The organism is Paenibacillus sp. sg306046, assembly GCF_059821225.1.
Genome location: NZ_JCAMRT010000029.1, coordinates 1 through 54,801, shown reverse-complemented (window position 1 = coordinate 54,801; position 54,801 = coordinate 1). Strand labels below are relative to the sequence as shown.

Genomic DNA, 54,801 nt, shown 5'->3' with positions numbered 1-54,801 from the left:
GGGCTCCTTCATTTTCCTCGGGCCGACGGGTGTCGGTAAAACCGAGCTGGCTCGGGCGCTTGCAGAATCGCTGTTCGGCGATGAAAATGCCGTTATTCGGATCGACATGTCGGAATATATGGAGAAGCATTCGACTTCGCGTCTCGTCGGAGCGCCTCCGGGTTATGTCGGTTATGAAGAAGGCGGCCAATTGACGGAAAAGGTTCGCCGCAAGCCTTATTCGGTTGTGCTGCTGGATGAGATCGAGAAGGCGCATCCGGAAGTATTTAACATCTTGCTGCAAGTGCTTGAGGATGGCCGGTTGACCGACTCCAAGGGCCGCACCGTGGATTTCCGCAATACGCTGATTATTATGACCTCCAATGTTGGCGCCGATGTGATCAAGAAAAACTCGACGCTTGGCTTCACCGCCTCCATTGACTCGGGTCGCGAGTACGGCAATATGAAGGACAAAGTGATGGGCGAGCTGAAGAAAAGCTTCCGTCCGGAGTTCCTGAACCGGATCGACGAAATCATCGTCTTCCATTCGCTCGACGAGAAGCATATCGCGGAAATTGTCACCTTGATGGCGGATGATCTGCGCAAACGGCTCAAGGAGCAGGAGGTTGACTTTGCACTGACGGATAAGGCGAAGGCGTTCCTGGCCAAGGAAGGCTACGATCCGAGCTTCGGCGCGCGGCCGCTTCGCCGGGCGATTCAGAAGCATATCGAGGACCGGTTGTCCGAGGAGCTGCTGCGCGGCAACATCGCGAAGGGCGACAAGCTGACGATTGACGAGAAAGACGGCGAATTAATCGTCGAGCGCAACGCAAGCGTCGGAAGCGAAGCTTGAGCATCTTATTCGGTTGAAGCCGTCTGAATCTTTCCCCCACATAGAAAACATCTGTCGTTACCGGTGAGCCGGGCGGCAGATGTTTTTTTGCGTGCAGCCGCGAGAATATTTATGAAACGGAAGGCCGGAGGGTTTTCTTTGGGGCATTGGCATGGTAAACTTTTGTAATGGAACTTGAGGTGATGTCAGCTTGGCAAAAACCAAAACGAAATTTTGTTGCGAGCAATGCGGATATGAATCGCCGAAATGGCTGGGGAAATGTCCGGGCTGCGAAGCGTGGAACACATTTGTAGAAGAAGTGGAGACGGTCAGTAAGTCGCGAGGGGCGAATACTTCCATCTCGGGCAAGAAAGAAAAGCCGGTTCCCATCATAAACATAGAAAGCAGCGAGGAATTACGCGTAGTTACCAGCAACCAGGAGCTGAACCGGGTGCTCGGCGGCGGGCTCGTACCGGGTTCGCTTATTTTGGTCGGCGGCGACCCCGGGATCGGGAAATCAACGCTGCTGCTGCAAACTTCGCATGAGCTGACCAGACAGCAGTTGAAGGTGCTCTATATCTCCGGCGAGGAGTCTGTCCGGCAGACGAAGCTGCGGGCGGACCGGCTGGAGGCTGTATCGCCGCTGCTGTTTGTATTGTGCGAGACGAATGTTGAGCTGATCGAAGCGGCGATTGACGAGCTGCAGCCAAACTTTGTCGTCGTGGACTCGATTCAGACGGTATATCATCCTGTTGTTACCTCAGCTCCCGGAAGCGTTTCCCAGGTCAGGGAATGCACGGGGCATTTTATGCGAATCGCCAAGGTTCGAGGTATTGCAACGGTGCTAGTTGGTCATGTTACTAAAGAGGGCGCGATTGCCGGCCCGCGGCTGCTGGAGCATATGGTGGACTGCGTGCTGTATTTTGAGGGCGAGCGTCATCATTCGTATCGGGTGCTGCGTGCTGTGAAAAACCGTTTCGGCTCGACGAATGAGATCGGTATTTTTGAAATGCGTGAAAGCGGGCTGGTCGAGGTGAGCAACCCGTCTGAGCTGTTTTTGTCGGAACGGCCGCTTGGGGTGGCAGGCTCGACTGTGGTCGCCAGTATGGAGGGCACCCGTCCGGTGCTTGTCGAGCTGCAGGCGCTGATTACATCGACTAACTTCCCATCTCCGCGCAGAATGGCGACCGGCTACGACCATAACCGGCTGGCGCTGATCATTGCTGTGCTGGAGAAACGAATGGGCATGTTTTTGCAAAATCAGGACGCTTACCTGAATGTAGCCGGCGGTGTGAAGCTGGATGAACCGGCCGTCGATCTGGCGGTAGCGGTCAGCATCGCTTCGAGCTTTCGCGATCAGCCGACGCAGCCCTTCGATGTTGTATTCGGCGAGGTCGGCTTGACGGGCGAGGTGCGCGGCGTTTCCCGCGTGGACCAGCGTGTACGCGAGGCGCAGAAGCTTGGCTTCAGGCGGGTCATCCTGCCGGAGAAAAGCCTGAAGGGCTGGGCGCCGCCTTCGGGGATTGAGATTATCGGTGTGCAGACGGTTGCCGAGGCGTTGTCTGCTGCTTTTGTATAAGGATGTTTAGAAAGGTCAGGAGGGACAACGATTTGAGCAAGGATGATTCAAAGCGCGACGTGATGAGCCAGTTGCTGCAGCTGGTTGCGCCAGGAACGGCATTCCGCGACGGTCTGGAAAATGTATTGCGCGCGAAAACGGGCGGATTGATCGTAGTTGGCTATAGCCCGGAAGTGATGGAAATCGTGGACGGCGGATTTTCCATCAACTGCGATTTTTCCCCGAACTACTTATATGAGCTGGCCAAAATGGACGGCGCAATTATTTTAAGCGAGGATTTGAAACGGATATTGTATGCGAACACCCAGTTGATTCCCGATTCCTCCATTTCGTCAACGGAGACCGGGATTCGCCACCGTACGGCTGAGCGCGTTGCAAAGCAAACCTCCAAGCTCGTCGTGTCCATCTCCCAGCGCCGCAACGTCATTACGCTGTACCAGGGGACGCTGCGGTATTCGCTGAAAGATATCGGCGTTATATTAACGAAGGCAAATCAGGCGATTCAGACGCTTGAAAAATACAAGTCGGTGCTTGATCAGGATATGACAAATCTGGGCGCTTCGGAATTCGAGGAGCTGGTCACCCTGCATGATGTGACGGGTGTTATACAGCGCATCGAGATGGTGCTGAGAATCAAGGCCGAGATTAACCGCTATATCAACGAACTGGGCAACGAAGGCCGCTTAATCAGCATGCAGCTGGAAGAACTTGTGGGCAATACGGAACGTGAAGCGCTGTTGCTCGTAAAGGATTATATTAAGGAGGCCAACGAGGACAAAGTCAAGGATGTGTTCTCGCAGCTTAAACGAATTGCCAACGACGAAATTCTGGAGCATGCCCAAATCGCCAAAGCGCTTGGTTATCCGCATTTCTCAGCCAGTGCCGAAGAAATTGTGTCACCGCGCGGCTATCGCGTGTTGAATAAAATTCCGCGCTTGCCGGTTATTATTATTCATAACCTGGTTGAGCGGTTCCAGCAGCTGCCGCATCTGATGATGGCGACCATCGGCGAGCTGGACGAAGTGGACGGCATCGGCGAAGTCCGGGCGCGTACGATCAAGGAAGGTCTCAAGCGTATCCAAGATCAGGTACTCATTGACAGACATATCTAACTTGCTTACAATCATAGGGTGGCCTCATAGCGAGAACAGCCTTGGGGCACAGTAAACCAGAGGTGGACTAATCCATGATAACTAAATCGTTGCCCAATGTGTTTACGATTGGGAATTTGTTTCTCGGCATTATTGCCATTATATCGGTGTTCAACAACAAGCCGGAGCTTGCGGCCATCATGGTCATTGTTGCGATGCTGCTGGACGGCCTGGACGGGCGTGTAGCCCGCGCCTTGAACGCCCAGAGCGAATTCGGCAAAGAGCTGGATTCGTTGTCCGATGTCATCTCCTTCGGGGTGGCGCCGGCCTTCATCATGTACGTGGTAGCTTTTACGGAATTGAATACGGCGGCGGCCTGGATTGTGACAGCCGTGTTCCCGATTTGCGGAGCGCTTCGCTTGGCCCGATTTAATGTCGTGGCAGGCACCCCGGGTTATTTCATCGGACTTCCGATTCCTGCGGCAGGCGGCGTACTGTGTACGCTGGCGCTGTTTCATCAGGAGCTGAACACGATTGTGCTTCTGTTGTCGACCTTGCTGCTGTCCTACCTGATGGTAAGCACGGTTAAATATCCGAACTTCAAGAAAATCGGCATCCCGAAAGCCGCGATCTGGATTACGCCTATCGTTGTTGTTATCGCGGTTGTGCTGGCTGTGCAGTTCCCGGGTACGTTGTCCAAGCTGATTTTTGTACCGCTGCTGCTGTATGCGCTGTACGGCTTAAAAAAAAACGTTGATCGGATGTTTTTCTTTACCCGCAGAAAGCGTAAGAAAGAGCGGGAGGAAGCCGACTCCCAATCAACAATGATGTAAGGCATCACCCTATGGGCGGAGACGAAAAGCATTTATTTTCCTGATGGAGAATGGATGCTTTTTTGTATCCGCTCATTTTTGCATTTTCTTCATGTCTCCGGGGTTAGGGAACATGCTTTTGGTTCATAATTGTAACGAAGCATGAGGAAAAAAATGGAGGTGAGGTTTGGGATGAAAACAGGGTTTCAGCTTTTATTCGCCCTGATCGGAGGCACGCTTGGCTTACAGTGGAGCGATACACTGGGCAAGCCTTTATTCGACATGGCCGCAGCGGTGCTCGGTACGGAGGAGATTCGCGGACAAGCAGTGTATATGTTCATCGGGTTTGCGCTGCTGTTTTATTCGATCAGCGCCTGGACCGTGACCAGCTTGCTTGGATTGATCCGAAACGGAGAGGAGCGGGTGGCGAGCATTCCGATGATTGATCTGATTGCCGGATCTTGCGGAATGGGCCTCGGCGTGCTGCTGTCCTCGCTGCTGCTGTTCCCGCTGGAGCGTACTGGCTATTCCAGCCCGCTGCTGCATATGCTGCTGATCGGAGTATTGGCGTATGCAGGCTTTCGGATCGGGCTTGTCAAGAGAGAAGAGCTGCTGGCGCTGCTGGAGAAGCGGGGAGATGCCCGTGGACGACGGGGCGCGCAAGGCGAAGCGAAGGGCTTCGAGGAGCACAAGATTCTGGATACGAGTGTCATTATCGACGGCAGAATTGCCGATATTTGCAAGACCGGCTTTATCGAGGGGACGCTGGTAATTCCGGAATTTGTGCTGGAGGAGCTGCAGCATATTGCCGACTCGTCTGATCTGCTCAAGCGCAATCGCGGCCGTCGCGGCTTGGACATTCTGAACAAAATTCAGAAGGAGCTGGATGTGAAGGTGCTGATTTACGAAGGGGATTTCGAAGAAATTTCCGAGGTGGACAGCAAGCTGGTCAAGCTGGCCAAGGTGCTGCGCGGCAAAGTCATTACGAATGATTTTAATCTGAACAAGGTTTGCGAGCTTCAAGGAGTATCCGTGCTGAACATTAATGACTTGGCCAACGCGGTCAAGCCGGTGGTGCTTCCGGGCGAAGAAATTCTCGTGCAGGTCATCAAGGATGGCAAGGAGCATGGTCAAGGCGTCGCTTACCTCGATGACGGCACGATGATCGTGGTAGAGGGCGGTCGCGAGTTTATCGGGACGACGCTGGATGTGCTGGTCACGAGTGTGCTGCAGACATCGGCGGGCCGGATGATTTTTGCCAAGCCCAAGCTCTTGGAAAAAGCGCTCTGAACCGTTATGATAGAAGAGATGCACAGAAGGGTCTCCCACGGCGCAATCGCCTGCGGAGAGGCGTCGCGAGTCGAAGGCTCGCGAGGACCGCGTGCTAGACGGTAGGCGGGCAGGTGGTAAGGTGAACGGCCAAACAGGCAAAACAGGCGTTGTGATCGTAGCAGCGGGTAAAGGCACGCGTATGGGAACAACGGAAAGCAAGCAATATTTACAGCTCGATGATAAACCAATCTTGATCCATACGCTGCTAGCGTTTGAACGTATGGCATTTGTCGATACAATCGTCCTGGTGACGGGGGCGGATGATGTGGAGCGTTGCCGCCGCTGGGTTCAGCAGTATGGGCTGTCCAAGACGGCGGCCGTCATTCCGGGCGGCAAGGAGCGGCAGCATTCCGTCCATGAAGGACTGAAGGCGCTGCCGTCGAAGCTGATGTGGGTGCTCGTGCATGACGGAGTACGACCGTTCGCAGCGCCGACGCATGTCAAGGCATGTCTGGAGCAGGCGGCACGCACGGATGCGGCGGTGCTGGCTGTGCCGGTAAAGGATACGATCAAGGTGGTAGACGGCGGCGGCCTCATCACGGCGACCCCGGACCGCAGCAGCTTGTGGGCGATTCAAACCCCGCAAGCTTTTCGTTTTTCCATGCTGCTGGAGGCACACGAGCACGCGCAGCGAGAGGGCTTTATTGGTACCGATGACGCGATGCTGGTCGAACGGCTTGGCCGACAAGTAGCGGTCGTCGAAAGCGACTACTATAACATCAAGATCACAACGCCGGAGGATCTGCCTTGGGCGGAGTGGATATTACGACATGTCAGGAGAGAGGGAAACGAATGATTCGCGTGGGGCAAGGCTTTGATGTCCATCAACTGGTGGAGGGCCGCAAATGTATCATCGGCGGCGTCGATATTCCGTTTGAAAAAGGGCTGCTCGGGCATTCGGATGCGGATGTGCTGCTGCATGCGCTCAGCGACGCCATTTTGGGAGCGCTGGCCTTGGGCGATATCGGCAAGCATTTTCCGGACACGGCGGCAGAGTATAAGGATGCGGACAGCTATGAGCTGCTGCTGCATGTGTGGAAGCTGGCGACGGATGCGGGCTACCGGCTCGGCAACGCCGATCTGACGATCATTGCGCAGAAGCCGAAGATGGCGCCGTATATTCCGGCGATGGTGGAGCGGATTGCCGCTGCGCTGGCTGCCGAGCCGTCGCAGGTGAACGTGAAGGCAACGACAACCGAGCAGCTTGGTTTTACCGGGCGGGGTGAAGGGATCGCGGCACAAGCGATTGTTTGTTTGGTTCATGGTGTGCTATCATAACAATTTATAACTCGTATAACGGGAAATAGGGAAGGGGAGCTAAGGGATGGCAGACGTTCGCGTAAGATATGCGCCAAGTCCGACCGGACATTTACATATCGGCGGTGCCCGCACCGCATTGTTTGATTATTTGTATGCCCGCAAGCAGGGAGGACAATTTATCGTCCGGTTCGAGGATACCGACCAGACCCGGCATGTCGAGTCCGGCGTAGACAACCAGCTGAACGGCTTGCGCTGGCTTGGCATGGATTGGGATGAAAGTGTGGACATCGGCGGACCGTATGGTCCATACCGCCAGATGGAGCGGCTTGATTTGTATCAGCCGTTTGTCGATCAGCTGCTGCGGGAAGGCCACGCCTATAACTGCTTCTGTACGGAAGCCGATCTGGAGGCGGAACGGGCGGCCCAGGAAGCTGCGGGCCAAATGCCGATGTATTCGGGCCGCTGCCGCAGCTTGACGCCGGAGCAGCAGCAAAGCTACCGGGACGAGGGCCGCAAGCCGTCCATTCGCTTCCTTGTGCCAGCGGGCCGGACGATTGCATTCACGGACCGGATTCGCGAGCAGGTGGAGTTTGATTCGAACGGCATCGGCGACTTTATTATCGTACGTCCCGACGGTATCCCGACGTACAATTTCGCAGTTATTTTGGATGATCATCTGATGAAGATTACGCTCGTTATTCGCGGAGAGGAGCATCTGACCAATACGCCGCGTCAAATTATGATGTATGAGGCGCTTGGCTTGCCGGTGCCGGAATTCGCCCATCTGGCGCTTATTTTGAACCCGGATCGCAAAAAGATGAGCAAACGCGATGAATCCATCATCCAGTTTATCCAGCAGTACGAATCGCTCGGCTATTTGCCGGAGGCTGTTGTGAACTTCATCGCACTGCTTGGCTGGTCGCCGAAGGGCGAGGAGGAAATATTTTCGAAGGAAGAGCTGATCGCCCAGTTTGATCTGGATCGCGTGTCGAAAAGCCCGGCTGTATTCGACATGGACAAGCTGAATTGGATGAACAATGCGTACATTAAAAAAGCGGACCCTGCGCGAATCGCTGCATTAAGCGTGCCGCATCTGCAGCAGGCGGGACTGCTGCCAGCCGAGCTGAGTGCGGAGCAGGACGTTTGGGCAAGCTCGCTGATCCGTTTGTACCAGGATCAATTGCGTTACGCGGCGGAAATTGTGCCGTTGTCGGAGCTGTTTTTCCGCGAGGAGGTACAGCTGAATGAAGAAGCGGCGGCACTGCTGGGCGAGGAGCATGCGCCGGTCGTTCTGGGCAGCTTCCTCAAGCAGGCTGAGGGCGCGGCTGACTTTACCGTGGATACGGTCAAAGCGCTTGTGAAGGCAGTCCAAACGGAAACCGGCTACAAAGGGAAACCGCTGTTCATGACGATCCGCGTGGCGTTAACAGGTCAGATGCATGGCCCGGATCTGAATATGACGATTCACCTGCTCGGTAGGGACAAGGTGCTCACCCGACTGAAGAAGTTATTGTAATCCCGCGGACTTTCTGCTAACATCGTAAGCAAACCTGAATATTCGACATGGCGTAGAACGGGAAAGTACGCGGAAGCGGCGGATTCACAGAGAGGATGATCGGCTGAACGGCCGGCTGCAAGTCATCCAGTCCACCATCGGCGGAAGTGCACCCGGGAGCTGTTAAGACGATCTGAATCCGGAGGTCTAACCTCAGATTCAGGGTAGTTTTGCCGTACCGTTCACGATACGAACGAGCGAGATGTGCGAATGCATGGAACCTTGGCGGACGGCCGTGGGAACCTGCGCTTGCGCAAGCAGAGTGGAACCGCGAATGAATACGCCTCTGCAGCCTTCAAGGCTGCGGAGGCTTTTTTGTATGGCCGGACAATCGGCAAGCGGTCGAACTGCCGGCTTGTGTGCGCGTATGGCGAGCCGGAACGGCTGTGGCGAAGACGGATCAGCGGCGCGGGAGAGGAATAAGGAAGTGGGGTCCTGAAGCATGTTGGGCAGAATGAAGGAAGATATCGCGACAATTTTCGAAAATGACCCGGCAGCCCGGGGATGGTTCGAGGTCGTCTTTACGTATGCGGGGCTGCATGCGCTTTGGGCGCACCGGGTTGCGCATCTGGTGTACCGGCGCAAATGGTATACGCTGGCGCGGGTCATTTCCCAGATCAGCCGTTTCATGACAGGGATTGAAATTCATCCTGGCGCGGTCATAGGCCGGCGGTTTTTTATTGATCACGGGATGGGCGTCGTCATCGGCGAAACCTGTGAGATCGGCGACGATGTGCTGTTGTATCATGGAGTGACGCTGGGGGGGACGGGGAAAGAAAAAGGAAAACGCCACCCGACAATTGGCAACAACGTCGTCATTTCTGCCGGCGCGAAGGTAACCGGATCGTTCACGGTCGGAGATCATTCGCGGATCGGGACCAATGCGGTGGTGCTGTCCGAGGTTCCGCCCAACAGCACGGTGGTCGGCATCCCGGGCCGGATCGTGAAACGCGACGGCGTGCGCATCGGTCGGCTGGAGCACGATAAGCTGCCTGACCCGGTCATTGAGATGTTTCGCCATTCCCAGGAGCAGATCGACGAATTAAAAAGCAAGCTTGCCAGGCTTGAAATGAAGAACGGAGGACATCAATCTCATGACGCTTAGTATTTACAATACGATGGCTCGGAGCAAGGAAACGTTTAAGCCGCTGGAGGCGGGCAAGGTCAGCATGTATGTCTGTGGCCCGACGGTGTACGATTACATCCATATCGGCAATGCGCGACCGGTTATTTTCTTCGATGTGGTACGCCGGTATCTGGAATACAGCGGGTACGAGGTCAACTATGTCGTTAACTTTACGGATGTGGACGATAAGCTGATCAAAAAGGCGGCTGAAATGAACCTGACCGTGCCGGAAGTCGCGGACCTGTTCGTGCAGCACTATTACGAGGATACGCGGGGACTGGGCGTGCGCGAAGCGACCGTGCATCCGCGTGTTACGCAAAACATGACGGAGATTATCGACTTTATTACGGATTTGGAAGCAAGGGAGCTTGCTTACGAGGCGGGCGGGGACGTGTTTTTCCGCACTTCAAAGTTTGCGGACTACGGAAAGCTGTCCCAGCAAAATTTGCAGGAGCTGCAGTTTGGCATCCGGGTGGACGTGGATCAGCGCAAGGAAAACCCGCAGGATTTTGTGCTGTGGAAGGCCGCGAAGCCGGGTGAAATCAGCTGGTCCAGCCCTTGGGGCGACGGCCGTCCGGGCTGGCATATCGAATGCTCGGCGATGGTGCGCAAATATTTGGGCGATACGATTGATATCCATGGCGGCGGGCAGGATCTGACGTTCCCGCATCATGAATGTGAGATCGCCCAGTCCGAAGGCTTGACCGGCCATGCGATGAGCAACTATTGGATGCATAACGGGTTCGTAAATATCAATAATGAAAAAATGTCGAAGTCGCTCGGCAACGGCATCACGGTACACCAGCTGCTCAAGACGATCCCGGCCGAAGTGATCCGTTACTTTATGTTGTCCGGCCACTACCGCAATCCGCTGAATTTCAGCGATGAGGCCGTGGAGCAGGCGCGCGGCAGCCTGGCCCGGATCGAAAATTGCCGGGTTACGCTGCAGCATCGGCTGAAGACGGCTGACGGCGCGCTTGGCGAGGCGGAGACAGCGGTCGCGGCGGCTGTGGCCGAAATTAAGACGCAGTTCGAAGCCAAGATGGATGATGACTTTAATACACCGGATGCCATTACGGCGGTGTTCGAGCTTGTCAATCTCGCCAACCCTTACGCGAGCCGCGATCATGTGCATGCCGGGACGGTGGAGCTGCTGCTTGCACAGCTCGCGGCGATGAACGGCGTGCTTGGTATTTTGACCAGCGGCGCAGATGAACTGCTGGATGCCGACATCGAGCAGCTTATTATCGACCGGACGGAGGCGCGGAAAAGCAAAAACTGGGCGCGTGCCGATGAAATTCGCGACTTGCTCACGGAACGTGGCATCGTGCTTGAGGATACGCCGCAAGGTATCCGCTGGCGGCGCAAATGACGGGGGACGCATACGGAAACAACGGCGGCGGCGAGCAGCCTGCGAACGGGGAGCATGCTGAGGACAGAGAGAGGGATCTCTCCGGGTCCGCAGAGGAGCAAGCCGACCCGTTCGGCCTGGGGCTGTTCGCTTTCCCTCCGTCTCGCGCGCCAAGGCTGATGAACCCGCTTGTGCTCGCCTATGTGGGGGATGCGATTTATGATATGTACATCCGCCAGTATGTGGTGTCGCTGACGAATCACCGGCCGGATCATTTGCACCGGCTGTCCAGCCGCTATGTGTCCGCCAAGGCTCAGGCCAAGGCGCTGACCCGGTGGCTGCCGCTGCTGACCGAGGAAGAAGCGGATATCGTCAAGCGCGGTCGCAACGCAAAATCAGGAACAACGGCGAAAAACGCCGACGTGCTGGAATACCGGCACAGTACCGCATTCGAATGCTTGATCGGCTACCTGTACTACTGCCGCCGCTGGGAACGGCTGCGATTCCTGCTTGAGCTTGCGCTGGAGCAGGGCGAGGGCTGACAACTAACTGAGAGAAGAGGAAACATCGTGGAAGATTTCATTGGCGGCAAGCATTCCGTACTGGAAGCGCTCCGTTCGGGCCGGACGGTTAATAAAATATGGATCGCGGAGCAGGCGCAGAAGCAGCTGACGCAGCCGATCATTGCCGAAGCGAAGCAGCATGGCGTCATCGTGCAGTTTGCCGATAAACGCAAGCTGGATCAGATGGTGGAGGGGCTGCAGCATCAGGGGGTTGTAGCCCAGGTGGCGCCTTATGATTACGTTGAGGTGGACGATTTGCTGGCGCGTGCGGCCGCTCGCAACGAGCAGCCGTTCCTGCTTATTTTGGACGAGATCGAAGATCCGCATAATCTCGGCTCGATTTTGCGGACTGCGGATTGCACCGGCGTTCATGGCGTCATCATTCCGAAGCGTCGTTCCGTCGGTATTACGGCCACTGTGTCCAAAACCTCGGCGGGAGCGGTTGAATATGTGCCCGTCGCGCGGGTGACGAATTTGGCCCAGACGATCGAGCAGCTCAAGGAGCAGGGCGTCTGGATCGCCGGAGCGGATGTGGGAGCGAAGGCTCCGCTGTACAAGACTGATCTGACGATGCCGCTGGCTATTGTCATTGGGAATGAGGGCAAGGGCATCGGACGGCTGATCCGTGAAAAATGCGATTTTCTGCTGCAGCTTCCGATGGTTGGCCATATCAATTCGCTGAATGCCTCTGTCGCCGCCTCTGTCTTCATGTACGAGGTGGTCCGCCAGCGGCAAACGGGCCAATGATGACCGGGCAGTCGCGGACTTGGGGCGGGTGGTTCGCATGATTCAGGAAACGCTGATTGTGGACGGCTACAACATTATCGGCGCCTGGCCGGAGCTGCAGAAGCTCAAGGATATTCGGCTGGAGGAGGCTCGCGACCGGCTCATCCAGACGATGGCGGAGTTTCAGTCCTTCTCCGGGATGAAGGTCATCCTCGTATTTGATGCGTATTATGTGCCCGGCCAGGGCCGCAAATATCTGGAAAGCCGGTTGCCCGTTTACTTTACGAAAGAAAAAGAGACGGCGGACGAGCTGATCGAGCGGCTGGTTACCTCGCATGTCGGACGCCGCAAGCAGGTGTATGTCGCCACGTCCGATATGACGGAGCAGCATGTCATTTTCGGCAAAGGAGCCTTTCGTCTGCCTGCGAGCGAGCTGCTGAACAAGGTGCGGCAGGCGCGGCAGGAAATTCGGCGCAAAATTCGCGAGGAGAAGGAGCCGCGGCGCAACAGCGTCGACAGCACCTTAAACGAGGAGCAGCGGAAGCGGCTTGAGGACTGGCGCAGAGGCCGCTGAAGCTGCCGCGAAGGCTTGCATTTTCTGTTAGAAAATCTCGTTTATGCCAGCCATAGGCAAGTCGAATTTTATTGACGGTGGCAGATTACATAATGTATACTAACTGTATCTTTCAAGCGCAGGCCGGAGGGATTGTGGTGATTGTCGACCTCAAAGAGTTGAGAATGTGCGAATACGACCTCAAGGCTGACGAAGACGTAGTCGAGGCGGTCCGCGAAGGCGACAGCGATGCGCTGGAGTACTTGATTAACAAGTATCGTAATTTCGTTCGTGCGAAGGCCCGTTCCTACTTTCTGATCGGCGCCGATCGGGAGGACATTGTTCAGGAAGGGATGATCGGACTGTACAAGTCGATCCGTGACTTCCGCGGGGACAAGCTTGCCTCATTTAAAGCGTTTGCTGAATTATGCATTACCCGTCAAATCATTACGGCGATTAAGACGGCTACCCGACAGAAGCATATTCCTCTCAATTCTTACGTTTCCCTGGACAAGCCCATTTATGATGAAGATTCCGACCGTACGCTGCTTGATGTCATTTGCGGCTCCCGTGTGTCTGATCCGGAAGAACTGATCATTAATCAGGAGGAGTTCAGCGGTCTTGAAGACAAGATGGGCGAAATTTTGAGCGATCTTGAGCGCAAGGTGCTGATGCTGTATCTGGATGGCCGATCCTATCAGGAAATTGCCGTTGATCTGGACCGTCACGTAAAGTCGATCGACAACGCCTTGCAGCGGGTCAAACGAAAGCTGGAGCGTTATCTGGAAGTACGCGATGCATAAACAAGCGCCTCTCGATGGATGAGAAGCGCTCTTTCTTTGAATAGCCGGGGCGCCGATAAGCGGCGCATCCGATCGAGTGTCTGGCGAATCCGCCAGGCGTTTTTTGTGCTGCCGTCGTTTAAGCGCGGGGAATGCTGACTATACTTGTAGCAGGCGGGATTTCCTTGACAGAAGAAGTGCCATATGATAATGTATTCAGGTAGCCTTAGCGAAGTAGGCGTTTTTTTGCTGGTTTGATAAGGCTGTAAATCAGAGGCTGGTCCGTAGGAGGTGTACATCATGCGGGTGATTATCACATTAGCGTGCACAAACTGCAAGCAAAGAAACTATGCGTCTTCCAAAAACAAGCGCAACCATCCTGACCGCATGGAGCTCAAGAAATATTGCAAGTATTGCAATGAACAAACGGCTCATCGCGAAACTCGCTAGTTTTTTGGAGGTGTAGGTTGTGTCCTTTTTGGCTAAAGTGAAGCAGGGATTCGGCAGCACGTTTTCTTTTTTTGGCGACGCATGGTCCGAGTTGAAAAAAGTAAAGTGGCCTAGCCGTAAAGAACTGATTAGTTATACGCTGGTCGTGTTATTTACGGTCATCTTCGTGACGGTGTACTTCTACGTTCTGGACTTAGGGATTTCGGAGCTGCTTCGCCTCGTGTTTAAATAATCTAGGCTGATTGGTGGCGCTAATGGGAATGGAAAAGAGATGGTACGTCGTACATACCTATTCCGGGTATGAAAACAAGGTGAAGGCTAACTTGGAGAAACGTGTGGAATCCATGGACATGAAGGACAAGATCTTTCGCGTACTCGTTCCCATGGAAGAAGAGTTGGTGAATAAAGACGGTAAGAAAAAGACGGTAATGCGCAAGGTATATCCCGGGTACGTGCTTGTGGAGATGATCCAGACGGACGATTCCTGGTATGTGGTGCGTAATACCCCTGGCGTTACCGGGTTTGTCGGTTCAACCGGTTCCGGTTCGAAGCCGACCGCGCTGCTTCCTGAGGAAGTGGAGTCGATTCTGAAACACATGGGAATGGAAGAGCCAAAGCCGAAGATCGACTTCGAGCTTCGAGATACGGTTCGCGTGAAAGTCGGCCCGTTCGCCAACTTTGTTGGGTCCGTGGAGGAAATACTGGTCGACAAAAGCAAGCTGAAAGTTCACGTCAATATGTTTGGCAGAGAGACGCCGCTTGAGCTGGACTACCACCAGGTGGAAAAGCTGTAGCTGACGCGGCTGCCATACTACATGCGAGGAGGTGTCACACATGGCTAAAAAAGTAATTAAAATGGTGAAACTGCAAGTTCCTGCAGGGAAAGCGAACCCGGCGCCGCCGATCGGTCCTGCACTGGGTCAAGCAGGTGTTAACATCATGGCGTTCTGCAAAGAGTTCAATGCTCGTACTGCAGATCAAGCTGGTCTGATCATTCCGGTTGTAATTACGGTGTTCGAGGATCGTTCGTTTACGTTCGAGACAAAAACGCCTCCGGCTGCCGTCTTGCTTCGCGTTGCTGCTGGTATCGAAAAAGGCTCCGGCGAACCGAACAAGAAAAAAGTCGCAACGGTTAAACGTTCGAAAGTACGTGAAATCGCTGAACAAAAAATGCCTGACCTGAACGCTGCATCCGTTGAGGCTGCTATGCGTATGGTGGAAGGTACAGCTCGCAGCATGGGCGTTGTCATCGAAGACTAATTCATGACCGTTCATGCCGGGCTGCAAGCAAGGCAAACAGTGGGAGGATATTCCGCTAGTACCACATAGGAGGACTGTAAAGTGGCTAAACACGGCAAAACCTACTTGGAAGCTGCCAAGTTGATTGACGCTGAGAAATTTTACGAGCCGCTCGAAGCGATCGAGCTCGTGAAGAAATCAGCACGCGCCAAGTTCGATGAAACGGTCGAAGTGGCTGTACGTCTGGGCGTAGACCCTCGTAAGCAAGACCAAGCTGTTCGTGGCGTAGTTGTTCTGCCTCACGGCACAGGTAAAACGAAACGTGTGCTTGTATTTGCCAAAGGTGAGAAAGCAAAGGAAGCGGAAGCTGCCGGCGCTGATTTCGTAGGTGATCAAGACATGATCAACAAAATCCAGCAAGGCTGGTTCGACTTCGATGTTTGCGTAGCTACGCCGGACATGATGAGTGAAGTCGGTAAACTCGGTCGTATTCTGGGTGGTAAAGGTTTGATGCCTAACCCTAAAGCAGGTACCGTTACATTCGATGTAACGAAGGCTGTTCAGGAAATCAAGGCAGGTAAAATCGAATACCGTCTGGATAAAGCCGGACAAATCCACGCTCCGATCGGCAAAGTTTCCTTCGATGCTGAGAAGCTCGCAGAAAACTTCAAAGCCTTGGTCGATGCGTTGAACAGAGCGAAACCGGCTGCAGCCAAAGGGGTATACCTGAAAAACATCGCGGTATCCTCGACGCAAGGTCCAAGCGCTCGTGTTAACGTAGCGGGTCAACGCTAGAAAGCGGTTGCCGGTTGACAATTAAAATCAACTGTGCTAACATGTTCTAGGTTGTTAACAAACGAATATGCTTACCGTAGACAGCAGGTGCCTCAGGGCTTAATTTCCTGCCGAGGTGTTATGATAAACGTTCGATATTCAAAGCTTTGCGGCTTATGGAATATGGGAATCATCATGCCTTCGCTCTTGTCTGCGAAGGCATTTTTGCTGCTTGCAAAGATGTGTTCACAGACAGTCGACATGTGCGGACGAGGTTTACGATAAGGTAATTAGGCTTACGAAGTCAGTTTTCCTACGGAAAACGGATTATGCTTACGAAGCAGTTTCTTAACAGAAACTTGTAGGAGGTGCAAAAATGGCAAACGCAAAAATTATCGAGCAAAAAGCGGCACAAGTAACGGAAGTGGCAGAGAAGCTGAAAGGCAGCTCTTGCGCAATCGTTGCGGACTACCGTGGTTTGAATGTAGCTCAAGTTACCGAGCTGCGCAAGCAATTGCGTGAAGCTGGCATTGAGTTCCAAGTATTGAAAAATACGTTGGTACGTCGTGCTACGGCTGGCGCGGAATTGACTGAGCTGGACACGTACCTGACGGGTCCTACTGCGATTGCTTTCAGCAAGGATGATATCATCTCTCCTGCAAAGATTTTGACGAACTTTGCAAAGAAAAATGATAAGCTGGAAGTTAAAGCAGGCGTAGTTGAAGGTAAAGTGGTTGATTTCAACCAAATTAAAGCACTGGCCGAGCTTCCTTCCCGCGAAGGTTTGCTGTCCATGTTGCTCAGCGTCCTTCAAGCTCCAGTGCGCAACTTTGCCCTCGCGGTCAAAGCTGTCGCCGAGAAACAAGAAGGCGGCGCGCAAGAAGCTTAATTTTGTTATGACCAATGCAATTCAAAATCAAATATCTTAATTGATATAATGGAGGTTTAACCATGAGCAACGAGCAAATCTTGGAAGCCATCAAAGGCATGACTGTACTGGAACTGAACGATCTGGTTAAAGCAATCGAAGAAGAGTTTGGCGTAACTGCAGCAGCTCCTGTAGCTGTCGTTGCAGGCGGAGCAGTAGCAGAAGTCGAAGAGCAAACTGAATTCGACGTTATTCTGAACAACGCTGGCGCATCCAAAATCAACGTTATCAAAGCTGTTCGCGAAATCACAGGCCTTGGTCTGAAAGAAGCGAAAGATCTGGTAGACGGCGCACCAAAACCAATCAAAGAAAAAATCGGCAAGGAAGAAGCCGATACGATCAAAGCAAAATTGGAAGAAGCAGGCGCTTCCGTAGAAGTGAAGTAGTTTTTGCTTGGCGACAGACCCCTTGCTCGAGGCTGACCTCACGCAAGGGGTTTTCCGTGTCGGATGCCTCTGCGAGCGGACGTTTTTCTTCCGACATCAATCGCAGTTTCAACTGATGTATCAAGAAAAGCTGCTGCTGGGAGAGGCGATGCAGCATCACGGAAGTAGGGAGGAACGACCATGTCCGAACATTACTACAGCTCGAAGCCAAGTGTGGAGCACGATCTGCATCAATTGGAAGAGACGCTGCGCGGCAAAAAGCTGACGTTGGTCACCGATGCGGGCGTATTTTCCAAAAAGGCGATTGACTTTGGTTCCAGGCTGCTGATCGAAACGATGAGCTTCTCTCCGAATGCGGCGGTTCTCGACGTTGGCTGCGGGTATGGTCCGATCGGTCTAAGCGCTGCGTTGCTTGCTCCTCAAGGTCGCGTTACCTTGGTTGACGTGAATGAACGGGCCGTGGAGCTGGCGCGGCGCAATGCGGTCGCCAATGGCATTACCAACGTGGCCGTGCTGCAAAGCGATCGGCTGGAGGCAGTCCATGACCGGCAATTTGATGTCATTTTAACCAATCCCCCGATTCGCGCCGGCAAAGAGATTGTGCATAGCATCTTTGAACAGGCGCATGCTGCGCTGGCTGCGGGAGGGGCGTTGTGGGTTGTGATCCAGAAGAAGCAAGGCGCGCCGTCAGCGGCTGCCAAGCTTGAGTCTTTGTTCGGTGAGGTCGAGGAAGTCGAGCGGGAGAAAGGATACTGGATTTTGAAGGCGATAAAGGTGTGAGACGGCAAAATCACGAAGCGGACATGCATACATGAATGATATTGGAATTTTTGTTGACTTGCATTTGTCAATATGATATTATTATAAAATGTCAGCCTTATGATTGGGCTATTTCTCTTTAGTTGGCTAAAATGTCAAGGAAATTTTTTTCGGGTTGAATAAAGTTTGAGCATTTGACGTATAATGTTTAGGTTTTGCGTAAACCCTACAAGGTAAGAGGGAATTTGTGGCAATTAGCTGGACGAAACATTGGTTGCGATCTGGCATCAGGATTAGAAGCTTCTAAAAGAAGTTTGACTTCGCGAGATTTTGGTCGAGAAGGCTTCCAGAGAGGCTTTTATTTTGTTCTATATGAGCAGACATGAGGGGTGAATCTAAGTTGGCGGGTCATCTTGTTCAATTAGGTCGACGTAAACGCAGATCGTACGCTCGGATTCATGAGGTTTTGGAAGTTCCAAACCTGATTGAGATCCAACAAAAATCGTACCAATGGTTTTTGGATGAGGGATTGCGCGAAATGTTTCAGGATATTTCCCCGATTCAGGATTTTACGGGGAATTTGGTGCTGGAATTTATCGACTATTCACTTGGGGAAGCAAAATATTCGGTGGACGAATCCAAAGAGCGCGATGTCACCTATGCAGCACCGCTGCGTGTGAAGGTACGGCTGATTAATAAGGAAACCGGCGAAGTTAAGGAGCAGGAAGTATTTATGGGCGACTTCCCGCTTATGACGGACACGGGAACCTTCATTATTAACGGTGCCGAACGGGTAATCGTCAGCCAACTGGTTCGGTCCCCTAGCGTATATTTTAGCACCAAGGTTGATAAAAACGGCAAGAAAACGTACACGGCGACCGTGATTCCGAATCGCGGCGCATGGCTGGAGCTGGAGACGGATGCGAAGGACATTATTTATGTCCGGATCGACCGTACTCGTAAAATTCCGGTTACCGTACTGCTTCGCGCATTAGGGTTTGGCACGGATGCCGAAATCATCGAGCTGCTGGGTGATGACGAGTATATTCGGAACACGCTCGACAAGGATAATACCGATTCGACGGACAAGGCTCTGATTGAAATTTACGAGCGTCTTCGTCCGGGCGAGCCGCCTACGCTGGACAACGCAAGAAGCTTGCTCGTTGCGCGCTTCTTCGATCCTAAGCGGTATGACCTGGCGAATGTCGGTCGCTACAAAATTAATAAAAAGCTGCACATTAAAAACCGTTTGTTCAACCACCGCTTGGCTGAGACGCTGGTTGACGCCGGAACGGGCGAAATTATTGCAGAAGCGGGCCAAATGATTGACCGCCGCCTGCTGGATACCATTTTGCCGTATCTGGAGGATAGTGTCGGCTTCAAGGAGTACAATATCGCCAGCGGCGTCACGGAAAATGAGCGGATTCCGCTGCAATGTATCCATGTGTATTCGCCGCTTGAGGATGGCAAGGTCGTTAAGGTGATCGCGAACGGCAAAATCGAGAAGTCTGTTAAAAATATTACGCCTGCCGATATTATTGCCTCGATCAATTATTTTATTGATCTGCTGCACGGCATCGGCAGCACGGATGACATTGACCATCTCGGTAACCGCCGCTTGCGTTCCGTTGGCGAGCTGCTGCAGAATCAGTTCCGGATCGGCTTGTCGCGGATGGAGCGCGTCGTACGCGAGCGGATGTCCATTCAGGACGTTAACACGATTACGCCGCAGCAGCTGATTAACATCCGGCCGGTTATTGCTTCGATCAAGGAGTTTTTCGGCAGCTCGCAGCTGTCCCAGTTTATGGACCAGACGAACCCGCTTGCTGAGCTTACGCATAAGCGCCGTCTGTCTGCACTCGGACCGGGCGGTTTGACGCGTGAGCGCGCAGGCTTTGAAGTCCGCGACGTGCATCACTCCCACTATGGACGGATGTGCCCGATCGAGACGCCGGAGGGTCCGAATATCGGGTTGATCAACTCCTTGTCGACATTTGCGCGCGTAAACGAATTCGGCTTTATCGAAGCGCCTTATCGTCGCGTTGATCCGAATACGGGCGTTGTCACAGACGAAATATCGTATTTGACGGCGGATGAAGAGGATAACTACGTTGTCGCCCAAGCGAATGCGGACTTGACCGAAGAAGGCAAATTTGCCAACGATATGGTTATCGTTCGTTACAAGGATGACAACCTTCGGATTGCGAAGGAACGCGTTGACTACATGGACGTTTCGCCTAAGCAGGTTGTATCGGTTGCGACGGCGCTGATTCCGTTCCTGGAGAACGATGACTCCAACCGTGCGCTCATGGGATCGAACATGCAGCGGCAAGCGGTGCCTCTGTTGATTCCAAAGGCTCCGCTGGTCGGAACGGGCATGGAGCATAAGTCGGCGAAAGATTCCGGCGTATGTATCGTGTCCAAGGTGAACGGTGTTGTCGAGAAAGTATCGGCCAACGAAATATGGGTGCGCAAGCAGGAGACGGTTGACGGACGCTTGGTCAATGGTGACCTGGTGAAGCACAAGCTGCATAAATTTTTACGTTCCAACCAAGGAACCTGCATCAACCAGCGTCCGATCTGTCACAAAGGCGAGCAGGTGCGCGTTGGCGATATTTTGGCTGACGGTCCTTCCACCGAGCAGGGCGAGCTGGCGCTGGGTCGCAACGTAGTCGTTGCCTTCATGACGTGGGAAGGCTACAACTACGAGGATGCGATTCTGCTCAGCCAGCGTCTCGTGAAAGAGGATGTGTACACCTCGATCCATATCGAGGAGTACGAATCCGAAGCGCGCGATACGAAGCTGGGGCCGGAGGAAATTACACGCGATATCCCGAACGTCGGGGAAGACGCGCTGAAAAATCTGGATGAGCGCGGGATTATCCGCGTTGGTGCGGAAATCGCCGCCGGCGATATTCTTGTAGGTAAAGTGACGCCGAAAGGCGTGACGGAGCTGACGGCGGAAGAACGCCTGCTGCACGCGATCTTCGGAGAAAAGGCGCGCGAGGTTCGCGATACGTCGCTGCGCGTTCCGCATGGTACAGACGGAATCGTAGTGGATGTGAAAGTATTTACCCGTGAAAATGGCGATGAGCTGCCTCCAGGCGTCAATCAGCTCGTTCGTGTCTATATTGCCCAGAAGCGGAAAATTTCCGAGGGCGATAAAATGGCCGGACGGCATGGTAACAAGGGTGTCGTTGCACGGATTTTGCCGGAAGAGGACATGCCGTTCATGCCGGATGGCACGCCGGTTGAAGTCGTCCTGAACCCGCTGGGCGTTCCTTCGCGGATGAACATCGGCCAGGTGCTGGAGGTTCACTTGGGAATGGCAGCGCGCTTCCTGGGTGTCCATACGGCCTCTCCGGTTTTCGACGGAGCGCGTGAGTATGACGTATTTGATGCGATGGAAGAAGCAGGCATGCAGCGCAACGGCAAAACGATTCTGTATGATGGCCGGACGGGTGATTCCTTCGAGCGTGAAGTTACCGTCGGCGTCATGTACATGATCAAGCTGGCGCACATGGTTGACGATAAAATCCATGCCCGGTCCACAGGTCCATACTCGCTTGTTACGCAGCAGCCGCTCGGCGGTAAAGCCCAGTTCGGCGGACAGCGGTTCGGCGAGATGGAGGTATGGGCGCTTGAGGCATACGGCGCAGCCTATACGCTGCAGGAAATTTTGACCGTCAAGTCTGACGATGTCGTCGGCCGGGTCAAAACGTACGAGTCTATCGTTAAGGGTGAAAATGTGCCTGAGCCGGGTGTTCCGGAATCGTTCAAGGTATTGATCAAAGAGCTGCAAAGCTTGGGGATGGACGTGAAAATTCTCTCCGGCGATGAGCAAGAGATCGAAATGCGCGAGATGGATGACGAAGACGAAGTAACCAGCGACAAGCTGAACTTGAATTTAGAAGGCGCAGAGATGGGTGTCGAGTAAGCTCTGCTGCGATAGATGTGCGGGTTAGGCGCCGAATGGCGCCTAAGGCCGTATTTCGGATCGGTTGATGACAGTTCGATAGGCTTTGGATGAGAGACAATAGTTGGAGGAGGGTTGCTCCTTGATCGACGTCAATAATTTTGAGTATATGAAGATCGGCTTGGCTTCCCCGGAGAAGATCCGTTCGTGGTCCAGAGGCGAAGTGAAGAAACCGGAGACGATCAACTACAGAACGTTGAAGCCGGAAAAGGAAGGTCTGTTCTGCGAAAAGATTTTCGGACCAACCAAGGATTGGGAATGTCATTGCGGTAAATATAAGCGCGTCCGCTATAAAGGCGTCGTTTGCGACCGCTGTGGCGTAGAGGTTACGCGTCAGAAGGTTCGCCGTGAACGGATGGGTCATATTGAGCTGGCTGCGCCGGTTTCGCATATTTGGTATTTCAAAGGCATTCCGAGCCGGATGGGTTTGGCGCTTGATATGTCGCCGCGTTCGCTCGAAGAGATCATTTACTTTGCTTCTTATGTCGTGACAGACCCGGGCGATACGCCGCTGGAAAAAAAGCAGCTGCTGTCGGAGAAGGAATACCGCAGCTACCGTGAGAAATACGGTTATGCGTTCCAGGCCGGCATGGGTGCTGAAGCGGTGAAGAAGCTGCTGGCAGACATCGACATTGAGAAGGAAGTCGACATGCTCAAGGAAGAGCTGAGAACGGCTCAAGGCCAGCGCCGCAACCGGGCGATCAAGCGTCTTGAAGTCATGGAAGCATTCCGGAATTCGAAAAACTTGCCGGACTGGATGGTGCTTGATGTACTGCCGGTTATCCCGCCTGAGCTGCGTCCGATGGTACAGCTCGACGGCGGTCGGTTCGCTACGTCTGACCTGAATGACCTGTACCGTCGTGTTATCAACCGGAACAACCGTCTGAAGCGCCTGCTGGATCTCGGAGCGCCCGATATTATCGTGCAGAACGAGAAGCGGATGCTGCAGGAAGCGGTTGATGCGTTGATCGACAACGGCCGTCGCGGCCGTCCGGTGACAGGACCGGGTAACCGTCCGTTGAAATCCCTCAGCCATATGCTGAAAGGGAAGCAAGGACGTTTCCGGCAAAACCTGCTCGGTAAACGGGTTGACTACTCCGGTCGTTCCGTTATCGTCGTAGGACCAAGCCTGAAGATGTACCAGTGCGGTCTTCCGAAGGAAATGGCGCTCGAATTGTTCAAGCCTTTCGTTATGAAAGAGCTTGTAAATAAAGGGCTTGCCCACAATATCAAAAGCGCGAAGCGTAAAGTAGAGCGCGTAAGTCCGGAAGTATGGGATGTGCTTGAAGAAGTGATTAAGGAGCACCCGGTTCTGCTGAACCGCGCACCTACGCTTCACCGTCTCGGGATTCAGGCGTTTGAGCCGATTTTGGTTGAAGGCCGCGCCATCAAGCTGCATCCGCTCGTATGTACGGCTTACAACGCCGACTTTGACGGTGACCAGATGGCGGTTCACGTGCCGTTGTCCGCAGAAGCTCAAGCAGAAGCACGCGTGCTTATGCTTGCATCCGGCAACATCCTGAACCCTAAGGATGGCAAGCCGGTCGTTACGCCTTCCCAGGATATGGTGCTCGGCAGCTTCTATTTGACAACTGAAAATAAAGATTCCAAGGGCTCGCACACGATTATTCGTTCGGTAGCCGAAGCGGTGTCGATGTACCATCGCGGCGACGCTTCGCTGCATGCGCGTGTAGCGATTCCGGCCAAGGCGCTTGGTAAAACAAGCTTTACGCCGGAGCAGCAAGACGCGATGCTCATTACAACCGTCGGTAAAATCATCTTCAACGAGATTTATCCGAAGGATTTCCCGTACATTAACGAAGCGACCAAAGCGAACTTGCTGAGCGGCGTATCCGACCGGTACTTCGTATTTGATAAAGGCGCGGACGTACGGGCCAAGATGCTTGAGCTGCCGGAGACGAAAGCTGTCGGTAAAGACTACCTGGGTACGATTATCGCGGAATGCTTCCGCCGTTATCATACGACGGAAACCTCGATCATCCTGGACAACATCAAGCAGCTCGGATTTACGTATTCGACACGCGCCGGTATTACGATTGCGGTCGCTGATGTTACGGTTCCTTCGGAGAAGGACGAAATTCTCGCGCAATCGGATGAGAAGGTCAAGGTTGTTACGAACCAGTACCGTCGTGGTCTGATTACGGATGACGAGCGTTACGACCGCGTTATCGCAATCTGGAGCAAAGCGAAGGATGAAATCACGGACATTCTGATGAAATCCCTCGATAAATACAATTCCATCAACATGATGGTGGAATCCAAAGCACGGGGTAACAAATCGCAGATCACCCAGCTGGGCGGTATGCGGGGTCTGATGGCCAACCCGTCCGGTAAAATCATGGAGTTGCCGATCAAGTCGAACTTCCGTGAAGGCCTGACGGTATTGGAGTACTTTATCTCGACGCACGGCGCCCGTAAAGGTCTGGCGGATACAGCTCTTCGTACGGCTGACTCCGGTTACCTGACGCGCCGTCTCGTTGACGTAGCCCAGGACGTTATCGTCCGTGATGAGGACTGCGGTACGGATAAAGGCTTCAAGGTCAGCACGATCCGCGACGGTAAGGAAATTATCGAGGAGCTGTACGACCGGATTGAAGGCCGCTACTCCTACGAAACGATTCGTCATCCGCAAACCGGCGAAGTGCTCGTGAACCGGAATGAATTGATTGAAGCGACGATTGCTGACCAGATCATTGAAGCCGGCATCGAAACGATTCAGATTCGCTCGGTGCTCAGCTGCCGTTCCAAGCATGGCGTCTGCAAGAAGTGCTACGGACGCAACCTGGCTACCGGCCAGCATGTCGAGATCGGCGAAGCGGTCGGCATTATCGCGGCGCAATCCATCGGTGAGCCGGGAACGCAGCTCACGATGCGTACGTTCCATACCGGGGGCGTTGCTGGAGACGATATTACACAAGGTTTGCCGCGTATTCAGGAGCTGTTCGAAGCTCGGAATCCTAAAGGGCAAGCGATCATCACGGAAATCGACGGTGTCGTTAAGGAGATTCGTGAAGCGAAGGACCGTCGCGAGATCGAGGTCCAGGGCGAAGCTGAGTCCAAGACGTACAACGTGCCTTACGGCTCGCGGATTCGCGTAACAGCGAACCAGGCGGTGGAAGCCGGCGACGAGCTGACCGAGGGTTCGATTGATCCGAAGGAAATGCTGCGCATCAAAGGCATTCGCGGCGTGCAGAACTATATCCTGCAGGAAGTTCAGCGCGTTTACCGGAATCAGGGCGTTGAAATCAACGACAAGCACGTTGAGGTTATGATTCGCCAGATGCTGCGTAAAATCCGGATCGTTGATGCGGGGAATACGACGCTGCTGCCAGGCTCCTTTGTTGATATTCACGAATACGAGGATGCAAATAAAGTGTCCCTGTTTGCCGGAGAAGAGCCAGCTGTGGCTAAGCCGGTGCTGCTCGGGATTACGAAAGCATCGCTTGAAACCGACTCCTTCCTGTCCGCGGCTTCGTTCCAGGAGACCACGCGTGTCCTGACCGATGCGGCCATCAAGGGCAAGGTCGACCAATTGCTTGGTCTGAAGGAAAACGTCATTATCGGGAAGCTGATCCCGGCAGGTACGGGTATGAACCGTTACCGCAATATTCGGATTACCGATCCGAATGCGGAGCCGCTGGATGAATCCGTTGATGAAGCGGAAGCTGTTACCGTCGACTAATGAGCTGCAAACCGGCTGCCTGAACGTGAAGCATTAATTCATAAATAAGGCAGTCGGTGCTTCTTGACATGCTAGTGTTGAGATGCTAATATATCAAAGTGTGCCAATTTGCAAGCCCCGTAACCTCTGCTTTGGAGGGGATTTTCATGGATCTCGAACAAATAAAGCAGACTGCGAAGCTGACAATCGGTACGAAGCAAGCAACGAAAACAGTGGAGCAAGGCATAGCTGCTGAAGTTTTCGTAGCGAAGGATGCAGATCCGCGGATTACGATAAAAATGGTTAACCTCTGCAGGAAAATGGGGGTTAAAGTCACATACGTTGAATCCATGCATATACTCGGTAAGGCGTGTGGCATCGAAGTAGGCGCCGCAATGGCGGCTGTAATAAATGAATAGGAAGCCGACGTTTTTGTTCGGGAAGCGCACGAACTCCTGGGCAAGAACGTTTCCTTTGTTCATTTATGATTCGCCTGGATCTGTGGGCTTGAACATGTAAGTTATTTTGTTGAAGGAGGTGGCCACTATGCCAACAATTAACCAGCTCGTCCGTAAAGGACGCCAAGCTAAAGTTGTAAAATCCAAATCCCCGGCTCTTCAAAGAGGCTTCAACGCCTTGAAAAGAGAGCAGACGGATATCAGCTCCCCACAAAAACGCGGTGTTTGCACGCGTGTAGGTACCATGACGCCGAAAAAACCGAACTCCGCTTTGCGTAAGTATGCGCGTGTTCGTTTGACTAACCGTGTCGAGGTAACAGCTTATATTCCGGGTATCGGACACAACCTGCAGGAGCACAGCGTCGTGCTGATCCGCGGCGGTCGTGTTAAGGACCTTCCAGGGGTTCGTTATCACATCGTTCGCGGCGCGCTCGATACGGCAGGCGTGAACAACCGTAAGCAAGCTCGTTCCAAGTACGGCGCAAAACGCCCGAAAGTGAAGAAGTAATAGGCATGAGAGTTACACAAATTCGAATGAGTTTTTTAAGAAAGGGGGATAACTATGCCTCGTAAAGGTCCAGTTACTCGCAGAGACGTATTGCCAGATCCGGTATATAACAGCAAATTGGTTACTCGCTTGATCAACCGTATTATGATCGACGGTAAAAGAGGAGTCGCTCAATCCATCCTGTATAATGCTTTCGGTCTGATTCAAGAGCGTACAGGCAAGGAGCCGATGGAAGTTTTCGAACAAGCCATCAAAAACATCATGCCTGTCCTCGAAGTCAAAGCCCGCCGTGTGGGGGGCGCGAACTACCAGGTGCCGATCGAAGTTCGTCCAGAACGCCGTTCGACGCTGGGACTTCGCTGGTTGGTTAACTATTCCCGTCTTCGCGGTGAGAAGACGATGGAAGAAAGACTGGCAGCTGAAATTATGGATGCTGCTAACAACACCGGTTCTTCCGTGAAAAAACGTGAAGACACGCACAAAATGGCTGAAGCCAACAAAGCGTTCGCGCACTATCGTTGGTAGAATATAATCCACGAGTTTAGGAAGGAGAAAACCTGAAATGGCTAGACAGTTCTCCTTGAAAGATACGCGCAACATCGGGATCATGGCCCATATTGATGCGGGCAAGACAACCACGACTGAACGTATCTTGTTCTACACAGGCCGCGTACACAAAATCGGTGAAGTCCACGAAGGTGGCGCAACGATGGACTGGATGGAGCAAGAGCAAGAGCGCGGAATCACGATTACGTCCGCAGCGACGACAGCTCAGTGGAAAGACCACCGCATCAATATCATTGATACCCCGGGACACGTTGACTTCACAGTAGAGGTTGAACGCTCCCTGCGCGTATTGGACGGAGCAGTAGGCGTGTTCAGTGCCAAAGAAGGCGTTGAGCCGCAATCGGAAACCGTTTGGAGACAAGCGGACCGTTATGGCGTTCCTCGGATTGCCTACGTCAACAAAATGGACATCATCGGCGCAGATTTCCTGCAAGTTATCGAGTCGATGCGTGCCAAGCTCGGCGCTAACGCAGTTGCGATCCAACTGCCAATCGGCGCAGAGAATGATTTTGTCGGCGTAGTTGATCTGGTTGAGCGCAAATCCTACGTCTATAAGGATGATCTTGGTAAGGACCCGATTGAAGGTCCGGTACCGGATGACCTGAAGGACCAGGTAGAAGCACTTCGCCTTGAGCTGGTTGAGAAAGTTGCAGAACTTGACGAAGCACTCATGGAGAAGTACCTGGAAGGCGAAGAGCTGACGATTGAGGAAATTAAAGCAGGACTGCGCAAAGGCGTTTGTTCCGTAAGTATTTTCCCTGTTATCTGCGGTTCGTCCTACCGGAACAAAGGCGTGCAAATGATGCTCGATGCGGTTATCGACTATCTCCCTGCCCCAATCGACGTGCCGGATATCAAAGGTACGCTTGAAGACGGTACGGAAGTTATTCGTAAATCTGCAGACGATCAGCCATTCTCCGCGCTGGCGTTCAAAATCATGACTGACCCGTTTGTCGGTAAGCTGACATTCTTCCGCGTATACTCCGGCGTATTGAGCTCCGGTTCCTACGTGTTGAATGCAACGAAAGGCAAACGTGAGCGGATCGGACGTATTCTTCAAATGCATGCAAACAGCCGTCAAGAAATCAGCGAGGTTTACTCCGGTGATATTGCAGCAGCTGTAGGTTTGAAAGATACCGTTACCGGCGACACGCTGTGTGACGAGAAAAATCCGGTTGTTCTGGAGTCGATGAACTTCCCTGAGCCGGTTATCCAGCTCGCGGTAGAGCCTAAGACTAAAGCCGACCAAGATAAAATGGGCGTTGCTTTGTCCAAGCTGTCCGAGGAAGATCCGACTTTCCGTGCGCACACGGATGAAGAAACTGGCCAAACGATCATTTCCGGTATGGGTGAGCTTCACCTGGAAATCATCGTCGACCGTATGCTTCGCGAGTTCAAGGTAGAAACCAACGTGGGTAAACCGCAGGTTGCTTACCGTGAAACCTTCAAGCAAGCAGCTAAGGTCGAAGGCAAGTTTGTTCGTCAATCCGGTGGCCGTGGTCAGTATGGTCATTGTTGGGTGGAGTTCCAGCCGCTTGAGCCGGGAACTGGCTTCCAGTTCGAAAGCAAAATCGTCGGTGGTTCGATTCCTAAGGAATTCGTAGCTCCGATCCAAGCGGGTATCGAGGAATCCATGAAAAACGGCGTATACGCAGGCTTCCCGCTTGTGGATATCAAAGCTACCGTTGTGGATGGATCTTACCATGATGTTGACTCCAGTGAAATGGCGTTTAAAATCGCGGGTTCCATGGCACTTAAGGCAGCAGCCGAAAAATGTAAGCCAGTATTGCTTGAGCCGATCATGAAGGTTGAAGTTACAGTTCCGGAAGAGTACATGGGCGACGTTATGGGCGACCTGAACTCCCGCCGCGGACGCATCGAAGGTATGGATGCACGCTTCGGCGCGCAAATCATCCGTGCTAAGGTGCCTTTGTCTGAAATGTTCGGTTACTCCACGACTCTGCGTTCGCGTACCCAAGGTCGCGGCGTTTACTCGATGGAAATCTCGCACTATGAAGAAGTACCTAAGTCGATCGCGGAAGAAATTGTTGCGAAAAACAAAGGTGCCTAAAATATATTCCATTATCTGAGGAGGCAATCCACTCATGGGAAAAGCGAAGTTTGAACGTAATAAGCCGCACGTTAACATCGGAACGATCGGTCACGTTGACCATGGTAAAACAACGCTGACAGCGGCAATCACTACGGTATTGTCGAAAAAATACGGCGGTGCTGCAGTAGCATTCGACCAAATCGACAAAGCTCCAGAAGAGCGCGAGCGCGGTATCACAATCTCCACAGCTCACGTTGAATACGAAACGCCTAACCGCCACTACGCACACGTAGACTGCCCAGGCCACGCCGACTATGTTAAAAACATGATCACCGGCGCAGCTCAAATGGACGGCGCGATCCTGGTTGTATCCGCAGCTGACGGCCCTATGCCGCAAACTCGCGAGCACATCCTGCTGTCCCGCCAAGTAGGCGTTCCTTACATCGTCGTATTCCTGAACAAATGTGACATGGTTGAAGACGAAGAGCTTCTGGAACTGGTTGAAATGGAAGTTCGCGACCTGCTCAACGAGTATGAGTTCCCAGGCGACGATACTCCAATCGTTCGCGGCGCAGCTCGTGAAGCTTTGCAAAACCCAGATGGCCCTTGGGCTGACAAAATCGTTGAGCTGTTCGAGCACATCGACACGTACATCCCAACTCCTGAGCGCGACACTGACAAGCCTTTCCTGATGCCGGTAGAGGACGTGTTCACGATCACTGGTCGTGGTACCGTTGCTACAGGTCGTGTAGAGCGCGGTGTAGTTAAAGTCGGCGACGAAGTTGAAATCATCGGTCTGCAAGAAGAAACTCGCAAGAGTGTCTGCACAGGCGTTGAAATGTTCCGTAAATTGCTTGATTCCGCACAAGCGGGCGACAACATCGGCGCATTGCTTCGCGGTGTAGAGCGTAAAGATATCGAGCGTGGACAAGTTATCGCGAAACCGGGTTCGGTTAAGCCGCACACGAACTTCACAGCTCAAATCTACGTTCTGACTAAAGAAGAGGGTGGCCGTCACAAGCCTTTCTTCACAGGCTACCGTCCACAATTTTACTTCCGTACAACTGACGTAACAGGTATCATCAACCTGCCAGAAGGTACGGAAATGGTAATGCCAGGCGACAACATCACGGTAACGGTTGAGCTGATCTCGCCAATCGCTATCGAAGAAGGTACTCGCTTCGCGATTCGCGAAGGCGGACGTACAGTTGGCGCCGGTGCAGTTGCATCCATCCAAAAGTAATTGATTTTCGAAGCCCTTCATCCTTCTGGATGGAGGGCTTTTTTGTCTGAAAAAAAATTGGGCAGAATATTGGGTTTTCGCTTGCTTTTTATTACGGGATTTAATATAATAGTGAACGTTGGTCTGTGACGTTGCGATGATGTGAGAGGTTGCTGACACACCCGGCCCCTTTGCCATAGGGATGGAGCGTCAGGAGATTTTCACGGAGTATGTCCGATACTAAATTGGGCGATAGAAGGAGGGAATACAATGGCAAAGCAAAAGATTCGTATTCGTTTGAAGGCTTATGATCACAGAATTCTGGATCAATCCGCAGAGAAAATCGTGGATACAGCCAAACGTTCCGGTGCAGGAGTGTCTGGTCCGATTCCGCTTCCAACCGAGAAGCAAATCATCACGATTCTTCGCGCGGTTCATAAGTACAAAGATTCGCGTGAGCAGTTCGAAATGCGTACACATAAGCGTTTGATTGATATCGTGAATCCTACGCCGCAAACGGTTGATGCGCTGATGCGTCTGGATCTGCCGTCCGGTGTGGACATTGAAATCAAACTGTAATATACACACTGTGGATAAATACAAACAAGCTACAAAAGAAAAGAGGTGTCAACGATGACTAAAGGTATCTTAGGAAAAAAACTTGGGATGACTCAAGTGTTTACTCCCGAAGGATTGGTCGTGCCGGTTACGGTAATCCAAGCAGGTCCTAACACGGTTCTGCAAAAGAAAGACGCGGAAAACGACGGCTACGAGGCTATCCAAATCGGTTTTGAAGATAAGAAAGAGCACAGAGCGAATAAACCGGAGCTCGGCCATGCTAAGAAAGCTGGAGCTACGCCTAAGCGCTACATTAAGGAGCTTCGCGGCGTTGATATGGCTGGTTATGAAGTTGGCCAGGAAATCAAGGCTGATCTGTTCTCCGAAGGCGAATTCGTTGATGTAACAGGGATTTCCAAGGGTAAAGGTTTCCAAGGCGTAATCAAGCGTCATAACCAATCCAGAGGTCCAATGACTCACGGTTCCCGTTATCACCGCGGTCCTGGTTCCATGGGTTCGATCCAAGCTAACCGTGTACCAAAAGGCAAAAAGCTGCCAGGTCACATGGGTAAAGAAACGGTTACGATTCAAAAGCTTGAAGTCGTCAAGGTTGATGCAGAGCGCAACGTGCTTCTGATTAAAGGTTCCATTCCGGGTCCTAAAAATAGCTATGTAACCGTCAAATCTACGGTGAAGAAGTAAGCAAGCAGGAAAGGAGGATAACAAATGCCAAAGGTAGCATTATTTAATGTCAGCGGTTCGCAAGTTGGCGAGGTCGAACTGGCCGAAAGTGTTTTCGGAATCGAGCCTCATGCACATGCGCTGAACCAAGCTGTTCTGTTGCAACGCGCTTCGCTTCGTGCAGGTACGCACAAAACGAAGGGACGTTCCGAAGTTCGCGGCGGTGGCCGTAAGCCTTGGAAACAAAAAGGTACTGGACGCGCTCGTCAAGGTAGTATCCGCTCTCCTCAATGGAAAGGCGGCGGTGTGGTTTTCGGACCAACTCCTCGCAGCTACTCGTTCAAACTGCCTAAAAAAGTTCGTCGTTTGGCCATTAAATCCGCGTTGTCTTCTAAGGTGAAGGCGAGCGAAATTATCGTTCTGGATCAACTGCAGCTGTCCGCTCCTAAAACGAAGGAATTTGCAGCGATTCTGAACAACCTGAAAGTTGAGCGTAAAGCCTTGGTAGTGACAGCTGGCTACGAAGAAAACGTAGCATTGTCCGCACGCAACATTCCTGGCGTTAAATTCGTTGTCGCTGAAGGAATCAACGTACTGGACGTATTGTCTTATGACAAGCTGATCATTACGAAGGACGCGGTGCAAAAGGTAGAGGAGGTGTTTGCGTAATGAAGAACCCTCGCGATATTATTAAGCGCCCGATCATTACTGAACGTACTAGCGAAATGATGGCCGATAAAAAATATGTGTTCGAGGTTGACATCCGTACGAATAAAACGGAAATCAAGCAAGCAATCGAGCAAATCTTCAAAGTGAAAGTGACGAATGTGAACACACTCAGAATGCCGGCTAAGCCTAAGCGTTATGGTCGTTATTCCGGTTATACGTCCGAGTGGAAGAAAGCAATCGTAACACTTTCGGCAGACAGCAAAGAGCTGGAGTTCTTTGAATCCGTCTAAGACACTTCTCAAGTAAGGAGGGAAACCACGTGCCAATTAAAAAGTACAAACCAACGTCCCCGGCGAGACGTGCGATGTCCGTTTCGACTTTCGAAGAAATCACAACATCCACACCGGAGAAATCGCTTTTGGCTCCATTGAGCAAAAAAGCAGGACGCAACAACCAAGGTAAAATTACGGTTCGTCACCAAGGCGGCGGACATAAGCGTAAATACCGGATTATTGACTTCAAACGGAATAAAGATGGAATACCTGGACGCGTTGCTACGATCGAATACGATCCGAACCGTTCGGCTAACATCGCGCTGATCCACTACGTGGATGGCGAAAAACGTTACATCATCGCTCCTAAAGGCTTGAAGGTGGGCGATCAAATCGTGTCCGGCCCTGAGGCTGACATCAAAGTAGGTAACGCGCTGCCAATGGAAAATATTCCGGTTGGTACAGTTATCCACAATATCGAGCTGAAGCCTGGCAAAGGCGGCCAATTGGTTCGCGCAGCTGGTACAGAAGCTCAATTGCTCGGTAAAGAAGAACGTTATGTAACGGTTCGTCTGTCTTCCGGCGAGATGAGAAAGATCCTGAAAGTTTGCCGCGCAACGATCGGTTCCGTAGGTAACGAGGATTATGAGCTCATCAAAATCGGTAAAGCAGGTCGTTCCCGCTGGCTCGGACAAAGACCGGAAGTTCGCGGCTCCGTCATGAACCCTAACGATCACCCGCATGGTGGTGGTGAAGGCCGTTCCCCGATCGGTCGCAAATCTCCGATGTCCCCATGGGGCAAACCGACACTTGGCTACAAAACACGGAAGAAAAACAAAGCTTCCAATCAATACATTGTACGTCGCCGCACGAAGTAATTCCCTGGATAATTTCAGCATGTTGATTGACTGGGGATTACGCGTTGCTTAAAGAAGGGAGGAACAACACATGGGTCGCAGTTTGAAAAAAGGACCGTTTATTGATGGCTATCTGCTGAAGAAAGTCGCTGAGGTAGACGCATCCTCGAAAAAGCAAGTGATCAAGACTTGGTCCCGCCGTTCCACAATTTTCCCGCAATTTATCGGTCACACGTTTGCCGTGTATGATGGCAGAAAGCATGTACCGGTTTATGTAACGGAAGATATGGTTGGACATAAGCTTGGTGAATTTGCACCAACCCGTACTTACAAAGGTCACGACGACGATAAGAAAACGGGCAAGCGCTAAGATAACATTTCGATATAGATCAAGTTTGTGAACGAGAGGAGGTACATCCATGCAACAAGCAAAAGCTATTGCAAGATACGTACGCATCGCTCCCCGTAAAGCTCAGCTCGTGGTTGATCTGATCCGCGGCAAGCAAGTGGGCGAAGCTATTGCAATTCTGAACCATACGCCTAAGGCAGCATCCCCGATCATCGAGAAGCTGTTGAAATCGGCGATTGCGAATGCGGAGCATAACAACTCCCTGGACCCTAACAGTCTGGTGATTTCGCAAGTGTTCGTTGATCAAGGACCAACCTTGAAGAGATTCCGTCCTCGCGCTATGGGTCGTGCGAGCCGCATCAATAAACGTACCAGCCACATTACTGTAGTGGTATCTGAGAAATAAGGAGGGACAACGTGTGGGACAAAAAGTAAACCCGGTCGGACTTCGCATTGGTATCATTCGCGATTGGGAGTCCAAATGGTATGCCGGTAAAGATTTCGGCGACTTGTTGATGGAAGACGTTAAAATCCGCGAGTACTTGAAGCAAAAATTGAAAGAATCCGCCGTATCCCGCATTGAGATCGAACGTGCAGCTAACCGCGTGAACGTTACGATCAACACTGCGAAGCCAGGTATGGTTATTGGTAAAGGCGGTTCTGAAGTTGAAGTAATCCGCGCTTACCTGACCAAGCTGACGAACGGTAAAAAGGTTCATATCAATATTACAGAAATCAAAACACCTGATCTGGATGCGATTCTGGTCGCTGAAAGCATCGCGCAGCAGTTGGAGCGTCGTGTATCGTTCCGTCGTGCGCTGAAGCAAGCGATCCAACGTTCCATGAGATCCGGTGCCAAAGGAATCAAAACTTCGGTTAGCGGCCGTCTTGGCGGAGCCGAAATTGCAAGACAGGAAGGCTACAGCGAAGGTACAGTACCACTTCATACCTTGCGTGCAGATATCGACTACGGTACAGCTGAAGCTCATACCACGTACGGACGTATCGGCGTAAAAGTATGGATCTATCGCGGCGAAGTTCTTCCTGCGGCTAAGAAAAAGGCTGCTGCGGAAGGAGGCAACTAATCCATGTTAGTTCCTAAACGTGTAAAACACCGCAAAGAGCACCGTGGCAATATGCGCGGCAAAGCTAAAGGCGGACAGGAAGTACATTTCGGTGAGTTCGGCCTGCAAGCGATGGAGCCGGCTTGGGTAACCAACCGTCAAATCGAAGCAGCTCGTATCGCGATGACTCGTTATATTAAGCGGGGCGGTAAAGTTTGGATCAAGATTTTCCCAGCCAAGCCAATTACTCAAAAGCCGCTTGAAGTCCGGATGGGTAGCGGTAAAGGTAACGTAGAAAAATGGGTTGCTGTCGTAAAACCGGGTAAAGTTTTGTTTGAACTGGCCGGCGTAAGCGAAGAAATCGCCCGTGAAGCTATGCGTCTCGCCTCTCACAAGCTCCCGATCAAGACGAAGTTTGTGAAAAGAGAAGAACTGGGTGGTGAAGTAAATGAAAGCTAGTGAATTTCGCAACCTAACCTCTGCTGAGCTTGAACAAAAGATTGCCGGATTTAAAGAGCAGCTCTTTAACCTCCGTTTTCAACTGGCTACAGGTCAACTGGATAATCCCGTACAGATTCAAAAAGTCCGCAAAGAGATTGCTCGGGCAAAAACTGTTTTGCGTGAAAGAGAATTGGGAATCACTAGTTAATGAAAGAGAGAGGAGGATCTCACATGGCTGAACGCAACGAGCGTAAAACGCAAGTGGGCAGAGTCGTCAGCGACAAAATGGATAAAACCATCGTTGTTGCCGTTGAGACTTACAAGAAGCATGACTTGTACCACAAGCGCATTAAATATACGAAGAAGTTTAAAGCGCATGATGAAAATAACGAAGCTAAGATCGGTGACGTTGTTGAAATCATGGAAACACGTCCGCTCTCCAAGGACAAACGCTTCAGACTGATCAAAGTGGTTGAAAAAGCGGTTATCGTTTAATATAAACATTTTGGCATCAATACCGGAAGGAGGAACCACACAATGATTCAACCATTTACACGATTGAAAGTAGCTGACAACTCTGGTGCGAAGTCTCTGATGTGTATCCGCGTGTTGGGTGGTACAGGTCGTCGTACGGCGAATATCGGAGATTTGATTATCTGCTCGGTGAAAGAAGCAACACCAGGTGGCGTTGTCAAGAAAGGCGATGTCGTCAAAGCTGTAGTGGTACGTACGAGACGCGGCGCTCGTCGTAAGGACGGATCTTACATTACATTTGACGAAAATGCAGCGGTTATCGTTAAAGACGACAAGAGCCCGCGCGGTACGCGGATTTTTGGACCGGTAGCTCGTGAGCTTCGCGACAGAGACTTCATGAAAATCGTTTCTCTCGCTCCTGAAGTTATCTAAGCCTTACAAACCAGCGTGCTTGTAAGGAATTGAATCAGCAGTACTTACGAAGCGGTTTTCCTTCACGAAAACCTGTAGGAGGTGTAACACCACAATGCCAAAACAACCGAAGAAACTGGAGTCCCACAACAATAAATTGCACGTCAAAAAAGAAGACACGGTTATCGTGATCACCGGTAAAGACAAAGGCAAAAAAGGCCGCGTACTCGCAGCTTACCCTCGTCAAAACCGCGTGCTGGTCGAGGGCGTAAACATGATCAAAAAACATGCGAAGCCATCCCAAGCGAATCCGCAAGGCGGCATCCTTACGCAAGAAGCTTCGATCCATGTATCCAACGTTATGCTGGTAGATCCGAAGAGCGGCCAACCGACTCGGATCGGCTACAAAGTATTGGATAACGGTAAAAAAGTTCGCGTCGCGAAAAAATCCGGCGAGATTATTGATTAATAACAGGTAAAGAAAGGAGGTAAACGAGTCTTATGGCAGCAAGAATGAAGGATCGTTTTCTGAACGAAGTAACGCCATCGTTGATTCAAAAGTTTAACTACACGACGGTTATGCAAGTTCCAAAAATCGAGAAGGTCGTTATCAACATGGGTGTTGGCGAAGCAGTTTCCAACTCCAAGGTGCTTGATGTGGCTGTATCCGACCTGCAGCTGATCGCTGGTCAAAAGCCGGTAATCACGCGCGCTAAAAAATCGATCGCAGGTTTCAAACTGCGTGAAAATATGCCAATCGGCGTAAAGGTGACACTGCGCGGCGAGCGTATGTATCACTTCCTTGACAAGCTGTTCAACGTTGCGCTTCCACGCGTACGTGACTTCCGTGGTGTATCCACCAAAGCTTTCGACGGCCGCGGTAACTATACACTTGGTTTGAAAGAGCAGCTCATTTTCCCTGAGGTCGAATACGATAAAGTGGACAAAGTCCGCGGTATGGACATCGTAATCGTCACGACAGCGAAAACTGACGAAGAATCCCGCGAATTGCTGACGCAGCTCGGCATGCCGTTCACGAAATAAATAGCTTACGATACGGGTTTCATTGGAACCTTTGGAGGTGTAAACGAAAGTGGCAAAAACTTCGATGAAGATTAAGCAGCAGCGTCCTCCGAAATTTAAGGTGCAGGCCTACACGCGCTGCGAGCGCTGCGGACGTCCCCATTCGGTATTGCGTAAATTTAAAATTTGCAGAATTTGCTTCCGCGAATTGGCATACAAAGGCCAGATTCCTGGCGTGAAGAAAGCAAGCTGGTAAAACTCAAAGTTTCGGGAAGGAGGTTTACAACACATGGTTATGTCCGATCCAATTGCAGATATGCTTACACGCATTCGCAACGCTAACGTCGTTCGTCATGAGACTGTTGAAATTCCGGCTTCGAAGATCAAGCGCGAAATCGCCGAGATCCTCAAGAAGGAAGGATTCATCCGTGACGCTGAATATATTGAAGACAGCAAGCAAGGCATCATCCGCTTGTTCCTGAAATACGGCTCCAACAACGAGCGCGTAATTACAGGTTTGAAAAGAATCAGCAAGCCAGGTCTTCGCGTTTACGCGAAAAGCCAAGAAGTACCTCGCGTACTCGGCGGACTCGGTATCGCAATTCTCTCGACTTCCAAAGGTGTCATGACTGATAAGGAAGCTCGTCAATCCAAAGCTGGCGGAGAGGTTATCTGCTACGTTTGGTAATCTCGATTTTTAAAGAACGGAGGTGCACAACATGTCCCGTATTGGTCGTAAACCAATCACGATCCCTAGCGGAGTTAAGGTGACTTTAGACAATACATTAATTACGGTTGACGGACCGAAAGGTACGCTTAGCCGCGAGCTTCACAAAGACATGAAGGTTAGCGTTGAAGAAAGCATCATCAACGTTGAGCGTCCTTCTGACAATAAACTGCATCGCTCCCTGCACGGCACGACGCGCAGCGTCGTTCAAAACATGGTGAGCGGCGTAACTGACGGTTTTGCTAAAAACCTTGAGCTGGTTGGCGTAGGTTACCGTGCGAACAAATCCGGCAACAAGCTGGTACTGAACGTAGGTTACTCCCACCCTGTTGAAATCGAACCGGCGAACGGCATCGAATTCGAAGTTCCTTCGAATACGAAAATCACGGTTAGAGGTATCGACAAAGAGCTCGTCGGCGCATATGCAGCCAAAATCCGCTCCGTACGTGAGCCAGAGCCGTATAAAGGCAAAGGTATCAAGTATGAAGGCGAACGGATTCTTCGTAAAGAAGGTAAAGCCGGTAAGAAGAAGTAAGGCAGCCTAAAGCCGGCTGACCTGCTTCGTCACCACAACCGAAAGGAGTGAAGACTCGAATGATTACTAAAGGCGATAAAAACAAAGCGCGTCTGAAAAGACATCTTCGCGTTCGTAAGAAAATTCAAGGAACGGCTGAGCGTCCACGCCTCAACATTTTCCGTTCTTCCAAGCATGTGTACGCTCAACTGATCGACGACATCAAGGGTGTTACAATCGCAGCTGCTTCTACGCAAGATAAAGAACTGAAAGAAACGATCAGCAACGGTGGCAACACTGAGGCTGCTACGAAAGTCGGTTCTTTGATCGCAGAACGTGCGAAACAAGCTGGCGTTGAGAAAGTTGTATTTGACCGTGGCGGATACTTGTACCATGGACGTGTAAAAGCATTGGCTGACGCTGCTCGCGAAGCAGGTCTTCAATTCTAAAACAAATCTTCACATAAGGAGGTAAGGACTTGCGTATCGATCCAAACACATTGGAATTGACTGAAAAAGTCGTTCAAATCAACCGCGTTGCTAAAGTTGTAAAAGGCGGACGTCGTTTCAGCTTTAGCGCACTCGTTGTCGTAGGCGATGGCAACGGTTGGGTAGGCGCTGGAATTGGTAAAGCTTCCGAGGTACCTGATGCAATTCGCAAAGGTATCGAAGATGCAAAGAAAAACCTGATCCAAGTTCCAATCGTCGGAACTACGATTCCTCACTTGGTAGTTGGTCACTTCGGCGCTGGTGAAGTGCTGCTGAAACCGGCTTCCAAAGGTACAGGAGTTATTGCTGGCGGCCCGGTTCGCGCAGTGCTTGAACTGGCTGGCGTTGGCGATATTTTGACGAAATCGCTTGGTTCTTCGAATTCCATGAACATGGTTAACGCTACCCTGGAAGGCTTACAGCGCCTGAAGCGTGCGGAAGACGTGGCTAAGCTTCGCGGTAAAACCGTAGAAGAACTTTTAGGTTAGGAGGGATACCATGGCTAAGCAATTGCAAATTACCCTCAAGCGCAGCCTGATCGGACGTCCTGCGACGCAACGTCGCACGGTGACTGCACTCGGACTTCGTAAGCTTCATCATTCGGTTACACAAGCTGACAATGCTGCGATCCGCGGCATGGTCAACCAAGTGAGCCACTTGGTGGAAGTTAAAGAAATCGAAGCGTAATAACTTAACATAAAGCTAGAGGAGGTGCAAACGATGAAATTGCATGAACTAACTTCTGCCCCGGGTTCGCGTCATTCGCGCAAGCGTGTGGGCCGCGGTGTTGGTAGCGGCATGGGTAAAACTTCGACTCGCGGTCACAAAGGTCAAAACGCTCGTTCCGGCGGCGGTGTTCGCCCAGGATTCGAGGGTGGTCAAAACCCATTGTATCGTCGCTTGCCGAAGCGTGGATTTAACAACCAGTTCCGCAAAGAGTATGCGATCGTCAACCTGACGGACTTGAACAAGTTCGAAGCAGGCACGGAAGTAACTCCAGAAGTATTGCTGGAATCCGGTATTGTTAAAAACCCATTGAGCGGCATTAAGATCCTCGGTAACGGTGAAATCACGGTTCAACTGAACGTAAAGGCGAGCAAGTTCTCCCAATCTGCGGTAGAGAAAATCACAGCTGCCGGCGGTAAAACCGAGGTGATTTAATGTTTCGTACCATATCCAATATTATGAAAGTAGACGATCTGAGGAAACGGATCCTGTTCACCCTTCTGGTGCTGATCGTCTACAGAATTGGTGCTTTTATTCCAGTACCTAACATCAACACAGAATTACTGAAAATGCAAGATCAGGCTACCAGTGGAGTATTTGCTTTGCTGAATACTTTCTCTGGCGGCGCGTTGTTCCAGTTTTCCATCTTCGCCATGACGATCACGCCGTATATTACGGCTTCGATCATCGTGCAGCTGCTGTCGATGGATGTCATCCCGACATTCACGCAGTGGGCCAAAGAAGGGGAAGTCGGGCGCAAAAAGCTGAGTCAAATTACTCGTTACGGTACGATTGTGTTGGGGCTTATCCAAGCGTTCAGCTTCGCAATTGGTTTTAACCGGATGGTTAACGGTTTGGTTATCAATCCAAGCTTCACGACGTATGCTTTGATTGCGATCGTACTGACAGCTGGTACAGCATTTCTGATGTGGTTAGGGGAACAAATCACCGAGAATGGCATTGGAAATGGTATTTCCATTATCATCTTCGCGGGCATTGTCGCTGCGATTCCGACAGGCATCGGTCAAATTTATCAAACTCAATTTGTCGATGCGGGCGGCGCGGTTTTCCTTAACATCCTTAAGGTATTGATCATCGCTGCTGTTGTAGTCGCCTTGATTGTTGGTGTTATATTCGTCCAGCAGGGCGTTCGCAAGATTCCGGTTCAGTACGCGAAACGGGTGGTAGGTCGCAAAATGTTCGGCGGTCAATCTACACATATTCCGCTTAAAGTGAACGCTGCGGGCGTCATCCCGGTTATCTTCGCACTGTCCTTACTCGTGTTTCCGCCGACGATTGCCAGCTTCTGGCGCGGCAATGCGGTAGCCGAGTGGATCATTACGAACCTTAGCTACACGCATCCGCTCGGTATGGTGATTTACGTGCTTCTGATCATCGGGTTCACGTATTTTTACACGTTCGTACAGATTAATCCTGTACAAATGGCTGAGCAGATGAAGAAAAACGGCGGATACATCCCGGGCGTTCGTCCAGGGAAAAACACCGAAGTATACTTGACCCGCGTGATGACTCGGATCACCCTTTCCGGCGCGCTGTTCTTGGCTGCAGTATCTATTGTCCCGATGATTTTCGCCGCGCTGGCCGGCTTGCCGCAATCCGTGCAAATCGGCGGTACCTCCTTACTCATCGTTATCGGTGTAGGTTTGGAAACGATGAAAACCATCGAAAGCCAATTGATCAAACGCCATTACAAGGGCTTCATTAATAAATAGCATATAGGTTCTGATAGTACGCTCGCCCGGCGCCTGTGATGACCGAATTTCGGCCTCATCGGCGTCCAGAGGTTGACGGAGCCCGCCTGGCGGATTCCGTGAGAACTATCGGCACCTATTGTGCTGTTAGCATCGCTTGATGCAAATGGGGGAGGAAGTCACGGTGAATATCATCTTTATGGGACCTCCTGGTGCAGGTAAAGGGACGCAAGCGGAACGGATCATTGAACAGTTCCATATTCCGCATATCTCCACCGGTGATGCCTTTCGGCTTGCGATGAAGCAAGAGACTCCTCTTGGCGTCGAAGCGAAAAAGTTTGTAGATCAAGGGCTGCTCGTTCCAGACGAAATTACAATCGGCATCGTACGCGACCGCTTGGCGCAAGAAGATTGCACGAAAGGCTTTCTGCTGGACGGTTTTCCAAGAACGATCTCGCAGGCGGAGGCGCTTGACGAAATCGCGGCGGATCTGGATCGGAAAATCGAGCATGTCGTCAACTTGAGTGTAGATCGTGATTTATTGCTTGCCCGTTTGACTGGCCGTCGGATTTGCAAATCCTGCGGTGCTACGTATCACGTCCTGTTTAACCCTCCGGCAGTTGAAACTGTTTGCGACAAGTGTTCGGGTGAATTGTATCAGCGTTCGGACGATAACGAAGAGAAGGTCGGAACCCGTCTGGACGAATATATCAATAAAACCGCTCCGCTTCTGGAGTACTATCGGAACAAAGGAATATTGCGCGAGGTTAACGGCGAGCAAGAAATCGACACGGTTACTGCACAAATCAGTTCACTATTGCGAGGACAAGCGGAATGATCATTTGTAAATCTGCCGCTGAATTGGCATATATGCGCGAGGCTGGACGCATCGTTGCTGAAACGCATCGCTTGCTGCAGAAGGCCATTCAGCCCGATATTACAACGAAAGAGCTCGATCAGATCGCAGAAGATTTTATTCGCAGTCAGGGCGCAATTCCATCTTTTAAAGGCTACAATGGTTTTCCTGGAAGCATCTGCGCTTCGGTCAACGATGAATTGGTTCATGGGATTCCCGGTCAGCGCAAACTGAACAACGGCGATATCATCAGTATCGACATCGGCGCTCAATACAAAGGATATCATGGCGACTCCGCCTGGACGTATGGCGTAGGGCAGATCGACGAAACGGCAAGCAAGCTGCTTGAGGTTACGGAACGGTCGCTGTTCGCCGGACTAGCGGAAGCGAAACCGGACGCAAGGTTGTACACGATATCCAATGCCATCCAAAGATGTGCGGAGAGTGAAGGATTTTCGATTGTACGAGAGTATGTAGGACACGGCATCGGCACGGAGCTCCATGAGGAGCCGCAAATACCTAACTACGGCGTTGCCGGTCATGGACCGCGCTTGCGGCCGGGGATGGTGTTAGCCATCGAACCGATGCTTAACGTAGGTGAACGATACGTCCGGACGTTGCAAGACAACTGGACGGTGGTCACGGTGGATGGCACACTGTGCGCACATTTCGAGCATACCATCGCCATCACGCAAGACGGCTTCGAAATTTTGACGCTGCCGGGCGCGTAAGGCATATGGCACCAACGAACGTTCCACAGCTCGGACAAATCGTAAGGGTGATTCGGGGACGGGATTCCGGGAAGCTTGCCGTTATAATCGGCGTCGTAGACCAACGATACGTGCAGGTCGTTGACGGCAGCAAGCGGAAGTTCGATGATCCCAAGAAAAAAAGTCTGCGTCATCTCCAGCTTCTTCCGGCAGTTAGCGCCGAAGTAGCCGATTGTCTCCGTGAGACGGGTCGGGTAACCAACGCTAGGCTCAGACATGTTTTGATGCAAGCAGCGAACCAATTTATGCGTGATGCGCAAGAGAAAGGAGAATGACTGTGGCCAAAGAAGATGTAATTGAAGTTGAAGGTACAGTGATTGAACCTCTTCCGAATGCAATGTTCAAGGTTGAGCTGGAAAATGGTCATCAGATCCTTGCTCATGTATCCGGCAAAATCAGAATGCACTTTATCCGGATTCTGCCAGGCGACAAAGTGACGGTGGAGCTTTCGCCGTATGATTTGACCAGAGGCCGTATAACCTATCGTTTTAAATAGATCGTGTTCTCTAGGTGTACGAAATGCTTTATAATCCGCTTCCCTCAGGAAGCAGATCATCCTTACGCAGCAGCTTTCTGACGAAGGCTGAGCTAAACTCTTACGATGTAGCTTCTCTTCGGGAAGCTTGGAGGAGGTAACCACCATGAAGGTTAGACCGTCGGTCAAACCGATTTGCGAAAAATGCAAAGTCATTCGCCGCAAAGGTAACGTTATGGTCATTTGCGAAAATCCGAAACATAAACAAAAACAAGGCTAAGGAGGTGCTGCATTCATGGCACGTATTGCTGGTGTAGACTTACCCCGTGACAAGCGCGTGATCATCGCTTTGACTTACATTTTCGGGATCGGAAACACAACTTCCGCGAAAATCGTAGCTCAAACAGGTATCAACCCTGATACTCGCGTTCGCGATCTGACTGAAGATGAAGTAAGCAAAATCCGCGATGTAATCGACAAGACGCTGAAAGTGGAAGGCGACCTTCGTCGTGAAATTTCCCTGAACATCAAGCGTCTGATCGAAATCGGCTGCTATCGTGGCGTTCGTCATCGTCGCGGCTTGCCTGTTCGCGGTCAACGTACGAAAACAAATGCTCGTACACGCAAAGGTCCGCGTCGTACAGTAGCGAATAAGAAGAAATAGTAAAGGAGGGTAATTGTACATGGCTAAACCGAAAAAAGTCGTTCGTACCAAACGTCGTGACCGGAAAAATATCGACAGTGGCGTAGCTCATATCCGTTCTACGTTCAACAACACGATCGTTACGATCACAGATCCGCATGGCAATGCAATCTCCTGGGCTAGCGCAGGTAACCTGGGCTTCAAGGGTTCCCGTAAAAGCACTCCGTTCGCTGCTCAAATGGCAGCAGAATCGGCAGCTAAAGCGGCTATGGAGCATGGCATGAAAGTCGTTGAAGTTATGGTTAAAGGTCCGGGTGCAGGCCGTGAGGCAGCAATCCGCTCCCTGCAAGCTGCAGGTTTGGAAGTAAACCTGATCAAAGACGTGACGCCGGTTCCTCATAACGGTTGCCGTCCTCCAAAGCGTCGTCGCGTATAATTCGGGATTGCTAAGCTTAGTGGTATAAATATCCAAATGGTGTCTATACTATTTGGATAGGCATATGTGCGTTTACTACGTCTTACGTTATCCAGAATGAAACGACGTTTGAAGGAGGGTTTACATTGATCGAAATCGAAAAGCCGAAAATAGAAACCGTATCATTAAGTGAAGATGGCACGTACGGCAAGTTTGTCGTAGAGCCTTTGGAAAGAGGCTACGGAACTACACTCGGCAACTCGTTACGCAGAATCTTACTGTCTTCCCTTCCGGGCGCGGCGGTAACATCCGTCCAAATCGACGGCGTTTTGCACGAGTTTTCCACAGTTCCAGGTGTCATGGAAGATGTTACGGAAATCATCCTGAACCTGAAAGGTCTCTCGCTGAAAATTCATTCCGATGAAGAAAAGGTGCTTGAGATCGACGCAGAAGGTGAAGGGGCTGTTGTGGCTGGCGATATTCGCGGCGATAGCGATGTGGAGATTTTAAACCCGGATCTGCACATTGCTACGCTGTCCTCTGACTCCAGGCTTCACATGAGAATTCATGCAAGCCGCGGCCGGGGATATGTATCGGCAGACAAAAACAAAAGAGAGGATCAGCCGATCGGCGTGATTCCGATCGATTCGATCTACACTCCTATTACTCGTGTCAATTACAGCGTTGAAAATACGCGCGTCGGGCAAGTCACGAACTATGACAAGCTGACGCTCGAAGTATGGTCCGATGGCAGCATCCGTCCGGAAGAAGCAGTAAGCCTGGGCGCCAAAATCTTGACTGAGCATCTGCTGCTCTTCGTTGGTCTGACTGATGAAGCAAAAGATGCCGAGATTATGGTTGAGAAGGAAGAGGACAAGAAGGAGAAAGTGCTTGAGATGACAATCGAAGAGCTCGATCTCTCTGTACGTTCTTACAACTGTCTCAAGCGTGCTGGTATCAACACGGTGCAGGAATTGATTACGAAAACGGAAGAAGATATGATGAAAGTCCGTAACCTGGGACGCAAATCTCTCGAAGAAGTTCAAGAAAAGCTCGAAGAGCTGGGCCTTGGACTGCGTATGGAAGACTAGCACAGGCAAGACTTTCCACCATTAAGCAGAAGGAGGTTGCACACATGGCTGCATATAGAAAGTTAAATCGTGACTCCAGTTCGCGTAAGGCACTGTTCCGCGACCTGGTAACCGACTTGTTTATACATGAGCGCATTCAAACGACAGAAGCAAAAGCGAAAGAACTTCGTTCCATCGCTGAAAAGCTGATCACGCTTGCTAAGCGCGGAGATCTGCATGCTCGTCGTCAAGTGGCTTCGTTTGTTCGCCGCGAGCAAGCTAACGAAAACCAAGATGCGATTCAAAAACTTTTCTCTGACCTGGCTCCACGTTACGCTGAGCGTCAAGGCGGATACACGCGTATCCTGAAGCTTGGCCCGCGTCGCGGTGACGCTGCGCCGATGGTTTACCTGGAATTGGTAGACCGCGCTTAAGAGATAAAGGGTAGGAAAGGGTGGACGGGATCATTTTGATTCTGATGAAACCCTTTTTTTGCATGCAGGAAATGCTTCAGGTTCAAGTTCCGGAGGGCAGCCCGTGCGAAATTTATGTGTAACCGTGAGCTACGATGGAGCCGGCTATAATGGCTTCCAGGTTCAGCCCGGACTGAATACGGTGCAGCACCAATTGGAGCAAGCGATCCGCCTGCTGACGGGAGAGGAAGTTAAAATCCATGCCTCCGGACGTACCGATGCCGGTGTGCATGCCCGTGGGCAGGTGTTTCATTTCCATACCGCCTCTCAAATCCCCGTCGACCGTTGGAGTATGGCGCTGAACGGCAGGCTGCCTCATGATATCCGAATTTGGGATGTTCGGGAGGTTCCGCTTGAGTTTCATTCCCGCCGCTGGGCCAAACGCAAGACGTACCGGTATACGATCCGCTGCGGCAAGTATTTTGATCCGATGACCCGGCATATGGAATATTATCATCCCCCTGCCTTAAATCTCGATGCGATGCGTGAGGCTTTGACTTATGTGGAGGGAGAGCACGATTTCACATCGTTCTGTTCCATACGATCAACGAAGACAAGCCACGTACGCACGATTTATGCGGCTCGATTGGAGTGCGCTTGGACGGATGAGCACTTGCGCTCCAGCGTTATTCATATTTATGTGACGGGCAACGGGTTCTTATACAACATGGTCAGGATCATTGTCGGCACATTGCTGCAAATTGGCGAAGGCAAACGGGAGCCGGCGGATATGAAGCGAATTTTGGAGGCTCAGGATCGTGGAGCTGCAGGTCCAACGGCGATGGCGCATGGCCTGATGCTCTGGGAAGTTTTTTACGGGGAAACACCAGGACCTACTTGATTATGTAGGCAATCTGTAGTATGATTATCAATGGTGTTTCTGACTGGCTATCCCACGGCCCCGGGTCTGAAAACCATTGCATTGTTGATGAATGATCATGGACGAAGATAGATCTAGGAGGAACATTACATGCGTACCACATATATGGCGAAGCCAAATGAAGTTGAACGCAAATGGTACATCATTGATGCTACCGATAAAACACTCGGCCGTCTTGCCAGTGAAGCAGCAGCTATTCTGCGCGGCAAACACAAACCTGAATTTACGCCTCATGTTGATACAGGCGATTTCGTAATCGTCATTAACGCTGAGAAAATTCACCTGACTGGTAAAAAATTGCAAAATAAAAAATACTATCGTCACTCCCTGTATCCGGGCGGTCTGAAAGTCGCTACGGCTCAAGAGCTCTTGAACACAAAGCCAGAGCGCGTGTTGGAGTCGGCGATCCACGGGATGCTTCCTAAGACTCGTCTGGGCAACCGTTTGAAAACAAAACTTAATGTATACGCTGGTTCGGAGCACCCGCACCAAGCACAACAACCTGTAGTTTGGGAACTTCGCGGTTAATAAAGGGAGGACTGTCTTGTGGCACAAGTACAATATTATGGCACCGGCCGTCGTAAGCATTCGGTAGCACGTGTACGCTTGGTACCGGGCGAAGGCCGTATCGTGATCAATAAACGCGAGTTGGACGAATACTTCGGTCTGGAGACCTTGAAGCTGATCGTCAAACAACCACTGAACCTGACTGAAACATTGACCAAGTACGATGTACTCGTACTGGCACATGGCGGCGGCATCTCCGGACAAGCCGGCGCAATCCGTCACGGTATTTCCCGTGCTCTGCTGAAAGCAGATCCGGAATTCCGCGGCGCTCTGAAAAGAGCAGGCTTCCTGACTCGTGACCCTCGTATGAAAGAGCGTAAGAAATACGGCTTGAAAGCCGCTCGTCGCGCTCCACAATTCTCGAAGCGTTAAGATTTGCTGCATAAGCACATACAGCCTCTGGCCCTTGGGTCAGAGGTTTTTGTATTTTCTTCATTTCCCCGCACTCGCCGGGTGATAGCTTAATAAATTAAATAAAATGCGGGCATAAATTTAATTTGACAAAAAGTATGTATCAATTATAATTATAAACAAATAAAATAAATCTTATGACAATACTCGGAAATAAACTTGGGAGGTAGGTTATATATGAACTTGTTTGAAAAAGAAGCATTGATTAAGCAGGGTGCGGAAGAGTTTGAAAGCAAGACTCCACAGGAACTTTTATCCTGGGCGGTAGAAAGGTTCCCAAATATTACACTCGCCTGTAGTTTCGGAGCTGAAGATGTTGTTTTGGTCGACATGCTCCAGAAGGTAAGCCCAACTTCGGATATTTTCTACCTGGATACAAATGTCCACTTTCAGGAAACGTATGAAACACGAGATCGTCTCCAGCAGCATTACGGCTTGAACTTCGTTCATGTGCTGCCGAAGCTTACGCTGAAGGAGCAGGAAGAGCAGTATGGCGCGGAGCTGTGGAAATCGAATCCGTCGCAATGCTGCAATATTCGCAAGGTTGATCCGCTGGCGGACATTTTGGGCAACTATGATGCCTGGATTACCGGAATTCGCCGCGATCAGGCGCCTACCCGTGCGAATGCGAGGAAAGTGGAATACGACGTAAGGTTTGGTTTGGTGAAGTTTAATCCACTGGCTGACTGGACATCGGAGGATGTCTGGAACTATATTCGCGCCAACAATATCATTTACAACCCGCTCCATGATCGGAATTTCCCGAGTATCGGATGCGAGCATTGCACGCGTCCGGTAGCAGCCGGAGAAGACCCGCGTGCAGGACGGTGGGCCGGGTTCGAGAAAACGGAGTGCGGACTTCACAAGGAAGGCTAGGTCAGGTCTGGCAAGCAGGTATAAAGAGCCACCTCGTCCCATATAGATGATACAGAGTCTATGCGGATGCGAGGTGGATTTTTCATGTTCGGGCGAAGAAAACGGGTCGTTGTTTGGCTGACCATGCATAGCTGGCTGAAAATCATCATGTCGGCGCTGCTTGTCGCTTTGATGGTATTTATGTTTACGTATGAGCTGCCCGCGACAAGAACCTGGACGTATTGGACGATGCCCCTATCCGGCAAAATCATTGCATTGGACCCGGGGCACGGCGGACCGGACGGCGGGGCCAGCAGCAAGGAGGGGGTCGTGGAGAAGGATATCAACCTGGCCATCACCTTGCAGGTGAGGGATTATTTGCAGCAGGCAGGCGCGCTTGTAATCATGACGCGGGAGGATGACCGGGATCTCGCCGATCCTTCCACCAAGAGCTACAGCAAGCGGAAGACGGAGGATCTGTTGAAGCGCGCCGAGCTGGTGTCCAGGCAGAAGGCGGACATGCTGCTCAGTGTGCATCTCAATTCGATTCCATCAGCCAGGTGGTCGGGCGCTCAAACCTTTTTTTATCCGAACAATCCGGCGAACGTGACACTTGCGACCTTGATCCAGAATGAAATCCGCGGCAATTTGAAAAACACGGACCGGGTGGCTAAGCAGGCAGACAAGGAAATTTATTTGCTTAAAACGATGCAGATTCCGAGTGCGCTTGTAGAAGTCGGATTTTTGTCAAATCCGGCCGAAGCCCGGCTGCTCCAGGATCAGGCATATCAGAAGCGGGTCGCGTCGGCGATTTACCAGGGCATTCTGCGATACTACTCCGGCGAAACGGTCGGCAGCCATTAAAAATGTGGTATACTAGCAAGTGTAGCAGAGGGATTCCACATTGAACAATTTTGGGGTGAAATGGTGCTGACGAGAGAAGATTTATTAGCTTCGCTAAGCGAGCTTCAGGACCCTGTATTCGGTCTCGGACTTGTTGAATTGAATTTTATTCGCGATATGATGATCAAGGAAACGCAAGTATCGGTAACAGTGCTGCTGTCGTCGGAGGACGAGTCCTTCAAGAACGATTTGCAGCAGCTGATTACGAAACGTTTTGAACGATTGGGCGCCTCCGGCGTTCATGTGCGGTTTCGGGCGCTGTCTGACTTCGAGCGGACAGAGGCTGAGCGCAAGCGGGAGGCAGCAGCTCAAGCAGCAGCTCCTGCACAGTCAGGGCAGCCGCCTCAAGCGGCCGAAGCAGCCAAGAGTCTGCTGGAGCCGGATTCAGGGGTTTCCTTCATCGCGGTCGCGAGCGGTAAAGGAGGCGTCGGCAAATCGACCGTAACCGTCAACCTAGCGGTAGCGCTTGCCCGTCTCGGCAAACGGGTGGGGCTTGTGGACGCGGATATCTATGGCTTTAGCGTGCCGGACATGATGGGCATCGAAACGCGCCCGCAAATTGTCGGCAATCGGATCATTCCGGTCGAACGTTTTGGCGTAAAAGTGATTTCCATGGGTTTTTTCGTCGAAGAAAACACGCCGGTCATCTGGCGCGGGCCGATGCTAGGCAAAATGCTGCGTAATTTTTTCAGCGAAGTGGAATGGGGAGAGCTTGACTACTTGCTGCTGGACTTGCCGCCGGGAACGGGAGACGTTGCGCTTGACGTGCACCAGATGATTCCGCAGAGCAAAGAAATTATTGTGACAACTCCGCATGCGACGGCCGCTTTTGTTGCAGCCCGGGCCGGTGCGATGGCGATTCAGACTGACCATCACATTTTGGGCATTGTTGAAAATATGTCCTATTACACCTGCAGCGCCTGTGGGCAAAAGGATTATGTGTTCGGCCGCGGAGGCGGAGCCAAGCTTGCGGAAGAGCTGCACGCTCCTCTGCTTGCGCAAATTCCGCTCGGTGTGCCAGATAATCACGTTGCGGAAGCAGACTACTCGCCGTCCGTGTACAAAGCGGATTCGGCTACAGGCCAGATTTATCTGGACATTGCAGCAAAAATCTCATCCTGAATAAACGTAAAAGGACCGGCCTCGCGGCCGGTCCTTTTATCATGATTGCTCTTGGCCGCCTTGATTCCCTTGATCACCGCTGCTGCTGCTATCCTCGTTGCCGCTTTTTTGATCGCTTTGACCGCCGTCTTGCTTTTCCTGGCCTTGGCCTTGCTGTTGGCCTTGTTGTCCTTGTCCGCCTTGCTGATTTTGGGTTTTTGGCATAGATTCCTCTTGCAGCACCTTTTTCATCAATTCCATAAGCTCAAGACGAAATAGCGGGCTTTGCAAAGATTCCTGAATAACCGTTTTCATCTGTGTTCGATAAGGCGTCGTTTTCATCGTATCGAGCAGCATGGTTTCAAAATCGGGACTTTTCATGGCATCCAGCATTTGTTTCTGGTATTCGGGGTCCTTCATCAGATCCTTTTGAATTTTTTTCGTGTCCTTTTCAATGGCTTTGGCAAATTGACCGGCAAATTTCGGGTCAACAATCATTTTTTGCAGAAATTTGGTTTGATCGGTATCAACCAGCACATCCTTGACGGCCAACTGCAATTGCTGCGTATCACCGGCTGATAAAAGCTGAAGCTTGCTGTTATCATGAATGGTTGCTTCTTGAATCGCGACCCGGCCATCCTCGGTTTTGAGAATGTCCATCACCATGGACTTCATGTCTTTGTAGCTGTTGCCGGTGCTTGAAGCTTGAGTATCCGAGCCGCAGGCCGACAACAGACCGGCGATGACCAGAACAGGTATAAGCAATCGGCGTCGTTGCGTTCTCATCCGTTCAGGCTCCTTTCGTTCATTTTGAGCTTAGTATGAGCTTGATGCCGAACGATTAACACAAATGTCGTTAGCATTTTACTGTGAACGTTGGTACAATTAACTGTTGATACGACTTGTTAATGGAGGGTAAGCGCAGTGACTCTTAGAAAATGGTTTTATTTGTTCTGGACGACACTTGTGATCGGCGCGGTAGTCGGCACATTAACCGGTGTCATTATGCAGTTGACCGATGCGGAGGCGGTGCGTTCCGGCAAGGCGGTCGGCTTTAATCTGGTGACGTCACTGCTTGGCGGCGCGACAATCAGTGTGTTAAGCCAAATGGGATTTTTCGCTTACCTGATTGTTCGCTATATATTTATGGGCATGATTCCGAAAAAATGGATGTGGGATTATTTACAGATGATTGTCATTGTGATCGTGCTGTTCGATCTTGTTTATTTACGCTATAGCGGAGGGGAAGGAACGACCTCGTTTGCCTCATACCTGCTGCTCCCGGTCATCATCGTACTAGTCGCGCTGGTCGTTGCCTGGCTGAAAGTAAAATGGACGAACAAAACGGCCTGGATTCCTACGCTGTTTTTTATGATCGCCGTGACGGCGCTGGAGGCGCTGCCTTCGATCCGACTTGATAAAGCCGCTTCTACCGTCTTTATGATGCTGCCTTTGCTTGCCTGCAATGCCTGGCAAATTTTAATTTTACAAAAGGTGCTGGGAACGGAAAAAGAGCCGGTTTAGCCGGCTCTCTGCGTTTGAAATTTGATTAGCCTAAGGGAAGCTCTTCGGGAGCGGCGGCAGGTTAATCCGGCGAACAAGCTTTTGACCTTAACAAGCGCTGCGGCTACTGCACGGAATGGAACGTATGGTCTTCTACAGGAGGCTTACTGTCCACATGCGCCTGTTTCATCAGTTGGCTGACACTGACAAATTCGTAGCCTTGACTTCGCAGCTTGTTGATAATAATCGGCAGCGCTTCATGGGTTTGCTTGGAGCTGTCGCTGGCATGCAGCAGCACGATGTCACCTGGATGAGCTTTACTGACGACGCGATTAATGATGCTTTCGACTCCGGGGTTTTCCCAGTCGCGTGAATCCGTATCCCACTGGATGACCGAATAGTTCAGCTCGCTGGCAATCCGCAGAACACGTTTATCGAAATCGCCGTTGGGCAAACGCAGCAGATTAGGCGCAGCACCCGCTGTTTCAGTCAGCATAGTGTGGGCGGTTTTGATCTGTGTACGGATTTCATCATCCTGCAGGCTGCTGTAGTTGACATGCTTGTGGCCGTGACTGCCGATTTCCCAGCCGTTTTTCACGATGCGCTTGACCAGCTCCGGATGAGCAGCGCCCCAGACCGACGACAAGAAAAAGGTCGTATTTTTTATTCCTTTATCCTCAAGTACTTTGAGAATGGGCTCCGTTCGCGTATCTCCCCAACTGATGTCGAAGGTTAGCGCGATGACCTTCTTTTCAGTCGAAACGCTGTACACAGCTGCAGGCTCATTATGGGAAAAAACAGTCACATTGCCGCGCTCCGAATAAACGATGCCCGCCGCAAAAACGACTGCAACGCAAATAATGAGCGCTTGCTTTAATTTTCTGCCGTTCATCACATAAAAAAAATTCACCGGGATAGCCTCCTTTGGCCCGTCACAATCGAAAGGCTTGTTTACAGTCTCATTAGTCAATGTATGCTCGTACCACTAACTTATGCCGACTTGGAGGGGATGGAATGAAGTTAAAAGATGCGTGGGAGCAGCTGCGATTAATCAAGCATTACATTATTGCTGCGGCGTTGGTGTTTGTTGTGGCTATATTTTTGGGGGCCAGCGAGCCCGAGCGCTTCCAATGGATGATCAACCTTCAAATGGAGGCGCTGAATAAGCTGAAGCAGGAAGTTATGAATAAACCGAACACCGAATGGTCACTATTTTGGATTATTTTTTTGAATAACGCCAAAGTATCGCTGCAAGTTATCGTATCCGGCTTGTTTTTTGGTATTCCGCCTTTGTTTTTGCTTGTGTCCAACGGTATTTTGCTGGGGTATGTTGGAGCCAAGGGGGCTGACGAGAGTTCCTTGGTTAACGTACTGCAAGGCATTTTACCTCATGGCATATTGGAGCTCCCCGCTATTGTAGTGGCCTGTGCGCTCAGTCTGCGGCTAGGCGTATTGGTTAGCAAATGTCTGATATCTCTGCCGATTCCTTCAAGATCCAAGCAAGTCGTTCAGCAGTTGAAAGTTTTCCTCAAATCACTGGTGCCGCTTTGCGCTATGCTTGTGGTGACGTTGTTTGTGGCCGCTCTGATTGAAAGCACGATTACGCTCTGGATCGTTCAAAATTAGATTGACTTTTTCACCGATGAACCGAGGAAGTCTGTCGTCTGAAAAAAATCGGTTATCTGGTCATAAAAATGCCAAAAACTGTGCATAACAGTAAAGCGAGCAAGGTAGCTTTGGCGTTCAGGTATGCAGCAACAGCGCCGGCCTCACTTGATGGAGAAGCGGGGCAGGCACTAGCGCATACCTTTTTTGATTGACCTGATCCTCGGGATGGCGAAAGGAGTCGGACTCTAATTATGCTTGGATTTTTGTTTAACGAGCGGGAGTGCAAAGAATTGGACTATGTGCTGCGTAAAGAATTGGATGAAATGCTTTTTGACCTGAACGACAAACGAATCGACTCCGATATTAAAACAGCGATTGAAACCCGCTACCGCATCATATTTCGTATGTATGCCAGACTGGCCTCCCCTAAAGAAATTTCCAGATATGCAAGAAACCGTATGTATCATTAAAAAAATGAGTTTAAAGGCTTGACTTCCCCTTGAAGAGTATGTTACTTTATAACTCGTTCTCCTAAAGCGAGACAAGCTGTACCAGGCCGCGAAACAAACAGGCCAAAAAAAATGCTTGCATTAAAGTACGCAAGTATGGTACATTATAAAAGTCGCCGATAAACGCGGTGACAATAAACGACAAAGTAGGAAATGCTTGATAACATGCTTTGTTGTAGACATTGCCCTTTGAAAACTGAACAACGAGTGAGTGTTAAATAGAGAATGAAAATTCTCGCTAGCATGACGTATG

71 protein-coding genes and 1 other annotated feature (1 of these 72 only partly in view) are annotated in these 54,801 nt (G+C 51.3%); of the genes, 69 read left to right on the top strand and 2 right to left on the bottom strand.

What is annotated here, in order from left to right; translation table 11 throughout:
- The 66 genes from clpC to salA all read left to right on the top strand — a co-directional run.
- Positions 1-832: the 3' portion of an ATP-dependent protease ATP-binding subunit ClpC gene (gene clpC, locus AC6ROY_RS22645; protein WP_500102847.1), read on the top strand. It extends 1,613 nt beyond the left edge of the window; only the last 832 of its 2,445 coding nucleotides appear in the window; its start codon lies beyond the left edge, outside the window; its stop codon occupies positions 830-832.
- A gap of 190 nt (positions 833-1,022) precedes the next feature.
- Complete coding sequence (gene radA / locus AC6ROY_RS22640) at positions 1,023-2,390, top strand: DNA repair protein RadA (protein WP_500102846.1); 1,368 nt, start codon at positions 1,023-1,025, stop codon at positions 2,388-2,390.
- A gap of 62 nt (positions 2,391-2,452) precedes the next feature.
- Positions 2,453-3,502: a DNA integrity scanning diadenylate cyclase DisA gene (disA, locus tag AC6ROY_RS22635; protein ID WP_500102853.1), complete on the top strand. Its 1,050-nt coding sequence runs from the start codon at positions 2,453-2,455 to the stop codon at positions 3,500-3,502.
- Between the two features lie 74 nt (positions 3,503-3,576).
- Complete coding sequence (gene pssA / locus AC6ROY_RS22630) at positions 3,577-4,314, top strand: CDP-diacylglycerol--serine O-phosphatidyltransferase (RefSeq protein WP_500102845.1); 738 nt, start codon at positions 3,577-3,579, stop codon at positions 4,312-4,314.
- Positions 4,315-4,485: 171 nt separating this feature from the next.
- Positions 4,486-5,583: a PIN/TRAM domain-containing protein gene (locus AC6ROY_RS22625; protein WP_500102844.1), complete on the top strand. Its 1,098-nt coding sequence runs from the start codon at positions 4,486-4,488 to the stop codon at positions 5,581-5,583.
- A 121-nt stretch (positions 5,584-5,704) separates the two neighbouring features.
- Positions 5,705-6,421, top strand: coding sequence for a 2-C-methyl-D-erythritol 4-phosphate cytidylyltransferase (ispD, locus tag AC6ROY_RS22620; RefSeq protein ID WP_500102843.1), 717 nt, complete (start codon positions 5,705-5,707; stop codon positions 6,419-6,421).
- Positions 6,418-6,903: a 2-C-methyl-D-erythritol 2,4-cyclodiphosphate synthase gene (gene ispF / locus AC6ROY_RS22615; protein WP_500102842.1), complete on the top strand. Its 486-nt coding sequence runs from the start codon at positions 6,418-6,420 to the stop codon at positions 6,901-6,903. The genes ispD and ispF overlap by 4 nt, the downstream gene beginning before the upstream one ends.
- A gap of 46 nt (positions 6,904-6,949) precedes the next feature.
- The gene (gene gltX, locus AC6ROY_RS22610; protein WP_500102841.1) at positions 6,950-8,401 is read left to right on the top strand and encodes a glutamate--tRNA ligase; all 1,452 of its coding nucleotides are present in this window, start codon (positions 6,950-6,952) and stop codon (positions 8,399-8,401) included.
- Between the two features lie 249 nt (positions 8,402-8,650).
- On the top strand, positions 8,651-8,863 hold the full coding sequence (locus AC6ROY_RS22605) for a hypothetical protein (protein WP_500102840.1): 213 nt from the start codon (positions 8,651-8,653) through the stop codon (positions 8,861-8,863).
- 19 nt (positions 8,864-8,882) lie between these two features.
- On the top strand, positions 8,883-9,545 hold the full coding sequence (gene cysE, locus AC6ROY_RS22600) for a serine O-acetyltransferase (protein WP_500102839.1): 663 nt from the start codon (positions 8,883-8,885) through the stop codon (positions 9,543-9,545).
- Entirely contained in the window at positions 9,535-10,938 is a 1,404-nt protein-coding gene (gene cysS / locus AC6ROY_RS22595) for a cysteine--tRNA ligase (protein ID WP_500102838.1), read from the top strand. The genes cysE and cysS overlap by 11 nt, the downstream gene beginning before the upstream one ends.
- On the top strand, positions 10,935-11,459 hold the full coding sequence (locus tag AC6ROY_RS22590; protein WP_500102837.1) for a Mini-ribonuclease 3: 525 nt from the start codon (positions 10,935-10,937) through the stop codon (positions 11,457-11,459). Before cysS ends, AC6ROY_RS22590 begins: the two co-directional genes overlap by 4 nt.
- Positions 11,460-11,486: 27 nt before the next feature.
- The gene (gene rlmB, locus AC6ROY_RS22585; RefSeq protein WP_500102836.1) at positions 11,487-12,227 is read left to right on the top strand and encodes a 23S rRNA (guanosine(2251)-2'-O)-methyltransferase RlmB; all 741 of its coding nucleotides are present in this window, start codon (positions 11,487-11,489) and stop codon (positions 12,225-12,227) included.
- Between the two features lie 37 nt (positions 12,228-12,264).
- A complete protein-coding gene (locus AC6ROY_RS22580; RefSeq protein ID WP_500102835.1) occupies positions 12,265-12,780 on the top strand; it encodes an NYN domain-containing protein in 516 nt (171 codons plus the stop codon).
- A 137-nt stretch (positions 12,781-12,917) separates the two neighbouring features.
- Positions 12,918-13,562, top strand: coding sequence for an RNA polymerase sporulation sigma factor SigH (gene sigH / locus AC6ROY_RS22575; protein ID WP_500102834.1), 645 nt, complete (start codon positions 12,918-12,920; stop codon positions 13,560-13,562).
- A 279-nt stretch (positions 13,563-13,841) separates the two neighbouring features.
- The gene (gene rpmG / locus AC6ROY_RS22570) at positions 13,842-13,991 is read left to right on the top strand and encodes a 50S ribosomal protein L33 (protein WP_072338042.1); all 150 of its coding nucleotides are present in this window, start codon (positions 13,842-13,844) and stop codon (positions 13,989-13,991) included.
- A 19-nt stretch (positions 13,992-14,010) separates the two neighbouring features.
- On the top strand, positions 14,011-14,223 hold the full coding sequence (secE, locus tag AC6ROY_RS22565) for a preprotein translocase subunit SecE (RefSeq protein ID WP_072338041.1): 213 nt from the start codon (positions 14,011-14,013) through the stop codon (positions 14,221-14,223).
- A 28-nt stretch (positions 14,224-14,251) separates the two neighbouring features.
- Positions 14,252-14,785, top strand: a complete 534-nt coding sequence (gene nusG / locus AC6ROY_RS22560; protein WP_072338040.1) for a transcription termination/antitermination protein NusG — start codon at positions 14,252-14,254, stop codon at positions 14,783-14,785.
- 40 nt (positions 14,786-14,825) lie between these two features.
- Entirely contained in the window at positions 14,826-15,251 is a 426-nt protein-coding gene (gene rplK, locus AC6ROY_RS22555; RefSeq protein ID WP_072338039.1) for a 50S ribosomal protein L11, read from the top strand.
- Positions 15,252-15,332: 81 nt separating this feature from the next.
- Positions 15,333-16,025 (top strand): 50S ribosomal protein L1, encoded by a 693-nt coding sequence (gene rplA / locus AC6ROY_RS22550; RefSeq protein ID WP_500102833.1) that lies wholly within the window; start codon positions 15,333-15,335, stop codon positions 16,023-16,025.
- Between the two features lie 56 nt (positions 16,026-16,081).
- Positions 16,082-16,240, top strand: a sequence feature (ribosomal protein L10 leader region).
- Positions 16,241-16,380: 140 nt separating this feature from the next.
- On the top strand, positions 16,381-16,893 hold the full coding sequence (gene rplJ, locus AC6ROY_RS22545; protein WP_500102832.1) for a 50S ribosomal protein L10: 513 nt from the start codon (positions 16,381-16,383) through the stop codon (positions 16,891-16,893).
- Positions 16,894-16,955: 62 nt separating this feature from the next.
- Entirely contained in the window at positions 16,956-17,318 is a 363-nt protein-coding gene (gene rplL, locus AC6ROY_RS22540; protein WP_500102831.1) for a 50S ribosomal protein L7/L12, read from the top strand.
- Between the two features lie 180 nt (positions 17,319-17,498).
- A complete protein-coding gene (locus AC6ROY_RS22535; RefSeq protein WP_500102830.1) occupies positions 17,499-18,098 on the top strand; it encodes a class I SAM-dependent methyltransferase in 600 nt (199 codons plus the stop codon).
- A 379-nt stretch (positions 18,099-18,477) separates the two neighbouring features.
- Entirely contained in the window at positions 18,478-22,014 is a 3,537-nt protein-coding gene (gene rpoB / locus AC6ROY_RS22530; RefSeq protein WP_500102829.1) for a DNA-directed RNA polymerase subunit beta, read from the top strand.
- A gap of 121 nt (positions 22,015-22,135) precedes the next feature.
- Positions 22,136-25,756: a DNA-directed RNA polymerase subunit beta' gene (gene rpoC, locus AC6ROY_RS22525; protein ID WP_500102828.1), complete on the top strand. Its 3,621-nt coding sequence runs from the start codon at positions 22,136-22,138 to the stop codon at positions 25,754-25,756.
- Between the two features lie 146 nt (positions 25,757-25,902).
- On the top strand, positions 25,903-26,154 hold the full coding sequence (locus AC6ROY_RS22520; RefSeq protein ID WP_500102827.1) for a ribosomal L7Ae/L30e/S12e/Gadd45 family protein: 252 nt from the start codon (positions 25,903-25,905) through the stop codon (positions 26,152-26,154).
- A gap of 127 nt (positions 26,155-26,281) precedes the next feature.
- Complete coding sequence (gene rpsL, locus AC6ROY_RS22515) at positions 26,282-26,701, top strand: 30S ribosomal protein S12 (protein WP_054797081.1); 420 nt, start codon at positions 26,282-26,284, stop codon at positions 26,699-26,701.
- Positions 26,702-26,755: 54 nt separating this feature from the next.
- Positions 26,756-27,226: a 30S ribosomal protein S7 gene (rpsG, locus tag AC6ROY_RS22510; protein WP_500102826.1), complete on the top strand. Its 471-nt coding sequence runs from the start codon at positions 26,756-26,758 to the stop codon at positions 27,224-27,226.
- A gap of 37 nt (positions 27,227-27,263) precedes the next feature.
- Positions 27,264-29,339 (top strand): elongation factor G, encoded by a 2,076-nt coding sequence (gene fusA, locus AC6ROY_RS22505; RefSeq protein WP_500102825.1) that lies wholly within the window; start codon positions 27,264-27,266, stop codon positions 29,337-29,339.
- 34 nt (positions 29,340-29,373) lie between these two features.
- Positions 29,374-30,564 carry an elongation factor Tu gene (tuf, locus tag AC6ROY_RS22500; protein ID WP_500102824.1) on the top strand — a complete coding sequence of 397 codons (1,191 nt, stop codon included), beginning with the start codon at positions 29,374-29,376 and terminating at the stop codon, positions 30,562-30,564.
- Positions 30,565-30,813: 249 nt separating this feature from the next.
- Positions 30,814-31,122, top strand: coding sequence for a 30S ribosomal protein S10 (gene rpsJ / locus AC6ROY_RS22495; RefSeq protein WP_062410373.1), 309 nt, complete (start codon positions 30,814-30,816; stop codon positions 31,120-31,122).
- Positions 31,123-31,176: 54 nt separating this feature from the next.
- Positions 31,177-31,803, top strand: coding sequence for a 50S ribosomal protein L3 (gene rplC / locus AC6ROY_RS22490; RefSeq protein WP_500102823.1), 627 nt, complete (start codon positions 31,177-31,179; stop codon positions 31,801-31,803).
- Between the two features lie 24 nt (positions 31,804-31,827).
- A complete protein-coding gene (rplD, locus tag AC6ROY_RS22485) occupies positions 31,828-32,451 on the top strand; it encodes a 50S ribosomal protein L4 (RefSeq protein ID WP_500102822.1) in 624 nt (207 codons plus the stop codon).
- Entirely contained in the window at positions 32,451-32,741 is a 291-nt protein-coding gene (rplW, locus tag AC6ROY_RS22480) for a 50S ribosomal protein L23 (protein ID WP_072338026.1), read from the top strand. The genes rplD and rplW overlap by 1 nt, the downstream gene beginning before the upstream one ends.
- 29 nt (positions 32,742-32,770) lie before the next feature.
- Positions 32,771-33,601 carry a 50S ribosomal protein L2 gene (gene rplB / locus AC6ROY_RS22475; protein WP_500102821.1) on the top strand — a complete coding sequence of 277 codons (831 nt, stop codon included), beginning with the start codon at positions 32,771-32,773 and terminating at the stop codon, positions 33,599-33,601.
- A 70-nt stretch (positions 33,602-33,671) separates the two neighbouring features.
- On the top strand, positions 33,672-33,950 hold the full coding sequence (gene rpsS / locus AC6ROY_RS22470; RefSeq protein ID WP_072338024.1) for a 30S ribosomal protein S19: 279 nt from the start codon (positions 33,672-33,674) through the stop codon (positions 33,948-33,950).
- Between the two features lie 49 nt (positions 33,951-33,999).
- Complete coding sequence (gene rplV / locus AC6ROY_RS22465; protein WP_072338023.1) at positions 34,000-34,335, top strand: 50S ribosomal protein L22; 336 nt, start codon at positions 34,000-34,002, stop codon at positions 34,333-34,335.
- A 13-nt stretch (positions 34,336-34,348) separates the two neighbouring features.
- A complete protein-coding gene (gene rpsC, locus AC6ROY_RS22460) occupies positions 34,349-35,014 on the top strand; it encodes a 30S ribosomal protein S3 (RefSeq protein ID WP_500102820.1) in 666 nt (221 codons plus the stop codon).
- 3 nt (positions 35,015-35,017) lie between these two features.
- Complete coding sequence (rplP, locus tag AC6ROY_RS22455) at positions 35,018-35,452, top strand: 50S ribosomal protein L16 (protein ID WP_500102819.1); 435 nt, start codon at positions 35,018-35,020, stop codon at positions 35,450-35,452.
- Positions 35,442-35,642, top strand: coding sequence for a 50S ribosomal protein L29 (gene rpmC, locus AC6ROY_RS22450; protein WP_341419839.1), 201 nt, complete (start codon positions 35,442-35,444; stop codon positions 35,640-35,642). The genes rplP and rpmC overlap by 11 nt, the downstream gene beginning before the upstream one ends.
- Positions 35,643-35,665: 23 nt before the next feature.
- Entirely contained in the window at positions 35,666-35,929 is a 264-nt protein-coding gene (rpsQ, locus tag AC6ROY_RS22445) for a 30S ribosomal protein S17 (RefSeq protein WP_500102818.1), read from the top strand.
- Positions 35,930-35,971: 42 nt separating this feature from the next.
- Positions 35,972-36,340: a 50S ribosomal protein L14 gene (rplN, locus tag AC6ROY_RS22440; protein WP_072338018.1), complete on the top strand. Its 369-nt coding sequence runs from the start codon at positions 35,972-35,974 to the stop codon at positions 36,338-36,340.
- Between the two features lie 94 nt (positions 36,341-36,434).
- Positions 36,435-36,788 carry a 50S ribosomal protein L24 gene (gene rplX, locus AC6ROY_RS22435; RefSeq protein WP_500102817.1) on the top strand — a complete coding sequence of 118 codons (354 nt, stop codon included), beginning with the start codon at positions 36,435-36,437 and terminating at the stop codon, positions 36,786-36,788.
- Positions 36,789-36,820: 32 nt separating this feature from the next.
- A complete protein-coding gene (gene rplE / locus AC6ROY_RS22430; RefSeq protein ID WP_500102816.1) occupies positions 36,821-37,363 on the top strand; it encodes a 50S ribosomal protein L5 in 543 nt (180 codons plus the stop codon).
- Positions 37,364-37,412: 49 nt separating this feature from the next.
- Positions 37,413-37,598: a type Z 30S ribosomal protein S14 gene (locus AC6ROY_RS22425; RefSeq protein WP_010498863.1), complete on the top strand. Its 186-nt coding sequence runs from the start codon at positions 37,413-37,415 to the stop codon at positions 37,596-37,598.
- 33 nt (positions 37,599-37,631) lie between these two features.
- Positions 37,632-38,030: a 30S ribosomal protein S8 gene (gene rpsH / locus AC6ROY_RS22420; protein WP_054797092.1), complete on the top strand. Its 399-nt coding sequence runs from the start codon at positions 37,632-37,634 to the stop codon at positions 38,028-38,030.
- 31 nt (positions 38,031-38,061) lie between these two features.
- The gene (gene rplF / locus AC6ROY_RS22415) at positions 38,062-38,604 is read left to right on the top strand and encodes a 50S ribosomal protein L6 (protein ID WP_500102815.1); all 543 of its coding nucleotides are present in this window, start codon (positions 38,062-38,064) and stop codon (positions 38,602-38,604) included.
- 59 nt (positions 38,605-38,663) lie between these two features.
- Positions 38,664-39,032 (top strand): 50S ribosomal protein L18, encoded by a 369-nt coding sequence (rplR, locus tag AC6ROY_RS22410; RefSeq protein ID WP_500102814.1) that lies wholly within the window; start codon positions 38,664-38,666, stop codon positions 39,030-39,032.
- Between the two features lie 29 nt (positions 39,033-39,061).
- Entirely contained in the window at positions 39,062-39,559 is a 498-nt protein-coding gene (rpsE, locus tag AC6ROY_RS22405) for a 30S ribosomal protein S5 (RefSeq protein WP_500102813.1), read from the top strand.
- Positions 39,560-39,569: 10 nt separating this feature from the next.
- Positions 39,570-39,758: a 50S ribosomal protein L30 gene (gene rpmD / locus AC6ROY_RS22400; protein ID WP_500102812.1), complete on the top strand. Its 189-nt coding sequence runs from the start codon at positions 39,570-39,572 to the stop codon at positions 39,756-39,758.
- A gap of 33 nt (positions 39,759-39,791) precedes the next feature.
- A complete protein-coding gene (gene rplO / locus AC6ROY_RS22395) occupies positions 39,792-40,232 on the top strand; it encodes a 50S ribosomal protein L15 (protein WP_341419847.1) in 441 nt (146 codons plus the stop codon).
- Positions 40,232-41,530, top strand: coding sequence for a preprotein translocase subunit SecY (gene secY, locus AC6ROY_RS22390; RefSeq protein WP_500102811.1), 1,299 nt, complete (start codon positions 40,232-40,234; stop codon positions 41,528-41,530). Before rplO ends, secY begins: the two co-directional genes overlap by 1 nt.
- Positions 41,531-41,693: 163 nt before the next feature.
- A complete protein-coding gene (locus AC6ROY_RS22385) occupies positions 41,694-42,347 on the top strand; it encodes an adenylate kinase (protein WP_500102852.1) in 654 nt (217 codons plus the stop codon).
- Positions 42,344-43,096 (top strand): type I methionyl aminopeptidase, encoded by a 753-nt coding sequence (map, locus tag AC6ROY_RS22380; protein WP_500102810.1) that lies wholly within the window; start codon positions 42,344-42,346, stop codon positions 43,094-43,096. The genes AC6ROY_RS22385 and map overlap by 4 nt, the downstream gene beginning before the upstream one ends.
- A 316-nt stretch (positions 43,097-43,412) precedes the next feature.
- Positions 43,413-43,631: a translation initiation factor IF-1 gene (gene infA / locus AC6ROY_RS22375; protein WP_072338006.1), complete on the top strand. Its 219-nt coding sequence runs from the start codon at positions 43,413-43,415 to the stop codon at positions 43,629-43,631.
- 145 nt (positions 43,632-43,776) lie between these two features.
- Positions 43,777-43,890 (top strand): 50S ribosomal protein L36, encoded by a 114-nt coding sequence (gene rpmJ, locus AC6ROY_RS22370; protein ID WP_003333770.1) that lies wholly within the window; start codon positions 43,777-43,779, stop codon positions 43,888-43,890.
- 15 nt (positions 43,891-43,905) lie between these two features.
- Positions 43,906-44,274 carry a 30S ribosomal protein S13 gene (gene rpsM / locus AC6ROY_RS22365; RefSeq protein ID WP_500102809.1) on the top strand — a complete coding sequence of 123 codons (369 nt, stop codon included), beginning with the start codon at positions 43,906-43,908 and terminating at the stop codon, positions 44,272-44,274.
- Positions 44,275-44,293: 19 nt separating this feature from the next.
- The gene (rpsK, locus tag AC6ROY_RS22360) at positions 44,294-44,689 is read left to right on the top strand and encodes a 30S ribosomal protein S11 (RefSeq protein ID WP_133236158.1); all 396 of its coding nucleotides are present in this window, start codon (positions 44,294-44,296) and stop codon (positions 44,687-44,689) included.
- A 125-nt stretch (positions 44,690-44,814) separates the two neighbouring features.
- Positions 44,815-45,759: a DNA-directed RNA polymerase subunit alpha gene (locus tag AC6ROY_RS22355; RefSeq protein ID WP_500102808.1), complete on the top strand. Its 945-nt coding sequence runs from the start codon at positions 44,815-44,817 to the stop codon at positions 45,757-45,759.
- Between the two features lie 44 nt (positions 45,760-45,803).
- On the top strand, positions 45,804-46,172 hold the full coding sequence (gene rplQ / locus AC6ROY_RS22350; RefSeq protein ID WP_500102807.1) for a 50S ribosomal protein L17: 369 nt from the start codon (positions 45,804-45,806) through the stop codon (positions 46,170-46,172).
- 103 nt (positions 46,173-46,275) lie between these two features.
- Positions 46,276-47,052 carry a tRNA pseudouridine(38-40) synthase TruA gene (gene truA, locus AC6ROY_RS22345; protein ID WP_500102806.1) on the top strand — a complete coding sequence of 259 codons (777 nt, stop codon included), beginning with the start codon at positions 46,276-46,278 and terminating at the stop codon, positions 47,050-47,052.
- A 129-nt stretch (positions 47,053-47,181) separates the two neighbouring features.
- Positions 47,182-47,619, top strand: coding sequence for a 50S ribosomal protein L13 (rplM, locus tag AC6ROY_RS22340; protein ID WP_500102805.1), 438 nt, complete (start codon positions 47,182-47,184; stop codon positions 47,617-47,619).
- 18 nt (positions 47,620-47,637) lie between these two features.
- On the top strand, positions 47,638-48,030 hold the full coding sequence (rpsI, locus tag AC6ROY_RS22335) for a 30S ribosomal protein S9 (protein WP_500102804.1): 393 nt from the start codon (positions 47,638-47,640) through the stop codon (positions 48,028-48,030).
- A 216-nt stretch (positions 48,031-48,246) separates the two neighbouring features.
- A complete protein-coding gene (locus tag AC6ROY_RS22330) occupies positions 48,247-48,945 on the top strand; it encodes a phosphoadenylyl-sulfate reductase (protein ID WP_500102803.1) in 699 nt (232 codons plus the stop codon).
- An 84-nt stretch (positions 48,946-49,029) separates the two neighbouring features.
- Positions 49,030-49,788, top strand: coding sequence for an N-acetylmuramoyl-L-alanine amidase CwlD (cwlD, locus tag AC6ROY_RS22325; RefSeq protein WP_500102802.1), 759 nt, complete (start codon positions 49,030-49,032; stop codon positions 49,786-49,788).
- Between the two features lie 63 nt (positions 49,789-49,851).
- On the top strand, positions 49,852-50,949 hold the full coding sequence (gene salA / locus AC6ROY_RS22320) for an iron-sulfur carrier protein/transcriptional regulator SalA (RefSeq protein ID WP_500102851.1): 1,098 nt from the start codon (positions 49,852-49,854) through the stop codon (positions 50,947-50,949).
- A gap of 39 nt (positions 50,950-50,988) precedes the next feature.
- On the opposite strand, the gene gerD is transcribed toward salA, so the two are convergent.
- Positions 50,989-51,714, bottom strand: coding sequence for a spore germination lipoprotein GerD (gene gerD / locus AC6ROY_RS22315; protein WP_500102801.1), 726 nt, complete (start codon positions 51,712-51,714; stop codon positions 50,989-50,991).
- A gap of 138 nt (positions 51,715-51,852) precedes the next feature.
- On the opposite strand from gerD, the gene AC6ROY_RS22310 reads away from it, so the two are divergent.
- Positions 51,853-52,452, top strand: coding sequence for a KinB-signaling pathway activation protein (locus tag AC6ROY_RS22310; protein WP_500102800.1), 600 nt, complete (start codon positions 51,853-51,855; stop codon positions 52,450-52,452).
- Positions 52,453-52,555: 103 nt separating this feature from the next.
- Here AC6ROY_RS22310 and pdaB read toward each other — a convergent pair whose 3' ends face one another.
- Positions 52,556-53,341 carry a polysaccharide deacetylase family sporulation protein PdaB gene (gene pdaB / locus AC6ROY_RS22305; RefSeq protein WP_500102799.1) on the bottom strand — a complete coding sequence of 262 codons (786 nt, stop codon included), beginning with the start codon at positions 53,339-53,341 and terminating at the stop codon, positions 52,556-52,558.
- 104 nt (positions 53,342-53,445) lie between these two features.
- Between pdaB and AC6ROY_RS22300 the strand changes: the two genes are divergently transcribed.
- Complete coding sequence (locus AC6ROY_RS22300; protein ID WP_500102798.1) at positions 53,446-54,057, top strand: stage II sporulation protein M; 612 nt, start codon at positions 53,446-53,448, stop codon at positions 54,055-54,057.
- A 233-nt stretch (positions 54,058-54,290) separates the two neighbouring features.
- The gene (locus AC6ROY_RS22295) at positions 54,291-54,509 is read left to right on the top strand and encodes a hypothetical protein (protein WP_500102797.1); all 219 of its coding nucleotides are present in this window, start codon (positions 54,291-54,293) and stop codon (positions 54,507-54,509) included.
- The last annotated feature ends 292 nt before the right edge of the window (positions 54,510-54,801 follow it).

What these genes read in the sequence shown, in the direction of transcription:
- pssA (WP_500102845.1), top strand. Translation starts at nt 3,577, where the DNA reads ATGATAACTAAATCGTTGCCCAATGTGTTTACGATTGGGAATTTGTTT.
- AC6ROY_RS22295 (WP_500102797.1), top strand. Translation starts at nt 54,291, where the DNA reads ATGCTTGGATTTTTGTTTAACGAGCGGGAGTGCAAAGAATTGGACTAT.
- rpsK (WP_133236158.1), top strand. Translation starts at nt 44,294, where the DNA reads ATGGCTAAACCGAAAAAAGTCGTTCGTACCAAACGTCGTGACCGGAAA.
- cysS (WP_500102838.1), top strand. Translation starts at nt 9,535, where the DNA reads ATGACGCTTAGTATTTACAATACGATGGCTCGGAGCAAGGAAACGTTT.
- rplR (WP_500102814.1), top strand. Translation starts at nt 38,664, where the DNA reads ATGATTACTAAAGGCGATAAAAACAAAGCGCGTCTGAAAAGACATCTT.
- AC6ROY_RS22520 (WP_500102827.1), top strand. Translation starts at nt 25,903, where the DNA reads ATGGATCTCGAACAAATAAAGCAGACTGCGAAGCTGACAATCGGTACG.
- AC6ROY_RS22535 (WP_500102830.1), top strand. Translation starts at nt 17,499, where the DNA reads ATGTCCGAACATTACTACAGCTCGAAGCCAAGTGTGGAGCACGATCTG.
- AC6ROY_RS22580 (WP_500102835.1), top strand. Translation starts at nt 12,265, where the DNA reads ATGATTCAGGAAACGCTGATTGTGGACGGCTACAACATTATCGGCGCC.
- rplC (WP_500102823.1), top strand. Translation starts at nt 31,177, where the DNA reads ATGACTAAAGGTATCTTAGGAAAAAAACTTGGGATGACTCAAGTGTTT.
- nusG (WP_072338040.1), top strand. Translation starts at nt 14,252, where the DNA reads ATGGAAAAGAGATGGTACGTCGTACATACCTATTCCGGGTATGAAAAC.
- rpsM (WP_500102809.1), top strand. Translation starts at nt 43,906, where the DNA reads ATGGCACGTATTGCTGGTGTAGACTTACCCCGTGACAAGCGCGTGATC.
- gltX (WP_500102841.1), top strand. Translation starts at nt 6,950, where the DNA reads ATGGCAGACGTTCGCGTAAGATATGCGCCAAGTCCGACCGGACATTTA.
- rplV (WP_072338023.1), top strand. Translation starts at nt 34,000, where the DNA reads ATGCAACAAGCAAAAGCTATTGCAAGATACGTACGCATCGCTCCCCGT.
- rpmJ (WP_003333770.1), top strand. Translation starts at nt 43,777, where the DNA reads ATGAAGGTTAGACCGTCGGTCAAACCGATTTGCGAAAAATGCAAAGTC.
- rplJ (WP_500102832.1), top strand. Translation starts at nt 16,381, where the DNA reads ATGGCAAACGCAAAAATTATCGAGCAAAAAGCGGCACAAGTAACGGAA.
- gerD (WP_500102801.1), bottom strand. Translation starts at nt 51,714, where the DNA reads ATGAGAACGCAACGACGCCGATTGCTTATACCTGTTCTGGTCATCGCC.
- rplK (WP_072338039.1), top strand. Translation starts at nt 14,826, where the DNA reads ATGGCTAAAAAAGTAATTAAAATGGTGAAACTGCAAGTTCCTGCAGGG.
- fusA (WP_500102825.1), top strand. Translation starts at nt 27,264, where the DNA reads ATGGCTAGACAGTTCTCCTTGAAAGATACGCGCAACATCGGGATCATG.
- secY (WP_500102811.1), top strand. Translation starts at nt 40,232, where the DNA reads ATGTTTCGTACCATATCCAATATTATGAAAGTAGACGATCTGAGGAAA.
- AC6ROY_RS22300 (WP_500102798.1), top strand. Translation starts at nt 53,446, where the DNA reads ATGAAGTTAAAAGATGCGTGGGAGCAGCTGCGATTAATCAAGCATTAC.
- rplL (WP_500102831.1), top strand. Translation starts at nt 16,956, where the DNA reads ATGAGCAACGAGCAAATCTTGGAAGCCATCAAAGGCATGACTGTACTG.
- rpsJ (WP_062410373.1), top strand. Translation starts at nt 30,814, where the DNA reads ATGGCAAAGCAAAAGATTCGTATTCGTTTGAAGGCTTATGATCACAGA.
- cwlD (WP_500102802.1), top strand. Translation starts at nt 49,030, where the DNA reads ATGTTCGGGCGAAGAAAACGGGTCGTTGTTTGGCTGACCATGCATAGC.
- AC6ROY_RS22605 (WP_500102840.1), top strand. Translation starts at nt 8,651, where the DNA reads ATGCATGGAACCTTGGCGGACGGCCGTGGGAACCTGCGCTTGCGCAAG.
- rpsH (WP_054797092.1), top strand. Translation starts at nt 37,632, where the DNA reads ATGGTTATGTCCGATCCAATTGCAGATATGCTTACACGCATTCGCAAC.
- rpsG (WP_500102826.1), top strand. Translation starts at nt 26,756, where the DNA reads ATGCCTCGTAAAGGTCCAGTTACTCGCAGAGACGTATTGCCAGATCCG.
- rplF (WP_500102815.1), top strand. Translation starts at nt 38,062, where the DNA reads ATGTCCCGTATTGGTCGTAAACCAATCACGATCCCTAGCGGAGTTAAG.
- rpsS (WP_072338024.1), top strand. Translation starts at nt 33,672, where the DNA reads ATGGGTCGCAGTTTGAAAAAAGGACCGTTTATTGATGGCTATCTGCTG.
- rplQ (WP_500102807.1), top strand. Translation starts at nt 45,804, where the DNA reads ATGGCTGCATATAGAAAGTTAAATCGTGACTCCAGTTCGCGTAAGGCA.
- AC6ROY_RS22590 (WP_500102837.1), top strand. Translation starts at nt 10,935, where the DNA reads ATGACGGGGGACGCATACGGAAACAACGGCGGCGGCGAGCAGCCTGCG.
- rpsQ (WP_500102818.1), top strand. Translation starts at nt 35,666, where the DNA reads ATGGCTGAACGCAACGAGCGTAAAACGCAAGTGGGCAGAGTCGTCAGC.
- rpsL (WP_054797081.1), top strand. Translation starts at nt 26,282, where the DNA reads ATGCCAACAATTAACCAGCTCGTCCGTAAAGGACGCCAAGCTAAAGTT.
- map (WP_500102810.1), top strand. Translation starts at nt 42,344, where the DNA reads ATGATCATTTGTAAATCTGCCGCTGAATTGGCATATATGCGCGAGGCT.
- ispF (WP_500102842.1), top strand. Translation starts at nt 6,418, where the DNA reads ATGATTCGCGTGGGGCAAGGCTTTGATGTCCATCAACTGGTGGAGGGC.
- rplX (WP_500102817.1), top strand. Translation starts at nt 36,435, where the DNA reads ATGCCAAAACAACCGAAGAAACTGGAGTCCCACAACAATAAATTGCAC.
- tuf (WP_500102824.1), top strand. Translation starts at nt 29,374, where the DNA reads ATGGGAAAAGCGAAGTTTGAACGTAATAAGCCGCACGTTAACATCGGA.
- rplM (WP_500102805.1), top strand. Translation starts at nt 47,182, where the DNA reads ATGCGTACCACATATATGGCGAAGCCAAATGAAGTTGAACGCAAATGG.
- cysE (WP_500102839.1), top strand. Translation starts at nt 8,883, where the DNA reads ATGTTGGGCAGAATGAAGGAAGATATCGCGACAATTTTCGAAAATGAC.
- rpmC (WP_341419839.1), top strand. Translation starts at nt 35,442, where the DNA reads ATGAAAGCTAGTGAATTTCGCAACCTAACCTCTGCTGAGCTTGAACAA.
- rplW (WP_072338026.1), top strand. Translation starts at nt 32,451, where the DNA reads ATGAAGAACCCTCGCGATATTATTAAGCGCCCGATCATTACTGAACGT.
- AC6ROY_RS22625 (WP_500102844.1), top strand. Translation starts at nt 4,486, where the DNA reads ATGAAAACAGGGTTTCAGCTTTTATTCGCCCTGATCGGAGGCACGCTT.
- rpmD (WP_500102812.1), top strand. Translation starts at nt 39,570, where the DNA reads ATGGCTAAGCAATTGCAAATTACCCTCAAGCGCAGCCTGATCGGACGT.
- rplD (WP_500102822.1), top strand. Translation starts at nt 31,828, where the DNA reads ATGCCAAAGGTAGCATTATTTAATGTCAGCGGTTCGCAAGTTGGCGAG.
- rplO (WP_341419847.1), top strand. Translation starts at nt 39,792, where the DNA reads ATGAAATTGCATGAACTAACTTCTGCCCCGGGTTCGCGTCATTCGCGC.
- disA (WP_500102853.1), top strand. Translation starts at nt 2,453, where the DNA reads ATGAGCCAGTTGCTGCAGCTGGTTGCGCCAGGAACGGCATTCCGCGAC.
- rplP (WP_500102819.1), top strand. Translation starts at nt 35,018, where the DNA reads ATGTTAGTTCCTAAACGTGTAAAACACCGCAAAGAGCACCGTGGCAAT.
- rpmG (WP_072338042.1), top strand. Translation starts at nt 13,842, where the DNA reads ATGCGGGTGATTATCACATTAGCGTGCACAAACTGCAAGCAAAGAAAC.
- rplE (WP_500102816.1), top strand. Translation starts at nt 36,821, where the DNA reads ATGGCAGCAAGAATGAAGGATCGTTTTCTGAACGAAGTAACGCCATCG.
- AC6ROY_RS22330 (WP_500102803.1), top strand. Translation starts at nt 48,247, where the DNA reads ATGAACTTGTTTGAAAAAGAAGCATTGATTAAGCAGGGTGCGGAAGAG.
- rplN (WP_072338018.1), top strand. Translation starts at nt 35,972, where the DNA reads ATGATTCAACCATTTACACGATTGAAAGTAGCTGACAACTCTGGTGCG.